Below are 56,327 nucleotides of genomic sequence, written 5' to 3'. Positions count from 1 at the left end.
AGTGATAGAGGCCCTTCAGAATCGACAGCAGCGCCATCACGCGCAGGAACAGCACGAGCCGGCGCGTCCAGACATTGTCGTCGGACTCGGGGCGCTCCGACGAGATCGCCGCCACCGACATCGCGTTGTCTCTGGCGTTGTCTCTGGCGGCGTCCCTGGCACTGGCGCCGTCGCGGGCCGCATCGCGGGTGGAGATTTCGGACATGGTCCCCTTCTGGCTGCTTCGCCCCGCAAAATCAATCGGCTGCCCGAGTGACCTCAATTTTGCCTTGCGGCAGGTCAAGCCGCGGTGGCGGGAACCATGCGAGCTGGTATAAGAATAATTCCAGCCGGAGGAAGAATGATGGCGATCAAATACGGACGTCCGATCGAATTGCGCGAGGTTTCGCGCCGGGATGGCGCCAGTGCCTCCCCTGCCCTCGATCTGGCCGTCCGCCCGCGCCGCAACCGCAAGGCCGAATGGGCCCGGCGCATGGTGCGCGAGAACGTGCTGACCACCGACGATCTGATCTGGCCGCTGTTCCTGATCGACGGCAACAACAAGCGCGAGCAGATCGCCTCGATGCCGGGCGTCGACCGCCTCAGCGTCGACCAGGCCGTGCGCGAGGCCGAGCGCGCCATGAAGCTCACCATCCCCTGCCTCGCGCTGTTTCCCTACACCGACCCGTCCCTGCGCGACGAGGAAGGCTCCGAGGCGACCAATCCGAACAACCTGGTCTGCCAGGCGGTGCGCGCGATCAAGAAGGAGTTTCCTGACATCGGCATCCTCTGCGACGTCGCGCTCGATCCCTTCACCAGCCACGGCCATGACGGCCTGATCTCCGACGGCAAGATTTTGAACGACGAGACGGTCGCCGTGCTGGTGCGTCAGGCGCTGGTCCAGGCCGAAGCCGGCTGCGACATCATCGCGCCCTCCGACATGATGGACGGCCGCGTCGCCGCGATCCGCGAGGGGCTGGACCGCTCTGGCCTGCTCGACGTGCAGATCATGGCCTATGCGGCAAAGTACGCCTCCGCCTTCTACGGCCCGTTCCGCGACGCCATCGGTTCGGCCAAGACGCTCACCGGCGACAAGCGCACCTACCAGATGGACAGCGCCAACACCGACGAGGCGCTGCGCGAGGTCGATCTCGACATCTCCGAGGGCGCCGACATGGTGATGGTGAAGCCCGGCATGCCCTATCTCGACGTGGTCCGGCGCGTGAAGGACACCTTTGCGATGCCGACCTTCGCCTACCAGGTCTCCGGCGAATACGCGATGATCGCAGCGGCCGCCAACAATGGCTGGCTCGACGGCGAGCGCGCGATGATGGAGAGCCTGTTGGCGTTCAAGCGCGCCGGCGCCGACGGCGTGCTCAGCTATTTTGCGCCGAAGGTGGCGGAGAAGCTGCGGAGCCAAACGTAAGGTATCGCGGGATGGGCCAAGCGGCTTGTCCGCCGTAGCTCGAAGAGCGAAGGCGGAAGCGTGCCCACCATGCCAGCTAGCGATCGCGGAACGATGGTGGGCACGGCGCTAACGCGCCTTTGCCCACCCTACGACGCCTTCCCTGAACGACAGCGGTAACAGCCCCGCCCCCGAATTGCCGGAATATTTCGGCTTGTTGACGCCCGCACGCCCTTGGCACGGGGATGACTTGCTCCCATGTCCTGCCACGGGAGTTTCCCTTGGGAGAACGGACTATGTCGTATTCGGACTCGGGCAATGCCTGGCGCAATGACGGCGCCATGCAACCGCACGCCTTCGATCCCTATCTGCACCCGGAATTGTTCCGTGGCGTGGCAACGCGGCGGGCGTTCGCGTTCCTGATCGACATGGTCGTGATCTCCGTTCCCGTGATCCTCGGCTACATCTTCATCGCGCTGTTTGGCATCGTCACGCTCGGCATCGGCTGGGCGCTGTTCTGGCTGGCCTGGCCGGCCTCCGTTGTTTGGGCGATCGTCTATTACGGTGCCTGCATCGGCGGTCCGTCGTCCGCGACGATCGGCATGCGCCTGATGGATCTGGAGTTGCGCACCTGGTACGGCGCGCCCGGCTATTTCGTGCTCGGCGCCACCCATGCCGTGCTGTTCTGGGTGACGGTCTCGTTCCTGACACCTTTCGTGGTGCTGGTTGGGCTGTTCAACGGCCGCCGGCGCCTGCTGCATGATGTCGTGCTGGGAACGGTCGTGATCAACAATTCTGTCCGCGCGCCCGTGCCGCAGGCCGCAAGGACCTACTGAGAGCCTGATGATCAAGAACCTATCAACCAGGACCGACTAAACTGAGTGATCTGACCTGCCGAGTAGACCGATTGACCGGGGGCCTTCGTAGCGCGATGTTAATGCCCACTTTGGAGGCCCACGACGTCCCTTGACCCAGCACTCGCGCGACACCCCCCAATTTTACCTCACGGCGCCCTCTCCCTGCCCGTATCTGCCGGGCCGGCATGAGCGCAAGGTGTTTACGCACCTCGTGGGGGAGCGCGCGGGCGACCTCAACGACCTCCTGACCCATGGCGGGTTCCGCCGCAGCCAGTCGATCGCCTACCGGCCGGCCTGTGACCAGTGCCGCGCCTGCGTCTCCGTCCGGGTGGTCGCCAACGAATTCCGCCCCTCCCGAAACTTCCGCAAGGTGATCGCGCGCAACGCCGACATCATCGGCGAGCAGCGCAGTGCGGTGCCGACCTCCGAGCAATATTCGGTGTTCCGCGCCTATCTCGACTCCCGCCACCGCCATGGCGGCATGGCCGACATGACCGTGCTCGACTACGCCATGATGGTCGAGGACAGCCATGTCGAGACCCGCATCATCGAGTACCGCAAGCGCGGCCCCGACAGCGGTATCACCGGCCGCGGCGAGGAGCTGATCGCGGTGGCGCTGACCGACGTGCTCAGCGACGGCCTGTCGATGGTCTATTCGTTCTTCGAGCCGAGCCAGGTCAGCCGGTCGATGGGCACCTTCATGATCCTCGACCACATCGCCCGCGCCCGCCGCCAGGGGCTGCCTTACGTCTATCTCGGCTACTGGATCGAGGGCTCGAAGAAGATGGACTACAAGGCCCGCTTCCTGCCGCAGCAGCGCCTTGCGCCGTCAGGCTGGCTGCGCATCGATGCGCAAGGTGACGCGACGTCAGAGCCGCAGGACTAGCTCGCTGTCATGCCCCGGCTTGACCGGGGCATCCAGTACGCCGCGGCTTCTCGGCTCAATCACAACCGTCTCTGGAATACTGGGTCGCCCGGTCAAGCCGGGCGACGACGGCGGTGTGTTGGGCGAACACTCACCCGAACAGCGTATCCACCAGCAACTTCACGTTCAAAATCACGATGATGCCCGCGACGATCCACGCGATCGCGGCGACGTATGGCGGTATCGCGAACTTCCCCATCTTGCGCCGATCCGAGACGAAGCGCACCAGCGGGATGACGGCGAAGGGCAGCTGCATCGATAGCACGACCTGGCTGAACACCAGCAGATCGGCCGTGCCGCGCTCGCCATAGATCGCGGTGACGACGATCACCGGCACGATGGCGATGCCGCGCGTCAGCAATCGGCGTGCCCAGCTCGGCAGGCGCAGGTCGAGAAACCCCTCCATCACGATCTGGCCGGCAAGCGTCGCCGTCACCGTCGAGTTCAGGCCCGAGGCGAGCAGCGCAATCGCAAACAGCGTCGAGGCGATACCGAGGCCGAGCAGCGGCGACAACAGCTCGAAGGCCTGCCCGATTTCGGCGACGTCGGAATGGCCGCTCTTGTGGAAGGTCGCGGCTGCCACGACAAGGATCGCGGCATTGATGAACAGTGCCAGCATCAGGGCGATGGTCGAGTCCGTCGTCGCCCATTTGATCGCTTCGCGCCGGCCGGTGTCGTTGCGCTCATAGGCACGCGTCTGCACGATCGAGGAGTGCAGATAGAGATTATGCGGCATCACGGTCGCGCCGATGATGCCGATCGCGATGTAGAGCATTTCCGGGTTGGTGAAGATCTCGGTCTTCGGCATAAAGCCGTGCAGGACTTCCGCCATCGGCGGCGCGGCGGCCACGATCTGGACCACGAAGCAGACCGCGATCACGACAAGCATCGCGATGACGAACGCTTCGAGGAAGCGAAAGCCGCGGTTCATCAGGAGCAGCAGCAGGAACGCATCGAGCGCGGCAAGCAGCGCGCCGCCGATCAGGGGAATGCCGAACAGCAGTTTGAGCGCAATCGCTGTGCCGATGACCTCGGCGAGATCGCAGGCGATGATCGCCGCCTCGCAGGCGAGCCAGAGCAGGAAGTTCACCGCCGGCGAATAGGTCGCGCGGCAGGCCTGCGCGAGGTCGCGGTCGGTGACGATGCCGAGCCGCGCCGCAAGCGACTGGAGCAGGATCGCCATCAAATTCGAGAGCAGGATGACCGAAAGCAGCGTGTAGCCGAACTTCGACCCTCCGGCGAGGTCGGTCGCCCAGTTGCCGGGGTCCATGTAGCCGACCGAGACCAGGTAGCCGGGGCCGACAAAGGCGAGGAATCGCCGCCACCACACCCCCGCCGTGGGGATGGCGATCGTGGCGTTCACCTCGGCGAGGCTCTTGGTAGCAGGCGCATCAGTGCGCCAGCCGGCGGCATCTTGGGTCAAATCGGGCGAGCGAGCATCCATAGGAGGAGAATACCGAAGTCGAATCTTATTGCAACTCATTTGCAACTGCATCTAGCCGCATGAGTTCCCGACGTGGCGGTTATCCGCCGCCCTGTCGGGAAGCGGGTGGGTTTGGCCGTCCTCGGGGGCGGATACTGGCGCCAACACGACTTTGCAGGAAATGCGCCATGTCAAACCCGCTTCGCCTCCCCGACACCTTCAACCGCCTCGCCTGGTCCAACTTGGCGGCGCAATCGGCCGAGCAGATCGCGCTGGCCGCGGCCCCGATCGTCGCCGTGCTCACGCTGGGTGTTGCGGAAGGCCAGACCGGCCTGCTCCAGACCGCCCTCACCCTGCCCTTCGTCCTGTTCGCCATTCCGGCCGGCCTGCTCGCCGACCGCATCTCCCGCCGCTCGCTGATGGCGGGTGCCGAAGCGCTGCGCGCGGTCGCGCTGGCGGCCATCGTGCTGCTGCTTACACTTGGCGCGCTCAATTTGCCGCTGCTGGCTCTGCTCGGCTTTGCCGCCGTATGCGGCACGGTCGTCTACAGCGTGGCGGCGCCGGCCCTGGTGCCCTCGCTGGTGAGCGCGGAGCTCTTGCCGTCGGCAAATGCCCGCATCGAGCTCGCCCGCACCATCGCCTTTGCAAGCGGGCCTGCGCTCGGCGGCGCACTGGTCGGCTGGTGGGGCGCGAGCCCGGCCTTCGGCTTCGCCGCGGCGCTTTCGGCCGTCGCGGTCGTGCTGCTCTCCGGCATCTACGAGCCCACCCGGACGCCCTCGCCGCGGCGCCATCCGTTCCAGGACATCCGCGAGGGCGCGGCCTTCGTGTTCCACCATCCGCTGCTGCGGCCGGTGTTCATCACCCAGTTCATCTTCAACACCGGCTGGTTCCTCCAGATCGCCGTGTTCGTGCCCTATGCGGTACGCCATCTCGGCCTGACCGCCGCAGGCGTCGGCACCGTGCTGACGATGTACGGCGTCGGCATGGTGATCGGCGCGCTGTTCGCCACGCGCGTGATGAAGCGCATCGCCTTCGGCACGGTGGTCGGCCTTGGCCCGGTCACGGGTTTCGTCGCTGCGGTGGTGATGGCGCTGACGGTGCTGGTCCCCTCGCCCTGGCTCGCGGCCTTGAGCTTCTTCCTGCTCGGCGTCGGGCCGATCCTGTGGGTGATTTCGACCACGACCCTGCGCCAATCCGTGACGCCGCCGCGCCTGCTCGGACGCGTCTCCGCCATCAACATTATGAGCTACGGCGCCCGCCCGCTCGGCTCGGCGCTTGGCGCGATCGTCGGCGGCCTCTGGAGCGCAGAGGCCTGCCTGTATCTCGCAGCCGCGGTGTTCGGCGTGCAGGCGCTGGTGATCTGGCTCTCTCCCGCCGTGGCGCTGGATCGGCAGCCGGCCATGGTGGGCGACGAAGTGCCGGCGCGGTGCTAGTCCGGTACGCAATCAGTGGCGATGGCCCGCGCCAGTCGGGCAACCGCCGGCGCAATGGTCTGCTGCGGGTAGCCGCTGAAGCCCAGCATCAGCGCCGACTGCGCCGGGGCCTCGATATAGTGGCGGCTCATCGCGCGAACGGTGACGCCGTGGTCGCGAGCGGCCCGTTCGATCTTCACGTCGGACAGTCCCCGTCGCGTGTAGGCAACCAGGTGCATGCCCTGGTCCGGCGGCTCGACCGACAAATGGTCGCCCAGGCGCCGCCTCAGTGCCGCAACCATTGTATCGCGCTGGCGGCGGTACACTTCCCGCATTCTGCGGATGTGGGCTGCGAAATGCCCCTCTTCCATGAAGGCCGCGGCAACGGATTGGCAGAGGCTCGACGGTTGACGGTCGATCAGATAGCGCGCGGCAACGAAATTCCGCACCAGCGGGTGTGGTAGCACGGCGTAGCCAAGCCGCAGTCCCGGGAAGAGCGCCTTGTTGAGAGTTCCGACGTAAATGACACGGCCGGCCTCATCCAGGCCCTGAAGCGAAGCGAGGGGACGGCCGCCGTAGCGGAATTCGCTGGCGTAATCGTCCTCGATGATCCAGGCGCCGGACTCGCGGGCCCAGGCGAGAAGTTCGAGGCGGCGCGCCATCGACAGGGGAACGCCTGTCGGAAACTGATGCGAGGCCGTTATGAAAACTGCGCGCGCCTTCGGGGCGCGGCGGATCCCTTCCGTGACGTTGACGCCGTGCTGGTCAACCGGGATGGCGCAAACCTTCGCGCCCGACGCAGCGAGCGTAAGACGGGTCAGGGTATAGCCGGGGTCTTCGATCCAGACCTCCTTGTCCGGCCCGGGCATGACACGTGCGACGATGTCCACGGCTTGCTGCGTGCCGGCGGTGATCACGATCTGGTCGACCTCGCAGCGCACGCCGCGTGCGGCCCGAAGATAGTCGCAAACCGACTTGCGCAGCTCCAGCAAACCACGCGGATCGCCATAGCCGAGATGATGTCGCTCAAACGATCGCAGCGTGCGCGCCGTCAGTTTGCGCCACAATTCGGCGCTACGTGCATCCAACAGCGTGCGACCCAGGTTGAAGGGACGCTCGTCATTCTGCGTCGTCACATCGACGAAATCGCCGAGGCCGTGAAAGGAGGCCACGCCTGCCGCGGCCGGTGCCGTCCGCGTCTTGCGGCCATGAGGCGCGGCAAACGGTTCAGGCAGATCGGACGCAACGTAAGTCCCCGCCCCCTTCCGGCCGAAGGCATAACCTTCGGCCAGCAGCTGCTCGAAAGCCGAAACAACCGCGGTACGCGAGACGCCGAGCTGCGCCGCAAGGTCGCGCGTCGAGGGCAACTTGGCCGCCGGACGAAGCGCTCCGGACAGAATTGCCGATCGTAGTTCGAGGTAGATCTGGCGGAATACCGGCGCCTCCGCAGTACGGTCGACGCTGAAGGAATAGAGTTCTGCCCAGCTCTGCCTGCTCTTCACGGGTCCTCGTCCGACAGGGTGAGCCGCACGTCGAGAAGTGGTATGCCGCATTAGGACCAAGTGGACCTTTGCTCAAGACCACTATTTTTCTATCCTGTTTCGGATAACAAGGAAACCTGAAATGTCCGCTCATTCGGATCGCGGCGCGGAGCGTCTTGCACCATGAGTTCACCGCAAATCCGTCGCGAGGACCGCGCCATGTCGCAGGAGCGGATCCTGGAGATGCTGGCACGCGGATATGCTGGCCATCTTGCGACAGTCAGCGAGGACGGCTTTCCCTACTGTATCCCGCTCCTCTATCTCTGGCTCGACGGTGAGGTGTATCTGCACACGACGGCCGCCCGGGGACATCTGCGCGCAAACATCGAGCGAGATCCCCGCGTCTGCATCGAGATCGATGAGCACGAAGGTGTCTTCGACTATGGCCGGTTCGAATGCGATTCCGGTCTCGCCTATCGAAGCATATGCCTGTTCGGCCGCATCAGGGTCGTGGGCGACACGGGCATCAAGCAGCGGTTCTGCGAAACGTTGATGGCCAAATACGGCAAGCCAGACACGACGCGACCGAAGGGGTTCTTCCCGCGGCTCGACATCATCACCGTCTACGCCGTCGCAATTGAGCGCATGACCGGCAAGGAGACTTCGATGCCGCCGCTTTCCGAACAATGGCCCGCCAAGGATCGAACGAAAACGCCCAATGTCTCGGCCCCTGCGATCCGCCGCTAATTCGCCAGATATCGCTCGTAGCTCCCGGTCACCGGCTCGCTCGTATCGACCTCAGGATCGAGCGTGTAGAGGTCCTGCGCGCGGCCGATGCCGCGCAGCGCGTAGCGTCCGGTGGAGACGAGGTAGCGACGGCCGGTGGCGTCCAGGCCCTTGTAGAACTCGGCCGAGGCCAGCAGCTCGCGGTCGACCGAGCGGCTCATCGAGGCGATGCGACTGACCTCGTTGACGGTGGGGCCGACGACGGTGAAGTCGAGCCGGTCCGCGCTGCCGATATTGCCGTAAAAGACCTCGCCGACATGCAGGCCGATATAGGCCGACGTCGTGGGACGGCCGTCGGCCTCCCGCCGCTTGTTCAGCGCAGCGACGTTCTTGCGGAACAGATGCTCAGCGCGCAGCGCAGCGCGCCGCGCGTCCGACATGTCCTCCCCCCAGAACATCGCGAGCACGCCATCGCCGATCAGCTTCAGGACGTCGCCGCCGGCATCGTGGATCGCGTCGATCACGGCCTGGGCATAGTCGTTGAGGAACGGGATGATCTCGTCGGGGCCGATGCTCTCGCTGATCCCGGTCGAGCCGCGCAAATCCGAATACCACAGCACGGCGTTGATGCGCTCGGTGACGCCGCGCGTGATGCGCCCGCCCAGCACCTGCGCGGAGGCATCGCGGCCGAGATAGACGCGGCCGAGGGTTCGCGCGATGTCGACCTGCTGCGCCGACTTGATCGCGAGCCCCAGCACCGGCACGAGATCGCGCAGAGCTTCGAGCTCGGGTTCGGAGAAGCCGCTGTCGCGGCGCGTGGTCCAGCAGGAATAGAGGCAATCCATCAGGCCGAGCGCGCCGTTCTCGCCGAAGCGATGCACGAAGGCGAGATAGTGCTTGTGGCCTTTTTCCGCGAGCTCGCCGATCTGCGAGAAATCCATCGAGGGCGCATCGGCGAGATCAATCACCATCTCGTCGTTGCCGTGCTCGAGCATGTGGAAGAACACCGAGCGGCGCCAGCTCCTGGCCGCGTCGCCCTCGGCAGTCGAGCCGTATTCGAACGCGTCGCTCTCGTTGCTGGGACGGTCGCTCCAGCGGAAGCCGCGGCCCTCATAGATCGGATGCAGCGTGTCGATCACGACGAGCCCGCGCGAGAGTTCCAGCCCTTCGGCGCGGCAGCGCTCGCAGAAGCCGCGGAGCAGCTCGTTTTCGGGCAGGCCCGTGAGCCCCTGGCCGGTCAGCCAGTTCATCAGCGCGAGGCGCGAGGTCAATTGCATGCGCCATTATGGCGTGCATTCGTGACGAGCGAAAGGCCACGCGCGAACCGTGCGCAACCAGGGCTCCCGTCCGCAGCAGATCGAATATGTCGCGGACGCTGTTGACGCACTCTCGCCACGGGCCGCAAATGCAACCGATGACACCGCCGCACACCGAGACCAGATTCGCACCAACATGAGCCAGCGCCAGCTTCCAATCATCCTGGCGCTCGGCACCACGCAGACCCTGGCCTGGGCTTCCAGCTACTACCTGCCGGCGCTGCTCGCCGATCCCATGGCGCGCGACCTCGGCGTCTCCTCCAACTGGATCTTTGGCGCGTTCTCGGCCTCACTCGTGATCTCGGCGATGCTCGGCCCGCGCATCGGGCGGCAGATCGATCTGTTCGGGGGCCGGCAGGTGCTGTCGGTCTCGAACCTGACGATGGCCGCGGGTCTCGTCCTGCTCGGCCTCTCGCACTCATTGGCGGTGATGGCGTTCGCCTGGCTCGTGCTCGGCATCGGCATGGCGATGGGGCTCTATGACGCCGCCTTCGCCGCGCTGAGCCGCATCTACGGCACCGAGGCGCGCAGGCCAATCACCGGCATCACGCTGATGGCAGGCTTCGCCTCCACCGTCGGCTGGCCCCTCACCGCCTGGGGCCTGTCCCATATCGGCTGGCGCGAGACCTGTTTTGCCTGGGCGGCCGCCAATCTCCTGATCGGCCTGCCCCTGAACTTCTTCGTGCTGCCGGCGATCAAGGGCGCCAGGCAGGCCGCGGCGACGGCCGAGAAGCCGCATTTGCCGCTCGACCGCACCATGGTGCTGCTCGCCTTCGTGTTCGCGGCGGTCTGGACCGTCACCGGCGCAATGGCCGTCCATTTCCCGCGCCTGCTGGAGGCCACGGGCGCGACGCATGTCGAGGCCATCGCCGCCGGCGCGCTGATCGGCCCGGCACAGGTGGCCGCGCGCATTCTCGAAGCGGGCTTTCTGAGCCGCTTCCATCCGCTGTGGTCGACGCGCCTTGCCTGCGTCACCCACCCGCTCGGCGCCGCAATCCTCGCCATCTTCGGCGCCCCCGCCGCAAGCGCGTTTGCGCTGCTCCACGGCTCGGGCAACGGCATTCTCACGATCGCGCGCGGCACGCTGCCGCTGTCGATCTTCGGCCCGAAGGATTTCGGCTACCGCCTCGGCATCATCGGCGCGCCGGCACGGATGGCGCAGGCGGTGGCGCCGCTGGCCTTCGGCCTGCTCATCGACGTCATGGGCGCCAAGGTGCTGATGGTCTCCTCCGCACTCAGCCTCTCGGCGCTGGCGGCGCTGTTCCTGATCCGCACCGAGCGGCGGCCGGATTGACCGCGCAGCCGCTTTCGCGCACAAGCGGGCCATGAGCGAAGACAACAGCCCGCCCCACACCTTCAAAGGCCTGCTGCGCTGGGCAACCACGCCGCCGCAGGCCTGGGGCGTCTATCTCCTCGCCATCATCCTGGTCTGGCTGCTCTCGTTCTACGCCGGCACGCTCAAGCCGAAGAAGATACCGGACGCCAGCCCGCCCCCGGTCACGGCACCGCGCAGCTAGGCCGGCTTCGCCTGGCTGGTCGCGATAAAGATGCCGGCGAACACAGCAACCAGCCCGATCAGAAGGTTTGCCGTGATCGGCTCGCCGATGAGCAGCGCCGCCAGCAAGGTCGCGGCAATCGGATTGACCGTCATGGTATTGGCAACGCGGGTCGGCGTCGCCCGCGCCAGCGCCATCACCCAGAGGATGAAGGCGAGCGCGCCGCCGCCGATGCCGAGATAGATGCCGGCAATCCACTGCGCTGTCGTGAAGTGATCGAGCGCCGCAAAGCTACCCTTCACGAGCCCCGCCAGCACCAGCACGGCGGCGCCCGCGCCCATGCCGACGGTGAGAAAACCCAATGCGCTGGAGCGCTGCATCAGCGGGCGCGACAGCACGTTGTAGAACGCCATGCAGAACACGGCACCGGTCATGATCAACTCGCCGCGCCAGGCGCCGGGCGGGCTCTGGGCGAGCCCCGCTGCCAACGCGGCTGTCACACCGAGCACGGCGATGCCAACACCAATGATCTTGCGCGCCGTCAGCCGCTCGACGCCGAGGATCGCACCGACGACCATGGTGTGGAGCGGCAGCGTCGCCAGCGCGAGACTGGCGCGCGCGGCGGTCGTGTAGGACACCGCGATATTGTAGAGGATGAAGAACAGGCCGAAGAAGCAGATGCCGAGCAGCGCCACGGCCGGCCAGTCGGGTCGCTGCGGCCAGCGCACGCCGAGCAGGAGCGCACACGGCAACAGGCAGAGAAAGCCGATCCCCCAGCGCAGGATCGCCAGCAGAACCGGATCGGCGCCGCCGACGAGATAGCGGGTGATCGCCGCGGCGGTGCCGCCGAGGCTGCTCGACGCCAGCGCGATCGCAACCCCGGCCCACTCTCCCACGATCATCTCCTGTCGCGGAGCTTTCCCGGGCCGTAGCACGCTGCTGCTGCCAGCGTCATGGCAGCAGCCTCGGCGCAAACGCTAGTCGTAAAACTCAGGCGCCATCTTCTGACTGTCGCGCTGGGCCTTGTCGTGGTTGATCCAGAGCTGTGCCTTCTCCTTGGTCAGCGTGTCGGCGATCTTCTGCATCGACGCCGCGCTCTGGTCCTTGTTGGCGTTCATGCTGGGGACGCGGCGGTTGTCCCAATTGTCCTTGAAGTGGACGGCATCGCCCGACAGCACCAAAGCACCGGTTTTCGGCAGTTTCACCAGCAGCGACTGGTGTCCCGGCGTGTGGCCGGGCGTCGACAGGATGGTCACGCTGCCGTCGCCGAACACGTCCTTGTCACCCGCGAGCAACTCGACCGGGTGCGAGGGCTTGAAGCGCGGTTCGTTGTTGGCGCCGGGCCAGTCATATTCGGCCTTCTGCACGTAGAGCATGGCCTGCGGGAACAGCTCGACATTGCCGGTGTGATCAGGATGCGTGTGCGACACCGCCATCGCCTTGACGTCATCCGGCTTGAGGCCGAGCTGTTCGAGCTGGGCGGCCAACGTCTTCGGCCGGCGCCAGGTGACGGCCTTGGGATCGGCGGGGACAAGGCCATTCGGCATGGCGGCGACGGCATCGGCGATGCCGGTGTCCCACAGAAACCAGCCCTTGCTGCTGTGCTTGATGAGATAGCAGCTGTCGACGAAATCCATCGCCTTGCCCTCGTTCAGGCCGGGCGTCCAGCGCGAGATATCGCCGGCGGTGCCCTCCCCGCAATTGAGGACGTAGAGCTTTTCGACGCCCGATTTCTCGGACTGCGCAACGGCCGCGTGGCCGGACAGAGCCAGCGCGGCGACGGCGAGAGCAAACTTGATCCTGGGCATCATCCTTGGTCCCTCTTGCAGAGCCGTGTATGGCTGCGACCGAGGATCAACCCCGGCCGCGCCGCCGAATTCCGTTTCGGCAGATCACATCAATGCGGGCAGGTCTCGACCTCGACCGTGACGTGGCTCAGGCCCTTCAGCCCGGCGAGCCGCTTCTTATAGACGGCCGGCTGCTTCGGCTTGTCCGACACCACCGAGACCAGCACGGCGCAATGGCCGGGGCCGACCTGCCAGAGATGCAGGTCGGTGACGCGGTCCTCGCCGACTTCCATCCGCGCGCGGATGGTGCGTTCGAGCTTCTCGTCGGCGCGCACGTCGAGCAGCACCGCGCCTGATGACTTGACCAGGCCGAACGCCCAGCTCGCGATCACGGCGCTGCCGATCAGGCCGACGGCCGGATCGGCCCAGACCCATCCCGAATACATCGCGACCACCAGCGCTGCGATCGCCAGCACCGAGGTCGCCGCATCGGCCATGACGTGGACATAGGCCGCACGAAGATTGTTGTCGTGATGATGGTGGTGATGACCGTGATCGTCGTGATCATCATGCGCATGCCCAAGGCCGTAGTCATGGCCGTAGTCATGGCCGTGGTCATGTCCGTGATGATGGTGATCATGGCTGTCGCGCAGCAACCACGCGCTGGCGAGGTTGACGCAGAGGCCGAGGGCGGCGACCGCGATGGCCTCGCCATAGACGATCGGCACCGGCGTGAACAGACGCAGCACGCTCTCATAGGCGATCTCGACCGCGATCAGACCCAGGATGATCGCGCTGGAGAAGGCGGCGAGATCGCCGAACTTGCCCGTGCCGAAGGTGAAATGCGCATTCCCCAGATGCCGGCGCGCGAAGCGGTAGGCAAAGGCGGCAATGCCAAGCGCGGCCGCATGCGTGCCCATGTGCCAGCCGTCGGCCAAAAGCGCCATCGAGCCGAACAGCGAGCCGGCAACGATCTCGCCGACCATCATCACCAGCGTCAGGACGACCACGAGCCAGGTGCGCCGCTCGTTCTCATCGTGCTTCTCGCCCAGAAAGACGTGGTCATGGGTCCATTGCTCGGTCGAATGGGAATGCATCGAAAAGTCTCCGAAAGGTCCGGTCCGTTGACCCGCAATATAGACCTGCGGAATGTCCGGGCAAAATCAAGTCAACGAGCCGATTGACAGCCCGGGGCGGTTTCGTTGTAATGACGCTCATGGGGATTGAGCGATCTCCCCACGAGGCGACAAGCCCAAGTATCGCGTCCCGTTTGTTCTTACGAGGGCGCATCATGTCTTCCTACACAACGATATCATCTGACAAATTGGCACGGCTGATCGGCACGGCGAACGCCCCTGTCCTGATCGACGTGCGCACGGACGAGGATTTTGCCGCCGACCGGCGACTGATTCCCGGCTCGATCAAGCTCAGCCACGACAACGTTCCGGATTGGGGCGGCGAATTCTCCGGCCGTTCCGCCATCGTCGCCTGCCTGCGCGGCGAAAAGCTCGCACAGGGCACGGCCGCCTGGCTGCGCCAGCTCGGCGTGCAGGCCGAGACGCTGGAAGGCGGTTTCGAGGGCTGGAAGAACGCAAAGCTGCCGCTGGTCGATGCTGCAAAACTGCCGCCGCGCGACGCCAAGGGCCGCACCGTCTGGGTGACGCGGGCCCGGCCGAAGGTCGACCGCATCGCCTGCCCCTGGTTGATCCGCCGCTTCGTCGATCCCAACGCGGTGTTCCTGTTCGTCGCGCCCTCTGAAGTGGTCGCCGTGGGCGAGCGTTTCAACGCGGCGCCGTTCGACATCGAGAACGTGTTCTGGAGTCACCGCGGCGAGCTCTGCACCTTCGACGTGATGATCGAGGAGTTCGGGATCGCAACACCGCCCCTGCTGCGGCTCGCCACGCTGGTCCGCGGCGCCGACACCGCGCGGCCCGACCTCGCGCCGGAAGCGCCCGGCCTGCTCGCGGCCTCGCTCGGGCTGTCGCGGATGTACGACGACGATCTTGAACAGCTCGAAGCCGGCATGACGCTCTACGACGCCTTCTACCGCTGGTGCCGCGACGCTACGGCCGAGACCCACAATTGGCCGACCAACAAGGTGAAGGCGTGATGGACACCCGCGCCAATCAAACGGGAGCTGATGCCGGTCACGGCATCAACTTCGGCGAAGCCTTCCGTGTCTGGCTCCGCGTCGCCTGCCTGAGCTTTGGCGGCCCCGCGGGCCAGATCGCGGTGATGCATCGCATCCTGGTCGAGGAGAAGAACTGGATCTCCGAAGGCCGATTCCTGCATGCGCTGAACTACTGCATGCTCTTGCCCGGACCGGAGGCGCAGCAGCTGGCCACCTATGTCGGCTGGCTGATGCATCGCACCGCCGGCGGGCTGATGGCGGGCGGGCTCTTCATCCTGCCCGGCATCATCGCGATCATGGGCCTCAGCTACATCTACGCGGCTTTCGGCAATGTCAGCTTCGTCGAGGCGCTGTTCTTCGGGCTGAAGGCGGCCGTGCTGACCATCGTCCTCGAAGCCGTGGTGCGCGTCGGCAAGCGCGCGCTTAAGAACCGCATCATGATTGGGCTCGCCGCAATCGCCTTCGTCGCGATCTTCTTCTTCGCGGTCCCCTTCCCGATCATCATCATCGCCGCCGGCGTGATCGGGTATGTCGGCGCGCGGGCCGGCCGCCCGGAGTTTGCCCCGGCGGCTCACGGTCCCGGCGGCAGCACCGCCGTGATCGACAGCATGCTCGGCGAAGCCGTTCCCGAGCATGTGCGCCCCAACACCGCGCGCGCGATCCGCGTCGGTGCGCTATGGCTCGCGCTCTGGCTGGTGCCGGTGATCGCGCTGCTTTTGATTCTCGGGCAGGCCAGCGTGTTCAGCCAGATCGCGCTGTTCTTCTCCAAGATGGCGCTGGTCACTTTCGGCGGTGCTTATGCGGTGCTGGCCTATGTGGCGCAGCAGGCGGTCGAGCATTATCACTGGCTGAAGCCGCACGAGATGCTCGACGGTCTCGGCATGGCCGAGACCACCCCAGGGCCGTTGATCATGGTGCTTCAGTTCGTTGGCTTCATGGCCGCCTATCGCGATCCAAGCGGCCTGTCGCCGATGCTTGCAGCGACGCTCGGCGGATTGCTTGCGACCTGGGTCACGTTCACCCCCTGCTTCCTCTGGATCTTCGTCGGCGCCCCCTACATCGAGCGCCTGCGCGGCAACACGGGCCTCGCCGGCGCACTCAGCGCGATCACCGCCGCCGTCGTCGGTGTGATCCTCAACCTCTCGATCTGGTTCGCGCTGCACACGCTGTTCCGCGAGACCGTACCGGTGCACGCTTTCCCGTTCGCCTTCGACAGGCCGGTGCTGACGAGCGTTGACGTCCCGGCGCTGCTGCTGTCGATCGCGGCCGCGACCGCGATCTTCCGCTTCAAGCTCGGCATGCTCACCGTGCTCGCCGGCAGCTGCGCCGCGGGCGTGGTGCTAAGGCTGGTGGGCCTGATCTAGGCCGCGGCAGCCGCACGACCGGGGTCGAACTCTCCGTCGCGCGGCTCGAGCAGGCGCGACGGTTGCTCCGCGCCCGGCTGCGCCGAGGGACGCTGCGCGGCATCGCAGGTGCCGCGCCACTGCTCGATCAGATCGAGATTCGAATTGGTGCGGAGCGAGTCCTCCAGCGCCGGCATCGCGCTGGCGCCATCGGCCCCCTGCAGAATCCGATCGAACTCCTCGGACCTTCCCTGGAGTCGCGCCTGCCACGAAGCCCACAGCAGCGAGCTCGCCGTGCGGATACCGTGCGTGCGTAGCTTTTCGCGTGCGCTGCCTCCTTCCTTCGGCTTGGGCTGCGGCCCGAGCTGCGTGTAGAGGATGGCCTGGTCGGTCCAGTCGATGATCCGCTCCGGCGGAAGGCGCGTGTTGAGCAGGAGCTCGACGATGTCGGCAGTCGCCATATTCGGGACGTTCTCGATGTCCTCCTCCTCGAGCCTGACCTCGTGCCAGACGGTGAGACCATCGAGATCGCTGATCGGCAATTCTGAGACCATGCTCGGCAAGATGAGGCCCGCCGCCTTCTTGAACATCTGCTCCACGACCTGCCAGAGCACGCGCGGGAATACGCCGAAGACGAAGCCGGCGAGCAGAAGCAGACGGTCGTTCGCGCTAGACACAGCCGTGAAGGTCCAGATCCCGATGACGGCCAGAATGATGCGCAGCGACACCGCGACATAGGCGCTGCCACCGAGATCCTCCAGGACGTAGCGGCGAAACAGCATCTGGAGCGAGAAGAAATAGGCGCCGAGGAACGCGAGCTGGACCGGCGTGCCCGACGGCGTCAGCGCCTGCACGCCCGGACTCACGGTGAAGACAACGTCGGCCTGATACGGCGGCAGCGTGACAAACCAGCCGAGCGAAATCAGCACCGTGGCGAGCAAGACCGGGACCGTCGCAGTCGAGAGTGTCGTCACGCCGCCGGTATCCGCCCTTGAATATTTGCCGAGACGGCCGCTCAGCACATCCGCATAGACGTTCGGCGCAAGCTCGCCATAGATGGCTTCGAACTTCTGAAGATACCCCTGAACGCGACGTCCCCGGATCGCCGCATCCTCGTTCCGCACCTGGCGCAACAGCCCCAGACGATCGAGATTGACCAGGTATTCGTTCAGCAGGCTCGCCTTGCGCGTTCCGACGAAGAGATACCACATTGCGCCGGGCAGCAGGCACACCACGGCCAGGAACACGCCGCGCAGCACCGTGTACTGGTAGAATTTGCCGAGCGAGGCAACAATGGCCACGATCGACACCAGCACCAGCATGAAGAATATGAAGAGCCCCGCACGTGTGGACGCCTTGCTCTCTCTCAGCCATCGCTGCCCGATCGGCATCAGCAAGATCGTCGGGATGACGACAGCGGCGAACAACACGATCGGGATGATCACCTGGCGTGAGTCCCAGATGAAATTGCGGAGCGGCTCCACGCTGAGGACCACGATGAAAACGCCGCCAAGAAATGGAATCACCTCGAAGAACGATTCCAGCCGTTTGGCGAATCCGGATGCGGGCGCCGGAGCTTCAGAATCTGCAAGGTCCGCCTGAGCCGACTCGTCGGCGGGCACGGGTTTTGGAGTGTCGCTCATTGCCAGACCTCCCTTCATTGCGGGAACAGCGTCTGAAAATGCGAACCGCCAGCGCTTATCGGGCATGGCGTAATTTGAGCCGAACTCCGGCCATGGTGCTGGGTCAGCCAGCACTGTCGAATGCTAGCACGACCCCGCTGTGACCGCTGTGAAGTGGTTCACCTTCGATGGCACCAGGCAAAATCAGCATCGACGTCAACGAGCCGTCATGCTCGCCGCGTGCATCGGATCCGAGCGTGACATTTGCGCCACGGCTCTACCCCAAATTGTGCACATCATGCGAATTGCACTTTCCCGAGCAGCGGCATTTCTGGCAGACATGTGCCAAGTTGTCGCAGGCGGGAATGGGGACTGACATGGGGCGTTTCGCGGTCGCTTGGGTGGGCGGGCTTTTGGCATTGGGATTTTCCAGCGCGGCCTTGGCGGCTGATCTGGCGGTGAAGGCACCTCCCCTCGCGCCCACCCCCTTCACCTGGACCGGTTGCTACGTCGGCGCACACGTCGGCGGTGTCGTCAGTGACGACCGGACCACCAACTCGCTTGGAAACTCTGTCTCCTTCAGTTCAACAGGCTTCGTTGGGGGCGGACAGGTCGGCTGCGACTATCAATTCGCGACCAGATGGGTCGTGGGTGCCGAAGGCCGTGCTGCCTGGAGCAGCCTCCGCAACTCGCGCGCCGGCACCGTCAGAAACCTCGTGACCGGCGTCGTCGTCCCCAGCCAGTTCACGATGAGCAACGACTTCCTGGCCTCGGCCACCGCGCGGCTCGGCTACGCGTTCGCTGATCGCTGGCTGGTGTTCGTTCGGGGCGGCGGCGCCTGGACGCGTGAAAAGCTGGACGAGGCCTTCACGCCCGCTGGCGGCGTCCCCGTCAATCCCAGCGGAGCCAGCACCCGAACCGGCTGGACCGCCGGCACCGGCGTCGACTGGGCGTTCGCACCGCATTGGTCCGCGGTTTTCGAATACGACTATTACGACTTCGGCGACCACAGCGCGTTCCTGAGCAATGGGGCCGGCACGACCGTCAACATCTTCAGCCTGAAGGATCGCATTCACGCAGTGACGGCAGGCGTGAACTATCACTTCTAGCGCTAACGCATCATCATCCGCGCAATCGCCTCGCCGATCACCACCGTCGTGAAGTGGGTGTTGGCGCGGCAATCGGACGGCATGATCGATGCGTCGGCGACGCGTAGGCCCGAGATACCCTTCACGGTGCCATCAGGGTTGACCACGCCGTCAGCGTCGTTAACGCCGCTCATGCGGCAACTGCCGGCGGCATGCTGGATGTCTCCGGTCTCGCGGCGCAGCAGCGCATCGAGCTCGTGATCCGGCAAGGCCGCAGCTTGCGGCAGCGTCAGATCGGTGTCGGTCAGCCTGATCCAATCGGCAATGCCTGAAAGCGCCGGCTGCGAGGTGATCACGGCCAGCCGTTTCACCGCGTCCATCATGCGCAGCATGTCGCGGGGATCGGCGAGCATGTTCTCCTCGACGATGGGATCGATCGCCGGATCGGTCGAAGCCAGCTTGAGCGTGCCGCGCGAATAGGCGTTGAACAGGCCGGCGCCGATCGCTCCGGGCACGCCGATGCCGCGGTGGTTGAACGCGATCAGGATCATGTCGCGCTTGCCGCCATCGGCGAGGCCGGAGGAATAGGTCACGCAGCAATTGGTGTGGCGGGTGTCCGGATCGGTCGGCCGCAGGTTTTCGTGGAGCTGGATCGTGGCGCGAAACAGCGGGTGGTCGAAGAAGTGGCGGCCGACCGGCAGATCGCGCTCGACCGCGATCCCCATCGCCTTCAGCTCATCCGCCGGTCCGATGCCTGAACGCAGCAGGATCGCCGGACTGTGGATGGCGCCGGCGCACAGCACGATCTGGCGCGCGCTGATCTCGTGGGTGCCCTGCCCTTCGATGTGAACACGAAGGCCGGTCGCCCGGCCGTCGCTGATCAGCACGCGATCGACCAGCGCATGCCCGCGAATCTCGAGATTGGCACGGCCGCGCGCCGGCTCGAGGTAGCCCTCGTTGGTCGTGATGCGGCGGCTGTCGCGGCTGTTGATGGGATAGCAGGCGACGCCCTCGCCATCAGGACCGTTGAGGTCGGCGCACCAGGGATAGCCGCTCGCCAGCGCCGCATCGCGCAGGCCGCGATCGATCGGGCCCCACTTCTCGGGCGGAGCGCGATAGACCGGCAGCGGTCCGCCGCGTCCATGGCCGGGGGCGTCACCAAATTCCAAATCATCCTCGATCACCGAGAACAGCGGCATCACGTCCTTGGCCGACCAGCCGGTGCAGCCACCGGCGGCCCATTCGTCGAACGCGTCGGCGACGCCGCGGATGGCGATCTGGCCGTTCATCATCGATGAGCCGCCAAGCCCCTTGCCGCGCCAGTAGAAGCGCGCCTCCTGCCCGGCCACCCGGCGCGTCAGAAGATCGGGCCATTGCCATTTCTCCTGGTACTCGCGCTTGTGGATGATCGGGATCGGATTTGGCGTCATCACCTCCCAGGGCGCCTCGTCGGCGCGCCAGTCCAGCCCCGCCTCGAGCAGCAGAACACGCCGTGCGGGATCCTCGGAAAGCCGTGCCGCAACAGCGGCGCCGGCAGAGCCGCCGCCGACAACAATGACATCGTACATCGCGTTACTTCTCAACGTTCCAGAACACCGGGATGGCGGACGGTATCAGACCACGCAGGGTGGCGCGATAGGCCGCCGGCTGCGCAAACTGGCCCCACGGGATCGCGGGCGCCTGATCGTACATGACGCTCTGAATCTCGCCGGCGATCTTCTTGCGATCCTCCTCGGCAGGCGCCTTGGCGAAGGCCTCCATCAAGGGTGTGATGCGCGCATCGCATTGCCAGCCGGTGAAGTCGGCGCAGTTGAAGGCGACCATGACGTTGGTCAGCGGCGAGCCCAGATCAAAACCGCCGGCGTGGACGCCATAGACGCTCCAGCCCTCCTTCTTGGCGCGGCGCGCCAGCACGCTCGCCCAGTCCATCACCTGGAGATCGACGTTGAACCCGGCCTGCTTCAGCCGCTCAGCCAGCACCTGCGCCGAGACGCGCGGGGCTTCGAGGTCGTTGGCTTCCATGACGACCACGGGCTCGCCGGCATATTTGGTCGCCTTCAGCGCGGCTTTCGCCGCTTCAATCGACGTCTTCACGGCCGCTTCCGTGCCCGCCTTGCTCTCATAGGTGGTGCCGCAGGTGAAGAACGTCGCGCAGGGAGCGGCGTATTTGGCATCGAGCCCGAGCGCATCCAGCACCTCGCGCTGGTCGACCAGCTTCCACAGCACGCGGCGAATTTCCGGATCATCAAACGGCTTCGATGCGGCGTTGAGACGATAGGCGCCGGCGAACATGTTGCCGCCGGTGAAATTGACCAGCTTGACGCGGGAATTCTTTTCCAGCTGCAGCAACAGATCGAACGGCGCATATTGCATGAAGTCGACCTCCCCGGCCTGCAGCGCGGACGCGGCGGTCGCACCATCAGGGATGACGCGGATCTCGAGCGTGTCGATGCCGACGCGCTTGCCGCCGGCGAGGAAATCGGCGGGCTCGGGGCGCGGCACATAGTCGGCGAATTTCTTCAGGATCATGCGATCGCCGGTGCGGTGATAGGCCTTGCTGTAGACGAACGGGCCGGAACCGATGATCTCCGTGATGCGCTGGTCGCCGGGTGTTTTCGCGATGCGCTCGGGCATCATGAAAGCGACCGGGCTGACGGGATTGCCGAGCGCATCGATCACGAGGCCGGACGGCTCCTTCAGCGTCAGCACGAAGGTTTTCGCATCCGTTGGCTCGAGCGAGGCCGTGATCGCGAAGATGCGACGGCCGAGCGCGCTGCGGGTGCCCCAGCGGCGCAGCGACGCCACGCAATCGGCCGCCGTGACCGGCTGGCCGTCATGCCATTTCAGGCCGTCGCGCAGCGTGAACGTATAGGTCAATCCGTCGGATGAGACTTTCCAGTCCTGCACCATCTGCGGCTTGATGTCGCCCTTGGAGTCTTTCGCAAAGAGCGTGTCGAACACCATGTAGCCAAACGTGCGCGAAATGTAGGCCGTGGAAAAATGCGGATCGAGCGTGACGATCTCCGCCTCGAGCACTGCGACAAGATTGCCCGCCGCATGCGCGGGCGCCGCGACCAGCGCGAGGCCGAACAGCGCCGGAATAAAAGCCTTCAGTTTGAACATTGGTGTGTTTTTGCCTTTTGACTGAAACGTTCGCAGTCACCAGGAAAAAGCAATGTTCGTGCCCGATCGGCAGAGGCACTTATGCGCTCACGGCTATCTGCCACGCGTTTGCGCGCCACACTCTCGCTGTCATCGCCCGGCCTTGACCGGGCGATCCAGTATTCCAGAGACGGGCGTGATCGAACCGAGAGGCTGCGGCGTACTAGATGCCCCGGTCAAGCCGGGGCATGACACCGGTGTTGTGGCGTGAGCCGCCCTACTCGATCCCCCGGCCGAACTTGTTCGACTTCGGGAAACCCTTCGGCGGCAGGCGGCCGGCATCCGCGCGGGTGCCTTGCCACTCCGCGAGCTCCTTCATGGTCGCGGAGAATTCGCGGCCAGCGGAGTCCTTCCAGGTCAGGCCCGCCTTGGCCTCGAACACGGCGATGTCCGAGAGGCCAGCGTCCTTGTACTTCTGCAGGCGCACGCCGCGACCGCGGGCCATCTCCGGCACCTGGTCGAGCGGGAAGATCAGCATCTTGCGGTTCTCGCCGATGACCGCGACGGTGTCGCCGATCACCTCGGTGACCGTGCGCGCCTCGTTCGGCATGTCGACGTTGAGGACCTGCTTGCCTTTCTTGGTGGTGCCGACGCAATCGTCCTCGTTGACGACGAAGCCCTGGCCCTCGTGGCTCGCGACCAGGAATTTGCGCCCGCCCTTGTTGACGAACAGCGCAACGGGGGCGGCCTCCTGCTCGAGGTCGATGAACAGACGGATCGGCTCGCCATGGCCGCGACCGCCCGGAAGCTTTGCGACATCGAGCGAGTAGAATTTGCCGTTGGTGGCGAACAGCAGCAGCTTCGAGGTCGTCTCCGCGAAGAAGGCAAAGCCGAGCTTGTCGTCCTGCTTGAAGGCCAGCCCCGAGAGATCCTCGACATGGCCCTTCATGGTACGGATCCAGCCCTTGTCGGAGACCACGACCGTCACCGGCTCGCGCTCGACGAGGGCTTCTTCCATTGCGGCGAGGTCGTGCTCGGGCGCATCCGCAAAGGTGGTGCGGCGCTTGCCGAGCGGCGTCTTCGGTCCGAACATGTCGCGGACCTTGCCGACCTGCTCGCCGACCTTCTTCCACTGCTCCGGCTCCGAGGCGAGCACCGCGTTGATGCCCTTGAGCTCGGCGCGGAGGTTCTTGTCCTCGGTGCGGATCTCCATTTCCTCGAGCTTGCGCAAGGAGCGCAGGCGCATGTTCAGGATGGCTTCGGCCTGCACCTCGGTAAGCTTGAACGCCTTGATCAGCGCCGGCTTCGGCTCGTCCACGGTGCGGATGATCCTGATCACCTCGTCGAGGTTCAAGTACGCGATCAACAAACCGCCCAGAACTTCGAGCCGGTGCTCGATCTGCGTCTTGCGGAAGTTGGTCCGGCGGATCAGGACGTCGCGCAGATGGTCGAGCCATTCGCGCAGGCACTCCGCGAGCCCCACCACCTTGGGGATGCGGCCCTTGATCAGCACGTTGAGGTTCAGCGGAATCTTGTTTTCGAGCTCGGTCAGCCGGAACAACGATTCCATCATCAGGGCGGGATCGACGTTCTTCGACTTCGGCTCGATCACGATGCGGACGTCTTCGGCCGACTCGTCCCTGATGTCGCCGACCAGCGGCAGCTTCTTCTGGTCCAGCAGCTCGGCGACCTTCTCGATCAGGCGCGACTTCTGCACCAGGAAGGGAATCTCGGTGACGACGACGACCCAGGTGCCGCGCGTACCCTCTTCCTGCTCCCATCGAGCGCGAACACGGAACGAGCCGCGACCGGTCGCATAGGCTTCAGCGATCGCCTGCTTGGAATCGACGCAGATGCCGCCGGTCGGGAAATCCGGGCCCTTCACCCACTTCAGCAACGCCTTGGATTTCGCGTCGGGCTTCTCGATCAGGTGCAGCGCGGCGTCGCAGAGCTCGGCCGCGTTGTGCGGCGGGATCGAGGTCGCCATGCCGACCGCGATGCCTTGCGCGCCGTTGGCAAGCAGGTTCGGAAAGCCGCCGGGCAGCACGACCGGCTCTTTCGACTGGCCGTCGTAGTTGGGCCGGAACTCGACGCCGTCCTCGTCGATGCCCTCGAGCAGAAGCCGCGCCACGTCGGTCATGCGCGCTTCAGTGTAGCGGTAGGCAGCCGGGTTATCGCCGTCGATATTGCCAAAATTGCCTTGGCCGTCGACCAGCGGGTAGCGCGAGGAGAAATCCTGCGCGAGGCGTACCATGGCGTCGTAGATCGCCTGGTCGCCATGCGGATGGAACGAGCCCATCACGTCGCCGACGATCTTGGCGGATTTCTTGAACGCCGTGCCGGGGTCGAGCCTGAGCAGGCGCATGCCGTAGAGGATGCGCCGGTGCACCGGCTTCAGGCCGTCGCGCGCATCCGGCAGCGCGCGGTGCATGATGGTGGAGAGCGCATAGGCGAGATAGCGCTCTTCCAGCGCCTCACGCAGCGGCACCTCGTGAATTTCGGCCGGTTCCTCCGGCGGAATCAATCGTTTTCCCATGCCGCCCGGTTAAACCGTGGAAGCGAATCGGGCAAGGATCGATTGGTTCCCTGTGGGCGGCTATTGCCCTGCCCAGCCGGCGGTCACTGGATGCTGGGTCTTGGCTTGCGCGGTGACCGGCGCATTCGTCAGGCAACGCCGGGCGACCTCGATTTCGGCCTCCGTTGCCCCCTTGGACCGCGCCCAACTCTCTGCGGCCGCAGCGGAATATTTCGCCACGTAATACCGGATCACGGTGCAGGATGCCCGGCGAAAGACACCCGGTTGCGGCTCGCCAGCCACGGCGTCAGGCGCGAACGCAAGCAACGCCGCCGACACGGCGAATCCCTTGATCAACATTTTTTGGCTGTCCCCGTTGTGGAACCCTGCGAGGGCCAATTCAGCCAGGGGGATTTCGTTCCCGGGAAATATCATGCCCGCGGGCAAGGCAGAGGCGCCCTCAGGTCATGGCGCCGGAATAGCCGCCTTCGCCTGCTGCCGCGTCAGCGCATTGATGAAGCCGGCGCGCGCGTCAGAATGGCCCTGGCCGCGGGGCTCCAGCACATGGCGCAGCAGGAACAGGCCGGTGAGCCGGAAGCCGTCCTGGAGATCCTGGTCGGTGAGGTCGCTCGCGGCCTCGCCACGACGCAGGAACGGCGGCAGGCGCAACAGCCGGTCGCGCCACGGTTCGCCGGCCCCGCGCGACACCGCGCCGCCGGATTTCGGCGAAACATAGATCAGGTCCGTGGTCTCGCCGGTCACCGCGCAGTTTTCCAGCGCGAGCCCGAATCCGAGCTCGGCGAGCATCGCCAGCTCGAAATGGATGAGGTGCACAGCGGCACTGCCGATATCGTCGAAATCATCGAGCGAGTGTTCGAGCATCGCAAAGATGTCTTCGTGCGGATCGCGCTCCGGCAGCAGCCGCGCAATCGAGGCGAGATGGGTGACGCCATAGACGCCGTGGGAGGATCCCAGCAGCGTCGCCGCGCGCAGCTTGAGGCCCTCAATCGCATAGGTGCCGAGATGCTCGTCGAGCCGCGCCCGCCACACCACACCGACGCTGTTGCCGGGCTGCAAGAGCGGCCGCATCCGCGAACCGGCGCCACCGCGCACGAGGCCGAGATGCCGGCCGTGCGCACGCGTCAGCAGCTCGACGATGGCGCTGCTCTCGCCATGCCGCCGCACGCCCAGCACGATGCCTTCGTCGGTCCATTCCATGGAAGGAAGTGTAGCGCATTTCAGGTGATCGTTGGACGGGCAAAGCGAAGCGTGCCCACCAATTTGATCCATCGCACGATCATGGCGGGCACGGCGCGCAAGGGCGCGCCTTTGCCCACCCTACAGCATCGCGCAAGACGTTAGGCGTTGAACCAGCCCTGCGCGTCGCCGCTGAAGGAGAAATACAGCCCCATCGCCGTCAACACGCAGGAGACGATCTCGATGACGCTGTCGAGCTCCAGGCCCTTCTCGCCGATGATCTGGCCGAGCGAGATCACGGACAGCACGAGGGCCGCCGCCAGCACCCAGCGCGGCCAGTTCTTGCGCCAACGCGCAGCCAACCAGACGAAATAGACCAGCAGCAGGATCATGCCGCCGGCGAGCATGGTCGCCATCATGATCATCTGCTCGGTCATCTCGGCATTGGGCGTGCGGTCCTGCACCGCGACCGACAGGGCATCCAGCATCAATGACGCATAGAGCAGCGCTTCGAAGCGCCGGACGTTGCTGGGTACGCTCATCGGTGACCGATCTTTTCTTGGTTATTCTTTGGGAAATTCCAGGCCCATCTCGCGATAGCGATCGGGATCGTCGCCCCAGTTTTCGCGCACCTTGACGAACAGGAACAGGTGCACCGGCACGCCCAGGATCTCGCCGATCTCCTTGCGCGAGTCCGCGCCGATCGACTTGATGGTGGCGCCGCCTGCGCCCAGCACGATCTTGCGCTGGCTCTCGCGCTCGACGAAGATCGTCTGCTCGATGCGCACCGACTTGTCCTTGCGCTCCTCCCACTTGTCGGTCTCGACCGTGGATTGGTAGGGCAATTCCTGGTGCAGCTTGCGATAGATCTTCTCGCGCGTGATCTCGGCCGCAAGCTGCCGCATCGGCGCGTCCGACATCTGGTCTTCGGGGTAGAGGAACGGGCCCGGCGGCACGATTTCGGCCAGCGTATGCCTGAGGTCGTCGACGCCGTCGCCCGAGATCGCCGCGATCATGAAGGTCTTTGCAAAGGCCATGCGCTCGTTGGCGGCCTGCGCCAGCGCCAGCAGCTTCTCGCGCTGGACCAGATCGACCTTGTTGATGACCAGGATCTTCTCGTGCTTGACGCTGGCGACCTTGGTGAGGATCGCCTCGGCCTCTTCATCAATCCCGGCCTTGGCGTCGAGCAGCACGCAGACGAGGTCGGCGTCGTGCGCCCCGCTCCAGGCCGTCGAGACCATGGCGCGGTCGAGCCGGCGCTTGGGCAGGAAGATGCCGGGCGTGTCGACCAGGATGATCTGCGCGTTGTTCTCGATGACGATGCCGCGGATCAGCGCGCGCGTGGTCTGCACCTTGCGCGAGACGATCGTGACCTTGGCCCCGACCAGCGCATTGACCAGCGTGGATTTTCCGACATTCGGCGCGCCGATCAGCGCAACGAAGCCGCAGCGCGTTGTGGAGGGCGCCTCGCCGCTTGCTTCAGCCGTCATTGCCGCCGCCAACACCTTCACGTTCGATCATCACTGAGGCCGCCACCTTCTCCGCTGCACGCTTGCTGCCACCGATGCCTTCGGCCGACGCCAATCCCGGCAGATCCACCGCGACGCGGAACTGCGGATCGTGATGCGGGCCGGTGCGCTCGACCTCGCGGTAGACAGGCGTCGGCAGCCCCTTCCCCTGCGCCCATTCCTGCAGCACGGTCTTGGGATCGCGCAAGGGACGCCGCGGCTTGTGCATGCGTTCGGTCCAGTTGCGCCTGACGAATTCCGCCGCCGCCGCGTAGCCACCGTCGAGGAAGACGGCGCCGATCACGGCCTCGCAGATGTCGCCGAGCACGCTCTTGCGCAGGCGGGCATCGGCGCTCGGCCCGACCGAACCGAGCTTGACGTCGTCGAGCAGACCGAGCGACTTGGCAACGTCGGCGCAGCTCTCCTTGCGCACCAGTTCGGCAAGTCGCTTGGACAGCTCGCCCTCATCAGCATTCGGGAAGGCGTGATAGAGCATGTCGGAGACGACGAGCCCCAGCACATGGTCACCCAGGAATTCCAGCCGCTGATAGCTGTCGCCGCGCTTGCGCCCCGACTTCAGCGCCGAGACATGCGTGATCGCCTGCATCAGCAGATTCGGATCGGCAAAGCTGTGGCCGATGCGCGCCTCGAGCGCCGCGTTCGCATCCGAGGCCTTGGCCTTGCTGCTCCGCACCCGCTTCTTCTTTGCAGGCGTCTTGGTTTCAGGCGTCTTGGTTTCAGGTGTCTTGGTTTCAGGCGTCTTGGTCGCAAGCGTCTTGGTCGCCGCTTCGCCGTCGGCGCCCGCCGCGGGCTCGGTCGATTGGATCGGGATGTCCTTGGCTTCGTCTTTCATCGGACGATTTTGAAGAAACGGTTCCAGCGCACCGCCCAAGGCCAGCGCCAGAACATCCAGGCATGCTCGCCTTCGGCGATGGAGAAGAAGATCATCTGGGCGCGGCCGATCAAATTCTCCTGCGGCACGTAGCCGACCTGGCCGAGGAAACGGCTGTCGGTAGAGTTGTCACGGTTGTCGCCCATCATGAAGAAATGGCCCGGCGGCACGTTGTAGACGTTGGTGTTGTCCATGTAGCCGTTGTCGGCGCAGTCCAGCGTCTCATAGGACACGCCGTTCGGCAGCGTTTCCTTCCAGCGCTTCACTCGCGAGATGCCCCCGCCTTCGGAGCCGCAGGGATCCTCGCCGACAAATTCGCTCATGCGCTGCCGCTCGACCGGAGTGTCGTTGATGTAGAGCAGCCCATCCTTCATCTGGATGCGGTCGCCGGGAAGGCCGATGACGCGCTTGATGTAGTCGGTGGAGTCGTCCTTCGGCAGGCGGAACACGACGATGTCGCCGCGGTTCGGGTCCGAGCCCCAGATCCGCCCCGAGAACAGCGGCGGCGAGAACGGGATCGAGTAGTGGCTATAACCGTAGGAATATTTCGAGACGAACAGATAGTCGCCGACCAGCAGCGTCGCCTTCATCGAACCGGACGGAATGTTGAACGGCTGGAACAGGAACGTGCGGATCACGAGCGCGATCAGGAGAGCGTGGATCACGACGCGGATCGTTTCGCCGACGCCGCTTTCAGTTTTCGTTCCCGAAGTCACGCTCATTGCTCTCTCAATTCCGGCCGGCGGTCACAGAGCGCCCTCCTTCCGCGAACAGCCCATCGCTTCGCGGCCCAAGGAGATTGTCCTGATTCTGATAATGAGGGCCAATTCCGGCGTAAAGCCGAATTCGCCCAGGCTGATTTGCGTCCGCGGACTTTTAGACGGTTGTCAGGGGCCACGCAATCAAGGATCGCATCAAAACTGAATAAGACATTGATTCTTAATGAGAATTATAAAAACAGCCCGCTGCCGGTCAGGGCTTGGCCAGCGGCACGGCGGAAATGATGACGAAGGCCTGCGCCAGCGGCCAGTCGTCGGTGATCGACAGGTCGATTTTCGCCTCGAACCCCTCGGGCGTCAGGGCCTGGAGCCGGGCCAGCGCCCCGCCCGTCAACTGCATGGTCGGCCGCCCTCCCGGCAGGTTGACCACCCCCATGTCGCGCCACCAGACACCGTTCCGGATGCCGGTACCTAGCGCCTTCGAGCAGGCCTCCTTGGCCGCGAAGCGCTTGGCGTAGGTTGCAACCACCATCTTCTCGCTCTTGGCGCGCCGCTCCGCCTTGGCCCGCTCGGCCGCGGTGAAGATGCGGTCGAGGAAACGCTCGCCATGGCGCTCGATCACCTTGCCGACGCGGGTGATGTCGATCAGGTCGGAGCCGATGCCGATGATCATGCCCGGCTCCGGCCGCGATCCATCGCCGCGCGCATGGTCCGCACCGTCTCGGCGAGCCCGACGAACAGCGCCTCGCCGATCATGTAGTAGCCGATGTTGAGCTCCATGATCTCCGGCAGGGCCGCGATCGTCTCCGCCGTCGCATAGTCGAGCCCGTGGCCCGCATGAACCTCGAGCCCCGCTTCCTTGGCCAGCTTCACCCCTGCCACGATCCGCTGCCATTCCGCCTCGGCCTTCCCGGTGTGGCCGTCGACGACGGCGTCGCACCAGGCCCCCGTGTGGATCTCGATCACGGGCGCACGCAGCCGCGCCGCCATCTCGATCTGCGCGGGATCGGCGGCGATGAACAGCGAGACCCGGATGCCCGCATCGTTCAGGCGCGCGATATAGGGCGCGAGCGCGTTGTGCTGGCCGACCACGTCGAGGCCGCCTTCGGTCGTCACCTCCTGGCGGCGCTCCGGCACGAGGCACACCGCGTGCGGCTTGGTCGCAAGCGAGATCCGCATCATGTCGTCGGTCGCCGCCATCTCGAAATTGAGCGGCCTGGAGATCTCGGCCTTCAGCCGCGCCATGTCCTCGTCGCGGATGTGGCGGCGATCCTCGCGCAGATGCGCGGTGATGCCGTCGGCGCCGGCCTCGATCGCCAGCAGCGCGGCGCGCACCGGATCGGGATGGCGGCCGCCGCGCGCGTTACGCACGGTTGCGACGTGGTCGATATTGACGCCGAGGCGGAGCGGAGAAGCGGACATTTCAGGACTCACGAAATCAGGGAGATGGACGCATGCGAGAGGCGTCTATCCATTAACACGTTCGACACGGGCCACGACCGCCTTGGCGCGCAACTGGGCGAGGATCGCGCTCAGATGCTTGAGATCGTAGACCTCGAGGTCGATCGTCGTCTCCGTGAAATCGGGCGAGCGGCGCTGCATGCTGATGTTGTCGATGTTACCGTCGTGCTCGGCGATCACGGTCGCGATCTGCGCCAGCGCGCCGGGCTCGTTGACGTTCTCGACCTTGATGCGGGCCGGGAAGCGCTGCGGGGCGGAATCCTCGATGTCCCAGCGCACGTCGAGCCAGCGCTCCGGCTCCTCCTCGAAATCCTTCAGGGCCGGCGCCTGGATCGGGTAGATCGTGATCCCCTCGCCCGGCGTGACGATGCCGACGATGCGGTCCCCGGGCACGGCGCCGCCGTTCGGCGCGAACTTCACCGGCAGGTCGGAATTGATGCCGCGGATCGGGATCGCGACCGGGCTGCGCGGCGGCTCCGACGACTTCTCCCTGAGCTTGGCGGCGAGCCCCTTCTTGACGCCGTAGCGCGCGATGCGCTCCTCCTTGTAGTCGGGATACATCGCACGCGCGACGTGGGAGGCCTTGATCTCGCCGCGGCCGACCGCCGCCATGACGTCCTCGATCGAGGTGCGCGCCAGCCGCGGCAGCGCGCCCTTGAGCTTGTCATCGGCGTATTCGATCTTGGCGCGCTCGAACAGGCGTTCGACGATGCGCCGGCCGAGACCGACATATTGGTCGCGCACCGCCGTCCTGGTGGCGCGGCGGATCGCGGCGCGCGCCTTGCCGGTGACCGCGAGCGTTTCCCAGGCCGAGGGCGGCGCCGCCTGCGCCTCCGAGGTCAGCACCTCGACCTCGTCGCCGTTCTGGAGCTCCGAGGACAGCGGCGCGAACTGGCCGTTGATCTTGCAGCCGACGGCGCTGTTGCCGACGTCGGTATGCACGGCATAGGCGAAGTCGATCACATTGGCATGGCGCGGCAGCGCGATCAGCTTGCCCTTCGGGGTGAAGCAGAACACCTGGTCGTGGAACAGCTCGAGCTTGGTGTGCTCGAGGAATTCCTCGGGGTTGGCGCTCTCCGAGAGGATGCCGATGGTGTGGCGCAACCAGGCGAACGCATTGGACTCGCGCTTGAGAAACTCGGTCGGCGAGCCCACGTCTTCCTTGTAGAACACGTGTGCGGCGATGCCGCGCTCGGCGATCTGGTCCATCGCCTCGGTACGGATCTGCAGCTCGACGCGCTGGTTGCCGGGGCCGATCACCGTGGTGTGGATCGAGCGGTAGTCGTTCTGCTTCGGCGTCGAGATGTAGTCCTTGAAACGCCCGGGCACGACCGGCCAGTTGGTGTGGACGATGCCGAGCGCGCGATAGCAGGCCTCGATGTCGTTGACGACGAGGCGGAAGCCGAAGATGTCGGACAATTGCTCGAAGCCGACCGACTTGCGTTCCATCTTGGTCCAGATCGAGAACGGCTTCTTGCGGCGGCCATAGACCCGCGCGCCGAGCCCCCGGTGGCGCAGATTGTTGGAGAGCTGGTCCTCGATCTCGCCGATCAGGTTGCGGTTGCGCTCGGCGAGCGCGTCGAGCCGCTGCATCACCACCGAATAGGCTTCGGGATCGAGGGTGCGGAAGGACAAATCCTCCAGCTCCTCGCGCATTTCCTGCATGCCCATGCGCCCGGCCAGCGGCGCATAGATGTCGAGCGTCTCCTCGGCAATGCGCCGTCGCGACTCCGGCGGCACGAAGTCCAGCGTACGCATGTTGTGCAGGCGGTCGGCGAGCTTGACCAGCAGAACGCGGACATCGTCGGCAATGGCCAGCAACAATTTGCGCAGGTTCTCGGCCTGCTTGGCCTCGCGCGACACCAGCTCCAGCCGCTTCAGCTTGGTCAGGCCCTCGACCAGCGCGCCGATCTCGGGCCCGAAGATCTGGTCGATCTCGGCACGCGTCGCCTCGGTGTCCTCGATCGTGTCGTGCAGCAGGGCAGCCACGATGGTGGCGTCGTCGAGCTTCAGATCGGTGAGAATCGCCGCCACTTCGAGCGGGTGCGAGAAATACGGATCGCCCGAGGCACGTGTCTGCGAGCCGTGCGCCTTCATGGCGTAGACATAGGCGCGGTTCAGCAGGTCTTCGTTGGTATTGGGATTGTAGGACCTGACGCGCTCGACGAGGTCATATTGACGCATCATGCGCGCGCGAGGCTTGGCCGGGCGCCCCACCGGCGCAGTCGGGGCCACGGCAACCGATTCGGTTGCGGCCAGCATCTGCGTTTGTCTCCGGCGCCGATACACCATGCCATCCTGCCTTCAAACGGACCATGAGCTGCCCGTTGCATACATCTTAGCCCCGATCGCGCGTGCGTCCGATCAATTCGGTGACAGGCGCGCAACGCGATGCGGCAACGCTATGGTAACCACGAAAACGCCAACAAAAGCAAAGGCCCGAACACGGGTTCGGGCCTTTGATAAGATCACAAGAAATCGACGACTGCGACGGGACGATTACTCGTCCTCCTCGGGCTGTTCTTCCGGCGGCGCGAGGCCCTCGAGGCCCTTCAGGAGCTCCTCTTCGGTCATGCGCTCAACGGCAACTTCGGTATCGTCGGCATCGACGCTGGCACCGGCGGAACCGATCAGCGGGACCGTATCGGGCTCGGGCTCGTCGACCTCGACGAATTTCTGGAGCGAGTGGACCAGCTCCTCGCGGAGGTCCTCCGGCGAGATGGTTTCGTCCGCAATTTCGCGTAAAGACACAACGGGGTTCTTGTCGTTATCGCGGTCAACCGTTAGTTGTGAACCGGACGAAATCATGCGGGCCCGGTGGGCGGCCAGCAGGACCAGGTCAAACCGGTTGTCGACCTTGTCGATACAATCTTCTACGGTGACGCGAGCCATGGACTGTCGCTCCGTTGTGGGTGGGACGAAATATGTGGATGATTGGGGCTAGTTATAGGGGACAGGGCGATTTCGCAAGGCCAATTTGTGATTTGGCCTCGCCAAACGGCTCTGCTACCCCCACATTGGGGCTGGGATGGGTGGTTTGCCGGGCTGCTGTTGAGGGTGGCACCGGGCGTATGCAGGTCCGCCATAACTATACCTTGATTGCCACGACTTCTCCGGATTTGCGGTTTCGACGGGCTTCGGCGGCACCATAGACCTGCGCGGCTTGCTGTCGCCGCGCCAACAATAAACGATCAATCACGAACGCTACGCGAGCAAACTGAATGTCACCTTCTGCCACTAACAAGATCGCGCTCTTCATCGACGGGGCCAATCTCTACGCGACGGCGAAAACTCTCGGCTTCGACATCGACTACAAGCGCCTGCTGAAGGAGTTTCAGAGCCGCGGGACGCTGTTGCGGGCGTTCTACTACACCGCGATCATCGAGGATCAGGAGTACTCCTCGATCCGCCCGCTGATCGACTGGCTCGACTACAACGGCTACACGGTCGTCACCAAGGCGACCAAGGAGTTCATCGACGCCTCCGGCCGCCGCAAGGTCAAAGGCAACATGGACATCGAGCTCGCCGTGGACGCCATGGAGCTCGCCGAGCACATCGACCAGATGGTGCTGTTCTCGGGTGACGGCGACTTCCGCTCCCTGGTCGAAGCCGTCCAGCGCCGCGGTGTCCGGGTCACCGTGATCTCCACCATCGCGAGCCAGCCGCCGATGATCGCCGACGAGCTGCGCCGCCAGGCCGACGTCTTCACCGACCTCGTCGAGCTGCAATCCAAGCTCGGCCGCGACCCGTCCGAACGACCCGCCCCGCGTGACCGCGGCGAGCGTGGCGAGGGACGCCATCACGCCCCGCAGTTCCTCCAGCGCGCGACCACGATGGCGCCGAGGGGCGATGACGACTTCGAGGAGTGAGGCGGCCCGGTCAAGCCGCCAGCCTCTCACCCTCGTTCCCGACCGTGACTGTCCGCTTTGTCCGCGCCTGGTCGCCTTTCGCGAGGCGAACCGCGCGCGCGAGCCGTTGTGGCACAACGCGCCGGTCCCCCCCTTCGGCGACATCAAGGCGCGCCTGCTGATCGTCGGCCTTGCACCAGGCATGCAGGGCGCCAACCGCACCGGCCGCCCCTTCACCGGCGACTATGCCGGCGACCTGCTCTACGCCACGCTGCTCGAATACGGCTTCGCCAAGGGCACCTATCAGGCGCGGCCCGACGACGGCCTGAAGCTGGTCGACTGCCGGATCGCCAATGCCGTGCATTGCGTTCCGCCGCAGAACAAGCCGCTGCCGGTCGAGATCAACACCTGCCGCCAGTTCCTCGGGGCTACCCTGGCGTCGATGCCGAAGCTGCGCGCGATCGTCGCGCTCGGACGGATTGCGCACGACACGGTGCTCAAGCCGCTGAACCTGAAGGCCTCGCAAGCTCCCTTCGGCCACGGCGCCGTGCATCAGGCCGGCGCATTCAGGCTCTACGACAGCTATCATTGCTCGCGCTACAACACGAACACCGGCGTGCTGACGACGGACATGTTCCGCAGCGTGTTCGCGAAGGTGAAGGCCGACCTGGACTAGGGTTCGGCTGGATTGGCCTTCAGCCAGTCCAGGACATCGCCGGCGTTCCGGTCCGGCGGAAACACCGGATAGAACACATGCGTGACTTTGGCGTCGTCGATGATCAGCGCAAGCCGCTTGATCAAGGTCAGGCCAGCGACCTCCATGGTCGGCAGATTGAGGGCGCGCGTCAGCGCCAGCTTCTCGTCCGACAGCACGGGGAACGGCAGGTGCAGCCGCGATGCCATCTCGGTCTGGTACGCGTTGCTCTGGGTCGAGAGGCCGTACACCTGGGCGGCGCCGGCAGCTTTCAGCTCGGCAAACAGATCACGAAACGCGCAAGTCTGCGGCGTGCAACCGCGCGCGCCCGGGATCATGTCCCAATCGTCGACCAGTCCGATCTTGCCGGGCTCGCCGGTGCGCGGATAGGCGAACACCACGGTCCGGCCGGAGAGTGCTGACAGATTCACCGACGTATCGTCGGTCGCGAGCAGGCTGACCGGAGGCAAGGTCATGCCCTTGAGATGCGCGGCGCCGCCGTCGTCGGCGGGTGCGGGAATCTGGCTCCAATCGACCTCGAGCAGGTTCTTCTGAGTCATCCGCCAACCTCTTGCCGCTATCCCCTCGCCCGCAACAGCCGGCCCTTCTCCCGGCTCCAATCGCGCTTCTTCTCGGACTCGCGCTTGTCGTGCAGCTTCTTGCCCTTTGCAACCGCCAGCTGCAGCTTGGCCCGTCCGCGCTCGTTGAAATAGAGCTTGAGCGGGATCAGCGTCATGCCTTCGCGGTCGACCGCGCCCATCAGCTTGTTGATCTGCTTGCGATGCAGAAGCAGCTTTCGCGGCCGCTTGGGTTCGTGATTGAAGCGGTTGCCCTGGAGATATTCGGGAATGGTGGCGTTGATCAGCCAGATCTCGCCGTCCTTGGAATCGGCGTAGGACTCCGCGATCGTGCTCTTGCCGTTGCGGATCGATTTGACCTCGGTGCCGGTGAGCGCAATGCCCGCCTCGATCGTGTCTTCGATCGCATAGTTGAAGCGGGCCTTGCGATTTTCCGCCATGACCTTGATAGGACGTTCGTTCTTATCGGCCATAACAGACAAATCCGGTCGAGATGCGCGCGTAAGCTAACAGTTTGGATGAAGCGCGCGCGTCACTTCTTGAGGAGATCGCGGATCTCGGTCAGCAGTTCGACCTCGGCCGACGGCTTCGCTGGAGCAGCGGGCGCAGCCTCTTCCTTGCGCTTCAGCGTGTTCATGGCGCGGATTACCAGGAACAACACGAAGGCAACGATGATGAAGTTGATCGTCAGCGTCAGGAAGCTGCCGTAAGCAAGTACTGCACCTTGCTTTTTCGCATCCGCTAAGTTGGTGGCGGTCACCGCCTTCGACAAGGGGGCGAAGTAGTTCGAGAAGTCGAGGCCGCCGGTCGCGGCGCCGATGATCGGCATGATGACGTCACCGACCAGCGACGTGACGATGGCGCCGAAGGCCGCACCGATGATGACGCCGACGGCGAGGTCGACGACGTTGCCTTTCATGGCGAACTCGCGGAACTCCGTGAGCATCTTCCTGCCCTTCTCGTCGACGCTCATGAACGGCTCCCCGGTTGGCTAAATCAGTTGATCAGCCCAGCATGAACCATCGCGCTGCGCACGGCAACGCGCGTCGGCTCGGTGACCGGAACCATCGGCAGGCGCAGCGTCTCGTCCAGCTTGCCGAGCAGCGACATCGCGTACTTGATCGGCGCCGGATTGCTCTCGATGAAGAGGTTGTTGTGCAGCGGCATCAGCTTGTCGTGGATTGCGAGCGCCGCCTTGGTGTCGCCCTTCGCCCAGGCGGCCTGGAATTCCGAGCACAGGCGCGGCGCGACGTTCGAGGTCACCGAGATGCAGCCATGGCCGCCATGCGCCATATAGCCGAGGATGGTCGCGTCCTCGCCGGAGAGCTGGTTGAAATCCTCGCCCATCGCCGCGCGCTGCTGCGAGACGCGGACCATGCTGGCGGTGGCGTCCTTGACGCCGGCGATGTTCTTCAGCTCCCACAGCCGCTTCATGGTGTCGACCGACATGTCGATCACCGAGCGCGGCGGAATGTTGTAGATGATGATCGGGATGCCGATCGCATCGTTGATCGCCTTGAAGTGCTGGTACATCCCTTCCTGGGTCGGCTTGTTGTAATAGGGCGTCACGACCAGCACGGCATCCGCGCCAGCCTTCTCGGCGTGCTGCGCGAGCTCGATCGCCTCTTTCGTCGAATTGGAGCCGGCACCCGCGACCACGGGTACGCGCCCCTTGGCTTCAGCGATGCACCATTCGACGACCTTCTTGTGCTCGTCATGGCTGAGCGTCGGGCTCTCGCCGGTGGTGCCGACCGGGACCAGGCCGTTGGTGCCTTCCGAGATCTGCCAGTTGACCAGCGAGCGGAACGCCGCCTCATCCAGCGAGCCGTTCTTGAACGGCGTGACCAAGGCGGTGAACGATCCCCGGAATTTCGTCTTGGCTGCCATGGACTTCCTCCGTACGCGGCTATCTCTTGAGCAAGCTGCATTCATATCGGGTCTATCCCGCCGGTAAAAGACCCGCTTCCGTGTGACGCACCGTTTAGGCCGCGATTTTGCCGCGGTGGTGGTGCAAACCGGGCAAAGGTAAGCAGCTGTTGGTATTTTGTCCGCATATTCAAGCGAATACAGCTAGGTCTTGAGCCAACTGACTGATTCGGGGCGACCAAACGCCGTGACCTCCTTTCCTCGTTCCGCATGGCGATCCACCGGTCTGGCCGTGTGCCTCATGGCCGGGCTGTCGGTCGGCTGCGCCGCCCTGGCCAAGTCCAATGAGACGACCGCGGACGGGGCCAAGGACACCGCGAAGGGATCCGCCAAGGAAACACCGAAGCAAACAACGAAGGGAACCGGCAAGGAAGCACCGAAGGGCGCGAGCAAGGGAGCAGCTGCCGCCCCGGCCAAGGATGCCGCGAAGAAACCCGGCAAGGATGCTGGCAAGGACGCCGCCAAGGATGCAGGCAAGAGCGCCGGCAAGGAACCCGCCAAGGACAAGCCCAAGCCCGCAGCCGCCGCGCCAAAATCACAGCCGGCCGCCAATGGCTCGTCCCCCAAGACCGCACCCGCGCCGGCCGTGACGGCCACCTTCAGGCCTGCCGCCCCGGCGCCCGTCGCCAAACCCGTCGCAGCTCCTCTGCTTGCGCCGGCGACCCGCCAGCACGCCACGCCGCGCAAGCCGGTCACGCCGGCCGCGGTCGCTGCGACCTCCTCGACGTCGCAGGCCGACAAGGACACGCTTGAGAACGTCATCGAGCTCGTGCGCAAGCGCAAGGCGGCCGACGCCACCAATTACGCTGCCTCGATCTCGGATCCCGTCGCGCGAAAGCTCGCCGAATGGATCATCCTGCGCAGCGAGGACAATGGCGCGACCGTGGAACGCTATCGCGCCTTCCTCTCCGCCAATCCGAGCTGGCCGTCGCAGACCTTCCTGCGCCGGCGCCTCGAGGCCGCGATGTGGGACGACAGGCGCGACGATTCGGTCGCGTGGTCGTGGTTCGAGAATGAATCGCCTGTGTCCGCCAAGGGCCGCTTCACGCTCGCCAAGGCGATGCTGGCGCGCGGCGACCGCGCCAACGCCGAGCGGCTGGTGCGCGAGGCTTGGCGTAGCGATCCGATGTCGGAGGAGACCGAGAACAACGCGCTCGACCAGTTCGGCGCCCTGCTGACGCCGGGCGACCAGAAGGCGCGGATGGACACCTTGCTCTACGGCAGCGAGAACGAAGCCGCGCTCCGCGCCGCAAAGCGCCTCGGCGCCGGCTATCTCGCGCTCGCCAAGGCCCGCATCGCCTCCGTCAAGAAGGCGCCGAACGCGCGCGCGCTGCTCGACGCCGTGCCGCGCGAGCTGCACAACGATCCCGGCTTCATCTTCAGCAAGATCCAGCTCCTGCGCCGCGAGGAGAAGTTCGCCGAAGCCGCCCAGCTGATGCTGTCGGCGCCGAAGGATCCGAACCGTCTCTACAATCTCGACGAATGGTGGATCGAGCGGCGCCTGCTGGCGCGCAAGATGATCGACACCGAGGAATTCCGCAGCGCCTATCTGATCGCGCGCGACGCGGCCCTGCCCTCGCGCGACATCTACAAGACCGAGCAGGAGTTCACCGCCGGCTGGATCGCGCTGCGCTTCCTCAACGACCCCGCCGCCGCCACCCAGCATTTCGCCCGCATCGGCGTCGGCAGCGTCAATCCGACCACGCTGGCGCGCGCCGGCTATTGGCAGGGCCGCGCGGCGGAAGCGGCGGGCCGCCAGCAGGAGGCGCGCAATGCCTACGCCCGGGCGGCCGAGCAATCCACCAGCTATTACGGCCAGCTCGCGCGCGCAAAACTCGGCCTGCCGCAGATCGAGCTCAACAGCCAGCCGCGCGGCCGCAGCGCCGAACGGCTGGAGATCGTGCGCGCCGCGCACCTGCTCTACGAGCTCGACGAACGCGAGATGGCGATACCTGTTCTCGCCGACATGGGCGAGAACGGCGATCCCGAGGCGCTTGCCGGCCTTGGCGAGCTCACCCAGCGCTACAGCGACGCGCGCGGCATGCTGCTGCTCGGCAAGGCTGCGCTCAACCGCGGCCTCCCCTTCGACTTCTACGCCTATCCCGTCAACGGCATTCCGCAGTTCACGCCGATCGGCCCCGAGGTCGAGCGCAGTATCGTCTATGCGATCGCGCGGCAGGAAAGCGCGTTCAACCCCTCCGTGGTCTCGCCGGCGCAGGCTTACGGCCTAATGCAAGTGACGCCGGACGCCGCGCGTTACGTCTGCAAGCGGCACGGCGCGACCTACGATCTGGGGCGGCTGAAGAACGATTCGGTCTACAACGCCACGCTCGGCTCGGCCGAGCTCGGCGGACTGCTCGAGGACTACCGCGGCTCCTACATCATGACCTTTGCCGCCTACAATGCCGGCCGCGGCAGCGTGAAGAAATGGGTCGACCGCTACGGCGACCCGCGCGATCCCAAGGTCGACGCGGTCGACTGGGTCGAGCTGATTCCGTTCTCCGAGACGCGCAACTACGTGCAGCGGATCATGGAGAATCTTCAGGTCTACCGCGCCCGCTTCGGCGGCGGCACACGGTTGCAGATCGAAGCTGACCTGCGCCGCGGCACCGGCAGCGTGGAATAGAGTCATCCTCCTGTGCGCTCCCGATTGACCGCCGAGAGCGTCGGCGGCGAGTGCCGCAGCGCGTCCGGACGTGAGCTGCTGAAGAAGAGCTGAAGCTCGCGCGTGATCTTCAGGCAAGCCTTGCTCGACACTGAGCCCCGAGCGCTCCCTGGTCGCAGTCCGATCGGCAAGCTCGCCGTTCCACCTCCTCGAGGATGAAGGCGTCGATTGCCGCCTGCTGCAGCGTCAGGACGATGGGGCGCTTGCAAGGCCATGCCGTCAACGGCAGTCGGCCCGTTGCATACATTGCGCGGAGATGCCCGCAGCGCAGGGGCCCCTCCTCCGTAACAGCCTCGTCCAGATCGTCACGGACGATGGAGCACGAGAGCAACGCCAGCCCTCCGCCAGCATTCCGCGGCGTTAGAACAGCCATGCCGCCAAAAGAAAAGCCCCGGCGGTTTCCCGCCGGGGCTCTCTGTCAGGTCGTTAGACCAAACTTACCAGTTGCGCTGAGCGCGGAGGAGCAAGCTGACCGTGCTCTGATCCTTCAGCTCGTACACAGCACCCGGCTTGGCCACAGCAAACGCAGGGCCAGCAGCGAGCGTGCTGATCGTGCCCGCGAACTTCTGGTCGAGCATGGTGTAAGCCACGTCCGCCGAGAAGGTCAGGTTCTTCACCGGCGTCCAGCGGGTGATCACACCAATCGTGCCGATGTTGAAGTTCGGGTTGCAAGAGGTGATACCCGCAGTGGCGGCACCCAACGTAGCGAGTTGGCCGCAAATGGCAGCCGCACCAGCGGCGCCGTACGTCAGCTGAGCGTACGAACCGTAGATTGCGGTGTTCCAGTACGGATCCCAGTTGTGGGTGTAGGCGCCGCGCATACCCCAGCTCGTAACCGTGTTGATGCCGGTTCCGTTGGCGAACACACCGTCAGCCGCACCGGCAAGGCCAATGCTCTGATAGGCACCAGCCAGGTTGGTACCGCCGAACATTGCATAGTTCTGCGAAGCCAAGCTCTGGAAGTTGTAGCGGGTCGCACCATCGGTGTAGACCGCCTGGACGTTGATCACGTCGCCCGCACCAGTCGGAATGTTCTTGATGGACAACGCCGCCTGGACAGCCCAGCCCCACTTGTCGCCCGGATGACCGGCCGCTTCGGTTCCGACAAGTCCCGGAGTCGCGTAGTACGCTACGTGGTTGTTGTGCGCCGCGGCGGACAACTGGAACAGACCCCAAGCCTGGTCAATACGGACCATACCCTGGATGTCAGGAGCCCGCGTGCCGCCGAAGGCATTGATGCCGTAGCCGCCGGTACCAAAATTCGCGATCGAAATGCCGGCGCTGGTGTTGTACAGGTTGCTCTGATAGTAGGCCGTCGGATCCACCGCCGAAATCGCGGCAGTGATGCCCTGACCGAAGTCGGCAGTATAGGTGAACTGGTTCACACCAGTGACCGTGCCGCCGCCGCCAGTCAGACCGTCGAAGTTGTTACCCGGATAGTTGGTCCAGGGAGCGTCGAACTGGGCAACAGCTTTACCCATCGTGAAGCCCGCGAACTGGATGAAGGCGTAGTACACACCGAGCGTACCGCCAGCGATGGCGCCCGCGTTGGCATTGTTCGGAGCGCTAACGCCCGTTGCGCCGAGCTGCGAGTAAACGGTGGAGCCGTTGCCGGTGCCGTTGCCCGAGTAGGTATCCGTCGTCCACGAGAACACCACGTCGGCGAAGGTACGAACCACGCCGTATTCGGTCGCGGTGCGCGTGTCGACGTTGAAGTCTTCACGGGCGCGAGTGACGTAGTAGTTCGTCAGACGGTTCGCAGAACCGTTAACACTGCTGAAGTTACCGTTGAAATCGGTCGCGTTGACCGCGACTTCAGCACGCAGATAACCACCCAGCTTGATGCAGGTGTCAGTGCCCGGGATGTAGTAGAAACCCGCACCGTAGAGCGAGCAGATCCTCACGTATTCGACCGCCTTGGCCTTTACGGGAAGATCAGCCGCTTGTGCTCCGCCGACGGCAAGCAGTGCTGCCGCAGAACCGAGCAAAAGGCCCTTGAATTTCATGTTAAACCTCCAAGTTGAAGCCCCGTACAATTCCTCGTACAAAGCCGTTTGAACCACCCGCGAAAAAACGTTGGAAATCAACGCATCCTCGTAGCGAAGGTGGACTTAAGCGAACCACCTAAAACGGGACGACCTCGGGATGCCCCCCTCCGTCGCTCAGTCACAATTACCGAACGTCTTTGCACACACAACAAGAGAACGCTCCGTAGCGAGCCCATGACGTTTGTTTTCCGAAGGGTGTTGCACAAATAACACGCAAATGTGATCGAAGCGCTCTCGCAACATATTGTTTTTGCTTATTTTTCTAGGACGGTTCCGTTTGCCGTCAAAATTCCCCACCTGAGGCGTTGTGGACGGAACTCCGGCCTGAACAGGCTTTGACGCGCACGAATCGTGGAATCAGAAGGAGACTCAAGGAGAAGGCACACAGGTCTTCCCGCGACTCTCCACCAGGCGCAGACATGGTCGCGGCAACGCTCAAGGCGCGCTGCGAAGGCTCCTTATCGATGGTGGGGATGATTGAGACCGGAGCGGACAGCTCGGCTGGCGGAGACGGAGGGATTCGAACCCTCGATAGGCCTTTACAAGCCTATAACGGTTTAGCAAACCGCCGCCTTCAGCCACTCGGCCACGTCTCCAATATGCCGGGTATGCCCGACACGGCGGCGAGCCGCAAGCGGCAGAATCAAGGTCTGTGCGTTCTTTCACCTGAAAGCGACCGCCGGACGACCGCGAAAGCCTGGCGCATGGATCAGCGCGGCACGCGCAGCCGATTCGCGCTCTCTATATATGTGTGCATCCATCCACGGGATTGCCGGATCCGCCGCTGCCAGGGCGCATTCAGCACCACCTCGCCGGCTCAGATATTGAACCAGACGCCGGAGCTGCGCCGGGACGGAAGGCCCAAGACCTCTATATCCCCGGCAAGAGGCCCGTCTTGTGCGGCCGTCCGGGTTCCAGAGCGGAATCGTCGGGCGGCGGCTCGGTCATGCCGCGCGGGTCCGGGTGGCGACACGACGAAGGAACTTGATTGAGCGCAATCCGGCGCACCCGTGAAGACAAGGGTGCGGATGCGATTCTCGGCTCAGTGAGCCGAGACCCACGCCCTCGCCTCGCGCTGCGCGGCCGAGATCTCGGCGTCCGACATCTGCCCGGCGACTTCCTGGCGCAGCGCCACGGCGTCCCTGCGGCCCTTCAGCGCGGCGAGGTTGAACCATTTATGCGCCGCGACGAGGTCAACGAGGCCGGAGCGGCCGCTCGCCCAATAGATCCCGCGCTCGAACAACACGTCCGACAGCGCGCTCGCGTCGATCGGCGTCGCCGTCTCCAGATCGAAAGTACCCTGAAACATAACGCATCCCCTTTTTTTCTGCCGCCTCGTTCCCCCCGAGCGCGGCTCCCGTCCAAAGACCTGTTCAACTCATCCCCATGCCGTTTGCCGGCTTGTTGAAGGCGATGATGGCGGGCAAATTTGAATGGCAGTTTAAGTATCGCGATGAAGCAGACGTAAACGCACCCGCACGGTGCGCGCGCGACGAATGCAAGAAGTCCCCGCTTTGCAGGCACTTCTGCGATTCGTCAGATTCGGTTTACCCTGGGATTTTGGGAGAACGATAACCATCGCGCGCGGTGACGCGTGTCCTGCGGTTACAATTCGTGGGAGGGGCGCGTTGTGGGAGGGGCGCGCCGGCAAGGCCACACGGGCGCCTCGCGTGGCGGCGCCACCCCGTGGCCGGCAGGCCGCGCAGCGCGAAGCGCGCGACTTTAGCAATCGGAACGACGGCTTCGCATTGCGCCTGCGCGGCGAACGTCGCGGCAAACGACAGTCGCCGCAGCCCTCGCCTGCCCCACGGCAGCGCGGCCACGTCACGGTCAGATCAGCAATGTGGGAAAAGGGAATGCCGGCAATACCCCGGCCTCAAGAGAACGAGGGCGTCGGCGAACACGTCAGGACCAGATTCCACGTTGGCCCGAAGGCCGCTTGTGAAATTGCGGAGCCCTTGAGAAGGAGAACCGCACCGAACGAAGAAAACTTGTTTCTTCTGCCGGACCGTACTTTGGCGAGCGAACCCGCGAAAGAGAACGATCCGACCGTTGGCCTGATGTCTCGCCGACACCCTCTATCGCCGACCAGAACCTGTTAGAAGGCGCTGATGACGTGCCGGCTCTCTAGGAGCCGGCAACTTCAGAAGCGAAGTTACTTCTTCTTCGCGACCTTGCGGGTCTTCTTCGCAGTCTTCTTCACTGCGCTCTTCGCCTTCTTCGCCTTCTTCGCCTTCTTCGCTTTCTTGGCCATGTTGCCCTCCGATGTGTGAGATGGCTGTAATCGCTGCATGCAGTCGGGGATCGAATGCACACTCATCCCGAATACACCAACACGACGAAAAAAACAGCTTCTCGCTTAAAGAAGTGTTGACGGCACAACGCGCCTGCGCTTGGCGAGCGCGATGCGGGCGCACTGCATGACGCGTGCTTGCGATCGCGGGGAGTGCCCGCATCGTCGATGTTTGCGCGAGATGCGATTGCAGAAAAACACTACACGGCAAGTATTTTTCTGCACGCGCGCATTGCGCATGCGCGATGCGATGATGTGCATCGTCGATCCCGCGATCGCCGCGCAAGGGCGCTTCGCGGACTCTGAGTCGCGAGTTTTGGCAACGAAAATATTTTCATGCTTAACGGCGCAAGCGCTCGTCAGCGCGTGTGGAAGCCGCCGTTTTGCGCGAATCGCGTGGCGGCGATTCGGCCGCCGCATCGCCGTCGGTCGGGATGGAGTTTGCCGCCGAGGGTGCGCGCGAGCGTCGCAGCGCGAACCGGAAACGAGGTGACGAAGCGTATCCGTCACCTCGTTCGAATGTGTGACGTCAGATGCCGAGCTTCGACTTCAAGAGGTCGTTGACGCTCTGCGGGTTGGCCTTGCCGCCGGACGCCTTCATCACCTGGCCGACGAACCAGCCGAGCGACTGCGGCTTGTCCTTGACCTGCGCGGCCTTGTCGGGATTGGCCGCGATGATGTCGTCGACCACCTTCTCGATCGCCGAGAGGTCGGTGACCTGCTTCATGCCGCGGCTTTCGACCAGCGCGCGCGGATCGCCGCCCTCCTGCCAGACGATCTCGAACAGATCCTTGGCGATCTTGCCGGAGATCGTGCCCTCGCCGATCAGGTCGATGATCGCAGCCAACTGCTCGGCGTTGACGGGAGAGGCCGTAATATCCCGGCCTTCCTTGTTGAGACGGCCGAACAGCTCGTTGATCACCCAGTTCGCCGCCATCTTGCCGTCGCGGGCACGGTTGCCGAGCGTGTCCAGCACCGTCTCGTAGAACACCGCGCTCTCGCGCTCGGCGACCAGCACGCTCGCATCGTAAGCCGACAGGCCGAAGTCGGCGACGAAGCGCGCCTTCTTCTGGTCCGGCAGCTCCGGCAGCTCTGTCTTCAGCTCGTCGACGAAGCTTTGCGAGAATTCGAGCGGCAGCAGGTCGGGATCGGGGAAGTAGCGGTAGTCATGCGCCTCTTCCTTGGACCGCATCGATCGCGTCTCGCCCTTGTTGGGGTCGTAGAGCCGCGTTTCCTGGTCGATCTCCCCGCCGTCCTCGAGGATCTCGATCTGGCGCCGCGCCTCGTACTCGATCGCCTGGCCGATGAAGGTGATCGAGTTCATGTTCTTGATCTCGCAGCGGGTGCCGAGCGGTGCACCCGGCTTGCGCACGGAGACGTTGACGTCGGCGCGCAAAGATCCCTTCTCCATGTCGCCGTCGCAGGTGCCGAGATAGCGCAGGATCGAGCGCAGCTTGGTCACATAGGCCTTGGCCTGCTCGGCGTCGCGGATGTCGGGCTTAGAGACGATCTCCATCAGCGCCACGCCGCAACGGTTGAGATCGACATGGGACATGGCCGGCGACTGATCGTGCAGCAACTTGCCGGCGTCCTGCTCAAGATGAAGGCGCTCGATGCCGATGGTCGCGGTCTTGCCGCCATCCAGTTCGACCACGACCTCACCTTCGCCGACGATCGGCGACTTGTACTGGCTGATCTGGTAGCCCTGCGGCGAGTCCGGATAGAAATAGTTCTTACGGTCGAACACCGAACGCAGATTGATCTGCGCGTTCAGCCCGAGCCCGGTCCGGACAGCCTGTCTGACGCATTCCTCGTTGATGACGGGCAGCATGCCCGGCATCGCGGCATCGACCAGCGACACGTGGCTGTTCGGCTCGCCGCCGAACGTGGTGGACGCGCCCGAGAACAGTTTTGAATTCGAGGTCACCTGGGCATGGATCTCCATGCCGATGACCATCTCCCAGTCACCGGTGGCGCCCTTGAGAAGCTTGTGCGTGGCCGTGCTCATGTCCTGCTCCCGAGCAGCGTGGCAGCGATCCGCTCCCACTCCGCCTCCAATGAATCCTTTGCCGCGGGTTGGCCGGCCTGGCGATACCAGTAGCCGGCATTGCCGAGATCGCCTTCGACCCGATGCAGATAGGCGTGCACCCAGGCGGCGTCGCGGCTGTTCTCGTCCTGAACGATCTTGTGCGCCTGATCCCAGTCGCCCTTCGCGGCCCACCAGAGGCCGGCGAGCGGCGCGTTCAGATCCGGCGCGGGCGCCGCGCCGTCGAGGCTCGCGATGAACGCGGCGACATTCACCACCACCTCGCGGGCGTGAAGCGGCCGGCGGCCTGCTCGATCACCTCGCCGAGCGAGAACAGCGTCTCCTCATCGAACGGACGGCCGATCAGCTGCAGGCCGAGCGGCAGGCCTTGCGCGTCCTTGCCCGCAGGCACGGCGATGCCCGGCAGGCCCGCCATGTTCACGGTCACCGTGAAGATGTCGTTGAGATACATCTCGACGGGATCCGCCCCGCCCTTCTCGCCGATGCCGAAGGCTGCCGACGGCGTCGCCGGCGTCAGGATCGCGTCGACGCCCTTGGCGAAGCAGTCCTCAAAATCCTTCTTGATCAGCGTCCGCACCTTCTGCGCGCGCAGATAATAGGCGTCGTAATAGCCGGCCGAGAGCACATAGGTGCCGATCATGACGCGGCGCTTCACCTCCGCGCCAAAACCCTCGGCGCGGCTGTTCTCGTAGAGTTCGATGATGTTCTTGCCCTGCTCGCGCAGTCCGTAGCGCACGCCGTCATAGCGCGCGAGGTTGGAGGACGCCTCCGCCGGCGCCACGATGTAATAGGCCGGCAGCGCGTATTTGGTGTGCGGCAGCGACACTTCGACGAGCTCGGCACCGGCCGCCTTCAGCCAGGCCGCGCCCTCGCTCCAGAGCTTCTCGATCTCGGCCGGCATGCCGTCGAGGCGATACTCCTTGGGGATGCCGATCCTGATGCCCTTCACGGACTTGCCGATCGCGGCCTCATAATCCGGCACGGCAATGTCGACCGACGTCGTGTCCTTCGGATCGTGCCCGGCCATCGAGCGCAGCAGCATCGCGCTATCGCGCACGCTGCGCGCGATCGGACCGGCCTGGTCGAGCGAGGAGGCGAAGGCGACGATGCCCCAGCGCGAGCAGCGGCCGTAGGTCGGCTTGATCCCGACGGTCGCGGTGAACGCCGCCGGCTGGCGGATCGAGCCGCCGGTATCGGTCGCGGTCGCGCCCATGCACAGCAACGCCGCAACGGCCGAGGCCGAGCCGCCGGACGAGCCGCCCGGCACCAGCGTCGTGTTGCTTCCCTCGCGCCGCCAGGGATTGCCGACGGGGCCGAAGCACGAGGTCTCGTTGGCCGAGCCCATCGCGAACTCGTCATTGTTGAGCTTGCCGAGCATCACGGCGCCGTCGCGCCACAGCTGCGAGGTCACGGTGGACTCATAGGTCGGCACGAAATTGCCGAGGATCTTCGAGCACGCCGTCGTGCGCACACCCTTGGTCGCGAACAGGTCCTTGATGCCGAGCGGAATGCCGGCGAGCGGGCCGCCCTCACCCTTGGCGATCTTCTCGTCCACGGCCTTCGCCATGTCGCGCGCGCGATCGGGCGTCTCCATCACGAAGGCATTGAGCACGCGTGCGGCTTCGATCGCGTTCAGATGCGCGTCGGTCAGCTCGAGGGACGTGAAAGTCTTGGCCGCGAGGCCCTTGCGGGCCTCGGCGAGCGTCAGCGATGTCAAATCGGTCATTTATTGATCGGGCTGCAGAAGAACGGAGACAGGGTTTTGTCGTTGGCCGGGTCGTCTTTTTTCTTGGCAGCGACGTTCGCGGCGGCCTCGATCTCGTCGAGCACGGCATTGACGGCGACGTTGGGATCGGCAGCCTTGCCCTGCCGCTCCATCTTGTCGAGATAGTTCATGTAGGCCTGATAGGCCTTCTCATCGTCGCAAAGCATGCACATCGGACTTGGTCCTAAGGCTCTTTAGTTTGACGCGTTTTCTTTACGCGAACCGGCTTCCACTTCGCTCAAAAACGCTACGTCACTCGACCACCTTGGGCACAAGAAAGAAGTGACCTTCGGTCGCGGGCGCGTTGGCAACGATATCGTCGGCGATCTCGCCGTCATTGACCACGTCCTGCCGCTTCTTCATCTGCATCGGGGTGACCGAGGTCATCGGCTCCACGCCCTCGACGTTGACCTCCGAGAGCTGCTCGACAAAGGCGAGCATGGCGTTGAGCTCGCCCTGCAGATGCGGAACCTCGCCCTCGGAAACCGCAATGCGCGCCAGATGCGCGATGCGGCGGACGGTAGCGTCGTCGACGGACATTATATAAGGCCTCTCACGGCAAAATCTAACTGCCGTATAGCAGAGGCCGGTTTTGCGCCGCAACCGGCGGCGCGACCTTAGCCAGCCAGTCCCTTCATGCGGGCCAGGGCCGATTTGGCGAAATCCCGGGTCAATTCGGCCGCGGGGACCTCACGGCCCAGGGCCACGGCCTGGCCGGCCCAGAGATTGGTGAAATCCACCCTGCCCTGCTTTTCGGCAGCTGCCTTGAGCGGCCCCAGCGCGGTCGCGGCATGGGGAAACGGCGGCGCCTCGGGCGAGATCGGGCCGGCTTCGCGCATCAGGCGGTTCTGGACGCCGCGCGCCGGACGCCCGGTCATGACATTGGTGATGACGGTGGAATCGTCCCGCGCTTCAGCGAGCGCCTTGCGCCCGCCCGCGCTGACCTTGGATTCCGGGCAGCGCAGATAGGCGCTGCCGATCTGCACGCCGGAGGCGCCGAGCGCGAAGGCTGCAGCGATGCCGCGCCCGTCGGCGATACCACCGGCCGCGATGACAGGCACCTTCACGGCGTCGGCGACCTGCGGCACCAGCGCAAAAGTGCCGGGTTGCTCGGAGATCTTGTCGGTCAGGAACATGCCGCGATGGCCGCCGGCCTCGGCGCCCTGCGCAATGACGGCATCGACGCCGCGCTCTTCCAGCCAGACTGCTTCCTTCACCGTCGTAGCGGACGAGATGACGAGGCAGCCGGCCGCCTTGACGCGCTTGAGCAGCGCCTGCTCCGGCAGGCCGAAATGAAAGCTGACGATCTCCGGCCTCAGCTCCTCGACGACCTCGCAGAAGGCGGCGTCGAACGGCGTACGGTTCGCGGCGTTGATGGGCGCGGCGGGATCGAGGCCGTGCTCGGTGTAATAGCCCGTGAGCCGCTGCTTCCAGCGCGCTTCGGCTTCGGCCGTGAGGTCAACCGGCGTGTGGCAGAAGAAGTTCATGTTCACCGGCGCCTTCACGCGCTGGCGAATGATGTTGACCTGCTCGCGCGCCTTCTCCGGCGACAGCATCGCGCTCGGCAACGAGCCGAGCCCGCCGCCCTCTGCCACGGCGATCACCAGTTCGGCATCCATCACACCGGCCATCGGCGCCAGCACGATCGGGAATTCGGTCTTGAAGAGATCGATCAGTCGACGGTCAGGCCACATAATTTTTGCCTCATGTTCGCTCTTCCCTCTCCCCTTGCGCGAGAGGGTGGATCGCCGCGCAGCGGCGAGACGGGTGAGGGGTTTGCATCCGCGGAGACAACCCCCTCATCCGGCGCGGATTGCATCCGCGCCACCTTCTCCCACAAGGGGAGAAGGAAAAGAAGAAACCGAGTTGCGCCGGCCGGCGAGCAATTGCTCCGCTTCAATCGCAATCCGCTCCACGATCTCGGCCGCCGGTGCAGTATCATGAATCAATCCGACCGCCTCGCCCGCGATCACGGCCGCGACATCGAAATTGCCGGCTGCTTTCGCGGCCGCATAGTCCGCCGCGACTGCGGCAACATTCTGCATCAGCTCGACCTCGCGGCCGATCCAGCGCCTGGCGTGGTCGTTGATGAGGCACCTTCCCGTGAACGGCGCCGGCCAGACATTGTTGCGCGAGAGATCGAAGATGATGCCGCGCACGGTCGTGCCGCTGTTCGCTGCGCAGATACGCCGCTTGGCCTCCTCCGCGCCATCAGCCTCCTGGCTCGCATAGAAGCGCGTGCCGAGCAGCACGCCGCTCGCGCCCAGCATCATCATGGCGGCGAGACCGCGCCCGTCGGCGATGCCGCCGGCCGCGACGACAGGCACGTGGCCCGCGGCAAGATCGACGATTGCAGGCACGAGATCGACGGTGGTGCGGGAGGCGCCGTGACCGCCCGCCTCCGTGCCCTGCGCGATCAGGATGTCGGCGCCGGCATCGAGCGCCTGCCGCGCCATGGCTTCATCCTGCACCTGGCAGATCAGGCGTGCACCTGCGGACTTGATCTTCGGCGCGAACGGCGCGGGATCACCGAACGACAACATGATCGCAGACGGTTTTGCGGCAAGAGCGACATCGAGAAGCTCGGGCCGCTTGGCGAGGCTCCAGGTGATGAAGCCGATCCCGAATGGCGCCGACAACCCCGCGAGCTTCGCAGTCTCCTGCTCCAGCCACACCTTCTCGCCATAGCCGCCGCCCAGAATGCCGAAACCGCCGGCACGGCTCACGGCCGTCACAAGCCGGCTGCCGGCGACGATGTCCATCGGCGCCAGCAGGATGGGATGCTCAATCTCCAGCAGCCTGGTCAGCGACGTCTCAATGGGCATAGCCCCTCCCTGATCTGGACAGGGAGACTAGGCGCGACTAGCATTCTCGAAAAATGAATTGTTGCGAACGCTGCCATCACAAAAGTGAAACGACGCCATGGAACTCAGCGATATCCAGACCTTTGCCGCCGTCGCCCGCACCGGCGGCATCACCCGCGCCGCCGAAGAGCTGAACACGGTGCAATCCAACGTCACCCAGCGCGTGAAGGCGCTGGAAGCGGAGATCGGCACACCGCTGTTCGAACGCCACAGCCGTGGCATGACGCTGACCGGCGCCGGCAAACGCCTCCTCCCCTACGCACAGCGGATGGCCGCGCTATCGCGGGAGGCCGTGCTCGCCGCGCGTGACGACGGCGAGCCGAAGGGACCGCTCGCGATCGGCTCGATGGAGACCACGGCAGCCGTGCGCTTGCCGTCCCTTCTCGCCGATTTCCACCGCAACTTCCCAGCCGTGCGGCTGAGCCTGCGCACCGCGACCACCGCCGACCTCGTCGCGGGCGTGCTCGAAGGCACGCTCGACGGCGCCTTCGTCGCGGGTCCCATCGCACATGCCGACCTCACTGCGACGAGTGCGTTTCGCGAAGAGCTGGTGCTGGTCAGCGCGCGGCGCTGGGCCTCGCTTGCCGAGCTGCGCGCCGGCACGCCGGAGTCTGGTCCGACCGCGCTGGTGTTCCGCACCGGCTGCACCTACCGCCAGCGTCTCGAACAGATCTTTGTTGAGTTCGGCTGGCCGTCGGCCGCACGCTTCGAGCTCGGCACGCTCGACGGCATGATCGGTTGTGTCGCTGCCGGCATGGGCGTGACGCTGCTGCCGCGCGCCGTGGTCGAACGCAGCGCGATGGCCGGCAGCGTGTCGATCCACGCGCTGGGCCCGTCGCATGCGCGCGTCGAGACGCTCTTCATCCAGCGCAGCGGCGGACATCAGTACAGCGCGCTCGGCGGTTTCATGTCCTGCCTGAAGAAAGACAACGACGTCATCGCGGCCTGACACCGGCGCAGCGTTCCACGTGGCGAAATTCGTCACAAATCCATCGCGCTTGAATTAGTCTGCGCTGCGTTCAGCCGCCGCAGCGCGGCACCGCGAAATGCTTTGAAGCACGCATCCGTTCTACGTTAGGATGCGTCACTGGCCAGCGCAAAAACACAACGAAGCCAAAACATCGGGAGGACTATCGATGCGCAATACGCTCGTGTTGTGCTGTGTCGCCGCGTTGTCGGCGATATCAGGAACTGCAAGCGCACAGGACTGGACCAAATCGAAATGGGGACCGAACGACGAGATCGGTGCCGCCAACTACATGACGCCCGAGCTCGTGGTCAAAGCGGCATCGCTGGTGAGGACCGGCAAGACCTACGCCCTCGGCATTCCCGTCACGCCACAGACACCCGCCTATCCGCCACGCACATTCAAGCTCACCATCGTTCAGCCCGGACAGGCCGGCAGCCCGGGTCTCGGTCCGAACAAGGCGACCTATAACGACGACATCCTTGATACGTGGGTCGGCATCGGCAGCCAGCTCGACGGTCTCGGCCATCTCGGCGTCGAGCACGTCTATTACAACGGCAACAAGCTCGCCGATTTCGCCGATCCGAATGGCTTGAAGAAGCTCGGCATCGAGAAGGTGCCGCCGATGGTCACCCGCGGCGTGCTGCTCGACATGGCCGCCTATTTCAAAACCGACATCGTGAAGGAAGGTACCGCTTTCAACGTCAAGGAGATCGAGGAAGCCGCCAAGCAGCAGAACGTCGAGATCCGCCAGGGTGACGTCGTCATCTTCCACACTGGCTGGCTCAGCCTGATCGGCAAGGACGACAAGCGCTACTCGGCCGGCGAGCCCGGTCTCGGCGTCGAGGGCGCGAAGTACCTGACCGGCAAGGGCGTGGTCGCCATCGGCGCCGACACCTGGGCGCTCGAGGTGCTGCCGTTCGAGTCCAAGAACGTGTTCGAGGTACACCAGATCCTGCTCGCGATGAACGGGACCTACATTCTCGAGAACATGGACACCGCCGCGCTCGCTCGCGACAAGGGCTATGAATTCCTGTTCGTGCTCGGCCAGCCGCGCTGGACCGGCGGCGTGCAGGCGATGATCAACCCGATCGCGATCCGCTGATCGATACGTCGACCCGGGCGGGGATCCGCCTGCCACCCGGCAGGCCCCTCGCCCGGCCTCTCCGTCACCGCGGCCTGAGATGCCAGCGCCGCAATGCAACGAAGGCCCAGATAGCTTCGACGAGGCCAAACGGCCAGGCGCCCTGCAGGAAGCCGTAAGCCGAGCCGAGCGCGCAGGACACAGCGAACAGCAGCACGAACCAATGGCTGCGATCCTCCAGGGCATAGCAGACCAGCATCGTCGTCACGGCAAACAGGCCGAATAGTGTCAGTGCATCCATGTTCCGGGTTCACTCCGCGGCGCGACGCGTGATATGCGCTAACACCATGCCGGCTCTTATCCTGCCTCTCGTCGATGCTGCAACCCACTGGCCCGAACGCGGCGGGTTGGTCGGCCTTGACCTCGGCACCAAGACCATTGGTGTTGCCGTGTCCAATCCGGACCGGCGGTTGGCGACCGGCGTCGAGACCATCCAGCGCAAGGCGTTCAAGCAGGACGCGGCGCGGTTGCTCGCGATCGCGGCCGAGCGCAAGGCGGTCGGCTTCGTGCTCGGCCTGCCCATCAACATGGACGGCAGCGAGGGCCCGCGCGCGCAATCGACCCGCGCCTTCGCCCGCAACCTTGCCGGGCTGACCACACTCACCATCGGCCTCTGGGACGAGCGTCTGTCGACCGCAGCGGTCGAGCGCGAGCTGATCGGCATGGATGTCAGCCGCGCCAAGCGCGCCGAGGTGATCGACGAGCACGCCGCGATCTTCATCCTGCAAGGCGCGCTCGACCGCCTCGCCAATTTACGACAAGCCTAATTCCCGGAAGCGACAACATGGCATTGCCGACGAGCGCAAAAATTTCGATCGGCGCCGTCCTCCTGGTTCTCCTCGCTGTGCAGGGTTGCTCTGCCGCGGAGGATCATGCGGTGTCGGAGCTCAAAGGCACGTGGTCCGGGACGTTCAACCAGTATTCGCACAACATCAACGGCAGTTTTCCAGTCAAGCTCACCATCGACGCGATCTCTGGGGCTGAATTCACGGGCACCATGGAGTGGCCAAGCTTTGACGGCACCCGGACAAAAGTGAAGGGAATGGTCGACGGCCCGCTGATCAAGTGGACCGAGACCGAATATCTCAAGGGCGACGATGCCGTCCTCGGCGGACTGTACGTCACGCGCTTCAGCGCGGACAACGAGATCGCCGGCGACTGGATGGACCCCAAACACACCATCACGCCGAAGGGCCCCCGCTACGGGACACGCGGGGCCGACTTCGTTCTGAAAAAGGAATAGGCGCCTGCCATGGCCGTCGTGATCGCGGCGCTGCTGCCGGTCTTCATTCTCATCGTGCTCGGCGTGGTGCTCAGGCGCACCCTGATGCGGCTCGACACGCAATGGCACGGGCTGGAGCGGCTGACCTATTTCGTGCTGTTCCCGATGCTCCTGATCCAGACGCTGGTGAAGGCCGACCTCTCCAGGGTGCCGGTCGCCGGCGTCGGCGGTGCGCTGCTGCTGTCGGTGCTGGCGATGTCGCTGCTCTGCCTCGCGCTCCGCCCAGCGCTCGCGCGGTTCGACATCGACGGTCCCGCCTTCACCTCGATCTTCCAGGGCGCGACGCGGTGGCAGACCTATGTGGCGCTCTCGGTGTCCGCCAACATGTTCGGCGATGTCGGACTCGCGCTGGCGTCGGTGGCGATGGTCGCGATCATTCCGCTGGTCAACGTGTTCAGCGTCGCCGTGCTCGCGCACTATGCATCGCCCGAGAAGCAGTCCGCGCGCGCCATCGTCATGACGGTGATCCGCAATCCCCTGATCTGGGCTTGCGTGATCGGCCTCGTCATCAATGTCATCCATCTGCCGCTGCCAAAGATCTGGCACGAGGTTGCGGACGCGCTCGGCCGGTCCTCGCTCGCCATCGGCCTGCTCGTTACCGGCGCCGGCCTGCAGCTCAACGGTCTGCTCCGCCCGAGCGTGAGCGCAACCATCGGCGTGGCGTTCAAGCTGGCGCTGATGCCCGTGCTGGCGCTGGCGCTCGCCGCCTGGTTCGGTCTCTCGGGCGACAGCCTGGCGATCGTCGCAATCTGCGCGGCGGTGCCGACCTCGCCCAGCGCCTATGTGCTGGCCCGCCAGATGGGCGGCGATGCGCCGCTGCTGGCGCAGATCATCACGCTGCAGACGATCTTGGCGGCGGTCACGATGCCGATCGCGATCGCGCTGGTGGCTTAGGCCTCGTGCGAGGCCTCAGCTCCCCAGCCACATCGTCAGCACCACCGCAGTCAGATTGTTCAGCGCATGCAGCACGACGGTGAGCCAGAGCGAGTTGGCGCGATAACGCATGTAGCCGAACCACAGGCCGATGGAGAAGACCTCGGCGAGGAAGTACATGTCGTACTGCAGGTGCACGACCGTCCACACCAGTGACGACAGGATGATCGCGCCGGGCACGCGCAGGAAGCTCGCCGACCAGCCGCGAAACAGGAAGCCGCGCGCCAAAACCTCTTCCGACATCGGCGCAGCGACACTGAACGCGAACAGCAGCATCACAGCCGCGCCCTTGTCGCGGCCCGATTTCAACAGATCGGTCATGAAGCCCGGCGTCGCCTCGCGGCCAAGGCTCCGCGACATCGTCTCCCAGGCGACCACGATCAGGACAAGCCCGATGGCGCCGAACAGCATTTGCTTCCAGGACGGCCAATGCAGCGCGAGATAGTCGACGAACGAGGCCTTCTTGATGCGGATGGCGAGCCACACCGCGGCCAGCGTCGCCGGCAGGCCCATGGTCACCGACAGCGCGAGCGCCGCGGGCTCGCGACCGACACGCTGGATCGACATCAGGTCGAGGGGGTCGCCACGGTCCCAGACCAGATAGAGGATGGCACCGACCTGGCCGAGGAACATCGCGACGAAGATGAGCAGGCCCCACACCGCCGTGCCCCAGAATTTCCAGACGCGCGGCGCAGCTGGCGTCACGGTCATCGGCGGGAGATCGGGATTGAGGGAGTCCATTCAAGCGCTTTCGTTGGGACGGCACCATCATTCCGGGGCCGTTCGCACGACGATCTACTTCGTTCGCGGCGGAATCGGGAAATCATAGGCCGCCGCGCCCGCCCCCGGCAGGGAAAAATGCCACCACTCCTTCGCATAGTTCACAAA

General features: G+C 64.9%; 55 protein-coding genes and 1 tRNA gene (2 of these 56 running past the window's edge). 18 read left to right on the top strand and 38 right to left on the bottom strand.

The window, feature by feature from the left end:
• Positions 1-205 carry the start of a DUF6163 family protein gene (locus tag AB7531_RS19280; RefSeq protein ID WP_028155097.1) on the bottom strand. 299 nt of this gene lie to the left of the window's left edge, so 205 of the gene's 504 nt are visible here — the first part of the coding sequence; the start codon lies at positions 203-205; the stop codon falls past the left edge of the window.
• 138 nt (positions 206-343) lie between these two features.
• Here AB7531_RS19280 and hemB point away from each other — a divergent pair, with 138 nt between their 5' ends.
• The 3 genes from hemB to AB7531_RS19265 all read left to right on the top strand — a co-directional run bounded on the left by hemB (position 344) and on the right by AB7531_RS19265 (position 3,127).
• The gene (gene hemB, locus AB7531_RS19275; protein WP_063986325.1) at positions 344-1,405 is read left to right on the top strand and encodes a porphobilinogen synthase; all 1,062 of its coding nucleotides are present in this window, start codon (positions 344-346) and stop codon (positions 1,403-1,405) included.
• Positions 1,406-1,680: 275 nt separating this feature from the next.
• Positions 1,681-2,220 carry an RDD family protein gene (locus tag AB7531_RS19270; protein WP_063982851.1) on the top strand — a complete coding sequence of 180 codons (540 nt, stop codon included), beginning with the start codon at positions 1,681-1,683 and terminating at the stop codon, positions 2,218-2,220.
• A gap of 130 nt (positions 2,221-2,350) precedes the next feature.
• Positions 2,351-3,127 carry an arginyltransferase gene (locus AB7531_RS19265; RefSeq protein WP_014494765.1) on the top strand — a complete coding sequence of 259 codons (777 nt, stop codon included), beginning with the start codon at positions 2,351-2,353 and terminating at the stop codon, positions 3,125-3,127.
• A gap of 130 nt (positions 3,128-3,257) precedes the next feature.
• On the opposite strand, the gene AB7531_RS19260 is transcribed toward AB7531_RS19265, so the two are convergent.
• Entirely contained in the window at positions 3,258-4,610 is a 1,353-nt protein-coding gene (locus tag AB7531_RS19260; protein ID WP_063982850.1) for an Nramp family divalent metal transporter, read from the bottom strand.
• A 167-nt stretch (positions 4,611-4,777) separates the two neighbouring features.
• Here AB7531_RS19260 and AB7531_RS19255 point away from each other — a divergent pair, with 167 nt between their 5' ends.
• Complete coding sequence (locus tag AB7531_RS19255) at positions 4,778-6,022, top strand: MFS transporter (protein ID WP_063982849.1); 1,245 nt, start codon at positions 4,778-4,780, stop codon at positions 6,020-6,022.
• Here the strand turns inward: AB7531_RS19255 and pdxR are convergent.
• A complete protein-coding gene (gene pdxR, locus AB7531_RS19250) occupies positions 6,019-7,503 on the bottom strand; it encodes a MocR-like pyridoxine biosynthesis transcription factor PdxR (RefSeq protein WP_063982848.1) in 1,485 nt (494 codons plus the stop codon). The two genes, AB7531_RS19255 and pdxR, sit on opposite strands and share 4 nt — an antisense overlap.
• A 162-nt stretch (positions 7,504-7,665) precedes the next feature.
• On the opposite strand from pdxR, the gene AB7531_RS19245 reads away from it, so the two are divergent.
• On the top strand, positions 7,666-8,229 hold the full coding sequence (locus AB7531_RS19245; RefSeq protein ID WP_063982847.1) for a pyridoxamine 5'-phosphate oxidase family protein: 564 nt from the start codon (positions 7,666-7,668) through the stop codon (positions 8,227-8,229).
• On the opposite strand, the gene AB7531_RS19240 is transcribed toward AB7531_RS19245, so the two are convergent.
• Entirely contained in the window at positions 8,226-9,485 is a 1,260-nt protein-coding gene (locus tag AB7531_RS19240; protein WP_063982846.1) for an adenylate/guanylate cyclase domain-containing protein, read from the bottom strand. The two genes, AB7531_RS19245 and AB7531_RS19240, sit on opposite strands and share 4 nt — an antisense overlap.
• Positions 9,486-9,660: 175 nt before the next feature.
• Here AB7531_RS19240 and AB7531_RS19235 point away from each other — a divergent pair, with 175 nt between their 5' ends.
• Positions 9,661-10,818, top strand: coding sequence for an MFS transporter (locus tag AB7531_RS19235; protein WP_063986324.1), 1,158 nt, complete (start codon positions 9,661-9,663; stop codon positions 10,816-10,818).
• 31 nt (positions 10,819-10,849) lie between these two features.
• Positions 10,850-11,041 carry a hypothetical protein gene (locus AB7531_RS19230; RefSeq protein WP_063982845.1) on the top strand — a complete coding sequence of 64 codons (192 nt, stop codon included), beginning with the start codon at positions 10,850-10,852 and terminating at the stop codon, positions 11,039-11,041.
• Here the strand turns inward: AB7531_RS19230 and AB7531_RS19225 are convergent.
• The 3 genes from AB7531_RS19225 to dmeF all read right to left on the bottom strand — a co-directional run bounded on the left by AB7531_RS19225 (position 11,038) and on the right by dmeF (position 13,904).
• Positions 11,038-11,916 (bottom strand): DMT family transporter, encoded by an 879-nt coding sequence (locus AB7531_RS19225; protein WP_063986323.1) that lies wholly within the window; start codon positions 11,914-11,916, stop codon positions 11,038-11,040. The genes AB7531_RS19230 and AB7531_RS19225 overlap by 4 nt on opposite strands.
• Positions 11,917-11,997: 81 nt before the next feature.
• Positions 11,998-12,831, bottom strand: a complete 834-nt coding sequence (locus tag AB7531_RS19220; RefSeq protein ID WP_063982844.1) for an N-acyl homoserine lactonase family protein — start codon at positions 12,829-12,831, stop codon at positions 11,998-12,000.
• Between the two features lie 86 nt (positions 12,832-12,917).
• On the bottom strand, positions 12,918-13,904 hold the full coding sequence (gene dmeF / locus AB7531_RS19215; protein ID WP_063982843.1) for a CDF family Co(II)/Ni(II) efflux transporter DmeF: 987 nt from the start codon (positions 13,902-13,904) through the stop codon (positions 12,918-12,920).
• Between the two features lie 194 nt (positions 13,905-14,098).
• Between dmeF and AB7531_RS19210 the strand changes: the two genes are divergently transcribed.
• Entirely contained in the window at positions 14,099-14,917 is an 819-nt protein-coding gene (locus AB7531_RS19210; protein WP_063982842.1) for a chromate resistance protein ChrB domain-containing protein, read from the top strand.
• Positions 14,917-16,302 (top strand): chromate efflux transporter, encoded by a 1,386-nt coding sequence (gene chrA, locus AB7531_RS19205; protein ID WP_063982841.1) that lies wholly within the window; start codon positions 14,917-14,919, stop codon positions 16,300-16,302. The genes AB7531_RS19210 and chrA overlap by 1 nt, the downstream gene beginning before the upstream one ends.
• Here the strand turns inward: chrA and AB7531_RS19200 are convergent.
• Positions 16,299-17,924: a hypothetical protein gene (locus AB7531_RS19200; RefSeq protein ID WP_063982840.1), complete on the bottom strand. Its 1,626-nt coding sequence runs from the start codon at positions 17,922-17,924 to the stop codon at positions 16,299-16,301. The genes chrA and AB7531_RS19200 overlap by 4 nt on opposite strands.
• A gap of 356 nt (positions 17,925-18,280) precedes the next feature.
• Between AB7531_RS19200 and AB7531_RS19195 the strand changes: the two genes are divergently transcribed.
• Positions 18,281-19,012, top strand: a complete 732-nt coding sequence (locus tag AB7531_RS19195) for an outer membrane protein (RefSeq protein WP_231142121.1) — start codon at positions 18,281-18,283, stop codon at positions 19,010-19,012.
• Positions 19,013-19,014: 2 nt separating this feature from the next.
• Here AB7531_RS19195 and AB7531_RS19190 read toward each other — a convergent pair whose 3' ends face one another.
• The 13 genes from AB7531_RS19190 to rpoZ all read right to left on the bottom strand — a co-directional run bounded on the left by AB7531_RS19190 (position 19,015) and on the right by rpoZ (position 33,277).
• Positions 19,015-20,559, bottom strand: a complete 1,545-nt coding sequence (locus AB7531_RS19190; RefSeq protein ID WP_063982839.1) for a GMC family oxidoreductase — start codon at positions 20,557-20,559, stop codon at positions 19,015-19,017.
• Positions 20,560-20,563: 4 nt separating this feature from the next.
• Positions 20,564-22,114, bottom strand: coding sequence for an ABC transporter substrate-binding protein (locus AB7531_RS19185; protein WP_441280034.1), 1,551 nt, complete (start codon positions 22,112-22,114; stop codon positions 20,564-20,566).
• Between the two features lie 256 nt (positions 22,115-22,370).
• On the bottom strand, positions 22,371-24,629 hold the full coding sequence (parC, locus tag AB7531_RS19180; RefSeq protein ID WP_063982837.1) for a DNA topoisomerase IV subunit A: 2,259 nt from the start codon (positions 24,627-24,629) through the stop codon (positions 22,371-22,373).
• A 60-nt stretch (positions 24,630-24,689) separates the two neighbouring features.
• Entirely contained in the window at positions 24,690-24,968 is a 279-nt protein-coding gene (locus AB7531_RS19175; RefSeq protein ID WP_063986321.1) for a hypothetical protein, read from the bottom strand.
• A gap of 105 nt (positions 24,969-25,073) precedes the next feature.
• Complete coding sequence (gene recO, locus AB7531_RS19170; protein ID WP_063982836.1) at positions 25,074-25,826, bottom strand: DNA repair protein RecO; 753 nt, start codon at positions 25,824-25,826, stop codon at positions 25,074-25,076.
• A gap of 140 nt (positions 25,827-25,966) precedes the next feature.
• Positions 25,967-26,347 (bottom strand): hypothetical protein, encoded by a 381-nt coding sequence (locus AB7531_RS19165; RefSeq protein ID WP_028150631.1) that lies wholly within the window; start codon positions 26,345-26,347, stop codon positions 25,967-25,969.
• Between the two features lie 21 nt (positions 26,348-26,368).
• Positions 26,369-27,295 carry a GTPase Era gene (gene era / locus AB7531_RS19160; RefSeq protein WP_063982835.1) on the bottom strand — a complete coding sequence of 309 codons (927 nt, stop codon included), beginning with the start codon at positions 27,293-27,295 and terminating at the stop codon, positions 26,369-26,371.
• On the bottom strand, positions 27,285-28,166 hold the full coding sequence (gene rnc / locus AB7531_RS19155) for a ribonuclease III (protein WP_063982834.1): 882 nt from the start codon (positions 28,164-28,166) through the stop codon (positions 27,285-27,287). Before rnc ends, era begins: the two co-directional genes overlap by 11 nt.
• A complete protein-coding gene (gene lepB, locus AB7531_RS19150) occupies positions 28,163-28,927 on the bottom strand; it encodes a signal peptidase I (RefSeq protein WP_014494746.1) in 765 nt (254 codons plus the stop codon). The genes rnc and lepB overlap by 4 nt, the downstream gene beginning before the upstream one ends.
• Positions 28,928-29,177: 250 nt before the next feature.
• A complete protein-coding gene (acpS, locus tag AB7531_RS19145) occupies positions 29,178-29,597 on the bottom strand; it encodes a holo-ACP synthase (protein WP_014494745.1) in 420 nt (139 codons plus the stop codon).
• Positions 29,594-30,346, bottom strand: a complete 753-nt coding sequence (locus AB7531_RS19140; RefSeq protein WP_063982833.1) for a pyridoxine 5'-phosphate synthase — start codon at positions 30,344-30,346, stop codon at positions 29,594-29,596. The genes acpS and AB7531_RS19140 overlap by 4 nt, the downstream gene beginning before the upstream one ends.
• A gap of 45 nt (positions 30,347-30,391) precedes the next feature.
• A complete protein-coding gene (locus AB7531_RS19135; RefSeq protein ID WP_071913178.1) occupies positions 30,392-32,677 on the bottom strand; it encodes a RelA/SpoT family protein in 2,286 nt (761 codons plus the stop codon).
• Between the two features lie 207 nt (positions 32,678-32,884).
• Positions 32,885-33,277, bottom strand: a complete 393-nt coding sequence (gene rpoZ, locus AB7531_RS19130; protein WP_014494742.1) for a DNA-directed RNA polymerase subunit omega — start codon at positions 33,275-33,277, stop codon at positions 32,885-32,887.
• Between the two features lie 329 nt (positions 33,278-33,606).
• On the opposite strand from rpoZ, the gene AB7531_RS19125 reads away from it, so the two are divergent.
• On the top strand, positions 33,607-34,254 hold the full coding sequence (locus AB7531_RS19125) for a LabA-like NYN domain-containing protein (RefSeq protein ID WP_014494741.1): 648 nt from the start codon (positions 33,607-33,609) through the stop codon (positions 34,252-34,254).
• On the top strand, positions 34,235-34,909 hold the full coding sequence (locus tag AB7531_RS19120) for a uracil-DNA glycosylase (RefSeq protein ID WP_063982832.1): 675 nt from the start codon (positions 34,235-34,237) through the stop codon (positions 34,907-34,909). Before AB7531_RS19125 ends, AB7531_RS19120 begins: the two co-directional genes overlap by 20 nt.
• Here AB7531_RS19120 and AB7531_RS19115 read toward each other — a convergent pair.
• From AB7531_RS19115 to dapA, 4 genes are read right to left on the bottom strand one after another with little or no spacing between them, the layout of a single operon-like run.
• Positions 34,906-35,487: a peroxiredoxin gene (locus AB7531_RS19115; RefSeq protein ID WP_063982831.1), complete on the bottom strand. Its 582-nt coding sequence runs from the start codon at positions 35,485-35,487 to the stop codon at positions 34,906-34,908. The two genes, AB7531_RS19120 and AB7531_RS19115, sit on opposite strands and share 4 nt — an antisense overlap.
• Positions 35,488-35,504: 17 nt before the next feature.
• Entirely contained in the window at positions 35,505-35,978 is a 474-nt protein-coding gene (gene smpB, locus AB7531_RS19110) for an SsrA-binding protein SmpB (protein WP_008133025.1), read from the bottom strand.
• 59 nt (positions 35,979-36,037) lie between these two features.
• The gene (gene mscL / locus AB7531_RS19105) at positions 36,038-36,451 is read right to left on the bottom strand and encodes a large conductance mechanosensitive channel protein MscL (protein ID WP_063986320.1); all 414 of its coding nucleotides are present in this window, start codon (positions 36,449-36,451) and stop codon (positions 36,038-36,040) included.
• A gap of 50 nt (positions 36,452-36,501) precedes the next feature.
• The gene (gene dapA, locus AB7531_RS19100) at positions 36,502-37,392 is read right to left on the bottom strand and encodes a 4-hydroxy-tetrahydrodipicolinate synthase (protein WP_038975901.1); all 891 of its coding nucleotides are present in this window, start codon (positions 37,390-37,392) and stop codon (positions 36,502-36,504) included.
• Between the two features lie 280 nt (positions 37,393-37,672).
• Here dapA and AB7531_RS19095 point away from each other — a divergent pair, with 280 nt between their 5' ends.
• Positions 37,673-40,057: a lytic transglycosylase domain-containing protein gene (locus tag AB7531_RS19095; RefSeq protein WP_063982830.1), complete on the top strand. Its 2,385-nt coding sequence runs from the start codon at positions 37,673-37,675 to the stop codon at positions 40,055-40,057.
• 476 nt (positions 40,058-40,533) lie between these two features.
• Here AB7531_RS19095 and AB7531_RS19090 read toward each other — a convergent pair whose 3' ends face one another.
• The 10 genes from AB7531_RS19090 to AB7531_RS19045 form a co-directional block, all read right to left on the bottom strand.
• Positions 40,534-42,102 carry a porin gene (locus AB7531_RS19090; protein WP_063982828.1) on the bottom strand — a complete coding sequence of 523 codons (1,569 nt, stop codon included), beginning with the start codon at positions 42,100-42,102 and terminating at the stop codon, positions 40,534-40,536.
• A gap of 544 nt (positions 42,103-42,646) precedes the next feature.
• Positions 42,647-42,740, bottom strand: a tRNA-Ser gene (locus AB7531_RS19085).
• A 446-nt stretch (positions 42,741-43,186) separates the two neighbouring features.
• Positions 43,187-43,453: a hypothetical protein gene (locus tag AB7531_RS19080; RefSeq protein WP_063982827.1), complete on the bottom strand. Its 267-nt coding sequence runs from the start codon at positions 43,451-43,453 to the stop codon at positions 43,187-43,189.
• A 1,513-nt stretch (positions 43,454-44,966) separates the two neighbouring features.
• A complete protein-coding gene (gatB, locus tag AB7531_RS19075) occupies positions 44,967-46,445 on the bottom strand; it encodes an Asp-tRNA(Asn)/Glu-tRNA(Gln) amidotransferase subunit GatB (RefSeq protein ID WP_063982826.1) in 1,479 nt (492 codons plus the stop codon).
• Positions 46,442-46,744, bottom strand: coding sequence for a hypothetical protein (locus tag AB7531_RS19070; RefSeq protein WP_094183808.1), 303 nt, complete (start codon positions 46,742-46,744; stop codon positions 46,442-46,444). Before AB7531_RS19070 ends, gatB begins: the two co-directional genes overlap by 4 nt.
• A complete protein-coding gene (gatA, locus tag AB7531_RS19065) occupies positions 46,735-48,210 on the bottom strand; it encodes an Asp-tRNA(Asn)/Glu-tRNA(Gln) amidotransferase subunit GatA (RefSeq protein ID WP_063982825.1) in 1,476 nt (491 codons plus the stop codon). Before gatA ends, AB7531_RS19070 begins: the two co-directional genes overlap by 10 nt.
• On the bottom strand, positions 48,207-48,422 hold the full coding sequence (locus AB7531_RS19060) for a hypothetical protein (RefSeq protein ID WP_441280033.1): 216 nt from the start codon (positions 48,420-48,422) through the stop codon (positions 48,207-48,209). The genes gatA and AB7531_RS19060 overlap by 4 nt, the downstream gene beginning before the upstream one ends.
• A gap of 79 nt (positions 48,423-48,501) precedes the next feature.
• Complete coding sequence (gene gatC, locus AB7531_RS19055) at positions 48,502-48,789, bottom strand: Asp-tRNA(Asn)/Glu-tRNA(Gln) amidotransferase subunit GatC (protein ID WP_063982824.1); 288 nt, start codon at positions 48,787-48,789, stop codon at positions 48,502-48,504.
• 77 nt (positions 48,790-48,866) lie between these two features.
• Positions 48,867-49,943, bottom strand: a complete 1,077-nt coding sequence (locus AB7531_RS19050; protein WP_063982823.1) for an NAD(P)H-dependent flavin oxidoreductase — start codon at positions 49,941-49,943, stop codon at positions 48,867-48,869.
• Positions 49,944-50,048: 105 nt separating this feature from the next.
• The gene (locus tag AB7531_RS19045) at positions 50,049-51,074 is read right to left on the bottom strand and encodes an NAD(P)H-dependent flavin oxidoreductase (RefSeq protein ID WP_063982822.1); all 1,026 of its coding nucleotides are present in this window, start codon (positions 51,072-51,074) and stop codon (positions 50,049-50,051) included.
• A 97-nt stretch (positions 51,075-51,171) separates the two neighbouring features.
• Between AB7531_RS19045 and AB7531_RS19040 the strand changes: the two genes are divergently transcribed.
• Complete coding sequence (locus AB7531_RS19040) at positions 51,172-52,062, top strand: LysR family transcriptional regulator (RefSeq protein WP_063982821.1); 891 nt, start codon at positions 51,172-51,174, stop codon at positions 52,060-52,062.
• 187 nt (positions 52,063-52,249) lie between these two features.
• On the top strand, positions 52,250-53,185 hold the full coding sequence (locus AB7531_RS19035) for a cyclase family protein (protein ID WP_063982820.1): 936 nt from the start codon (positions 52,250-52,252) through the stop codon (positions 53,183-53,185).
• Positions 53,186-53,249: 64 nt separating this feature from the next.
• On the opposite strand, the gene AB7531_RS19030 is transcribed toward AB7531_RS19035, so the two are convergent.
• Complete coding sequence (locus AB7531_RS19030) at positions 53,250-53,465, bottom strand: hypothetical protein (protein ID WP_063982819.1); 216 nt, start codon at positions 53,463-53,465, stop codon at positions 53,250-53,252.
• A 46-nt stretch (positions 53,466-53,511) separates the two neighbouring features.
• Between AB7531_RS19030 and ruvX the strand changes: the two genes are divergently transcribed.
• The 3 genes from ruvX to AB7531_RS19015 all read left to right on the top strand — a co-directional run bounded on the left by ruvX (position 53,512) and on the right by AB7531_RS19015 (position 55,400).
• Complete coding sequence (gene ruvX / locus AB7531_RS19025) at positions 53,512-53,991, top strand: Holliday junction resolvase RuvX (RefSeq protein WP_063982818.1); 480 nt, start codon at positions 53,512-53,514, stop codon at positions 53,989-53,991.
• A gap of 110 nt (positions 53,992-54,101) precedes the next feature.
• On the top strand, positions 54,102-54,467 hold the full coding sequence (locus tag AB7531_RS19020) for a hypothetical protein (protein WP_187388032.1): 366 nt from the start codon (positions 54,102-54,104) through the stop codon (positions 54,465-54,467).
• Positions 54,468-54,476: 9 nt separating this feature from the next.
• Positions 54,477-55,400 carry an AEC family transporter gene (locus AB7531_RS19015; protein ID WP_063982816.1) on the top strand — a complete coding sequence of 308 codons (924 nt, stop codon included), beginning with the start codon at positions 54,477-54,479 and terminating at the stop codon, positions 55,398-55,400.
• A 15-nt stretch (positions 55,401-55,415) separates the two neighbouring features.
• Here AB7531_RS19015 and AB7531_RS19010 read toward each other — a convergent pair whose 3' ends face one another.
• Positions 55,416-56,180 (bottom strand): CPBP family intramembrane glutamic endopeptidase, encoded by a 765-nt coding sequence (locus AB7531_RS19010; RefSeq protein WP_063982815.1) that lies wholly within the window; start codon positions 56,178-56,180, stop codon positions 55,416-55,418.
• A 54-nt stretch (positions 56,181-56,234) separates the two neighbouring features.
• On the bottom strand, positions 56,235-56,327 hold the final stretch of the coding sequence (locus tag AB7531_RS19005) for a M15 family metallopeptidase (protein ID WP_063982814.1). The gene runs 657 nt beyond the window's last position; the window shows 93 of its 750 coding nt (coding positions 658-750); its start codon lies off the right edge, out of view; the stop codon is at positions 56,235-56,237.

The sequence above is a fragment of the Bradyrhizobium sp. 63_E2_N1_3 genome (assembly GCF_052076005.1).
Taxonomy (GTDB): domain Bacteria; phylum Pseudomonadota; class Alphaproteobacteria; order Rhizobiales; family Xanthobacteraceae; genus Bradyrhizobium; species Bradyrhizobium barranii.
Note: the sequence above shows the minus strand (reverse complement) of the source record. Positions and strands in the feature narration are given on the sequence as shown.

Coding starts and splice junctions, on each gene's coding strand:
- hemB (WP_063986325.1), top strand. CDS start 344: ATGGCGATCAAATACGGACGTCCGATCGAATTGCGCGAGGTTTCGCGC.
- AB7531_RS19270 (WP_063982851.1), top strand. CDS start 1,681: ATGTCGTATTCGGACTCGGGCAATGCCTGGCGCAATGACGGCGCCATG.
- AB7531_RS19260 (WP_063982850.1), bottom strand. CDS start 4,610: ATGGATGCTCGCTCGCCCGATTTGACCCAAGATGCCGCCGGCTGGCGC.
- AB7531_RS19255 (WP_063982849.1), top strand. CDS start 4,778: ATGTCAAACCCGCTTCGCCTCCCCGACACCTTCAACCGCCTCGCCTGG.
- AB7531_RS19245 (WP_063982847.1), top strand. CDS start 7,666: ATGAGTTCACCGCAAATCCGTCGCGAGGACCGCGCCATGTCGCAGGAG.
- AB7531_RS19240 (WP_063982846.1), bottom strand. CDS start 9,485: ATGCAATTGACCTCGCGCCTCGCGCTGATGAACTGGCTGACCGGCCAG.
- AB7531_RS19235 (WP_063986324.1), top strand. CDS start 9,661: ATGAGCCAGCGCCAGCTTCCAATCATCCTGGCGCTCGGCACCACGCAG.
- AB7531_RS19230 (WP_063982845.1), top strand. CDS start 10,850: ATGAGCGAAGACAACAGCCCGCCCCACACCTTCAAAGGCCTGCTGCGC.
- AB7531_RS19220 (WP_063982844.1), bottom strand. CDS start 12,831: ATGATGCCCAGGATCAAGTTTGCTCTCGCCGTCGCCGCGCTGGCTCTG.
- dmeF (WP_063982843.1), bottom strand. CDS start 13,904: ATGCATTCCCATTCGACCGAGCAATGGACCCATGACCACGTCTTTCTG.
- AB7531_RS19210 (WP_063982842.1), top strand. CDS start 14,099: ATGTCTTCCTACACAACGATATCATCTGACAAATTGGCACGGCTGATC.
- chrA (WP_063982841.1), top strand. CDS start 14,917: ATGGACACCCGCGCCAATCAAACGGGAGCTGATGCCGGTCACGGCATC.
- AB7531_RS19200 (WP_063982840.1), bottom strand. CDS start 17,924: ATGAGCGACACTCCAAAACCCGTGCCCGCCGACGAGTCGGCTCAGGCG.
- AB7531_RS19195 (WP_231142121.1), top strand. CDS start 18,281: ATGGGGCGTTTCGCGGTCGCTTGGGTGGGCGGGCTTTTGGCATTGGGA.
- AB7531_RS19190 (WP_063982839.1), bottom strand. CDS start 20,559: ATGTACGATGTCATTGTTGTCGGCGGCGGCTCTGCCGGCGCCGCTGTT.
- AB7531_RS19185 (WP_441280034.1), bottom strand. CDS start 22,114: ATGTTCAAACTGAAGGCTTTTATTCCGGCGCTGTTCGGCCTCGCGCTG.
- parC (WP_063982837.1), bottom strand. CDS start 24,629: ATGGGAAAACGATTGATTCCGCCGGAGGAACCGGCCGAAATTCACGAG.
- AB7531_RS19175 (WP_063986321.1), bottom strand. CDS start 24,968: ATGTTGATCAAGGGATTCGCCGTGTCGGCGGCGTTGCTTGCGTTCGCG.
- recO (WP_063982836.1), bottom strand. CDS start 25,826: ATGGAATGGACCGACGAAGGCATCGTGCTGGGCGTGCGGCGGCATGGC.
- AB7531_RS19165 (WP_028150631.1), bottom strand. CDS start 26,347: ATGAGCGTACCCAGCAACGTCCGGCGCTTCGAAGCGCTGCTCTATGCG.
- era (WP_063982835.1), bottom strand. CDS start 27,295: ATGACGGCTGAAGCAAGCGGCGAGGCGCCCTCCACAACGCGCTGCGGC.
- rnc (WP_063982834.1), bottom strand. CDS start 28,166: ATGAAAGACGAAGCCAAGGACATCCCGATCCAATCGACCGAGCCCGCG.
- lepB (WP_014494746.1), bottom strand. CDS start 28,927: ATGAGCGTGACTTCGGGAACGAAAACTGAAAGCGGCGTCGGCGAAACG.
- acpS (WP_014494745.1), bottom strand. CDS start 29,597: ATGATCATCGGCATCGGCTCCGACCTGATCGACATCACCCGCGTCGGC.
- AB7531_RS19140 (WP_063982833.1), bottom strand. CDS start 30,346: ATGTCCGCTTCTCCGCTCCGCCTCGGCGTCAATATCGACCACGTCGCA.
- AB7531_RS19135 (WP_071913178.1), bottom strand. CDS start 32,677: ATGGTGTATCGGCGCCGGAGACAAACGCAGATGCTGGCCGCAACCGAA.
- rpoZ (WP_014494742.1), bottom strand. CDS start 33,277: ATGGCTCGCGTCACCGTAGAAGATTGTATCGACAAGGTCGACAACCGG.
- AB7531_RS19125 (WP_014494741.1), top strand. CDS start 33,607: ATGTCACCTTCTGCCACTAACAAGATCGCGCTCTTCATCGACGGGGCC.
- AB7531_RS19120 (WP_063982832.1), top strand. CDS start 34,235: ATGACGACTTCGAGGAGTGAGGCGGCCCGGTCAAGCCGCCAGCCTCTC.
- AB7531_RS19115 (WP_063982831.1), bottom strand. CDS start 35,487: ATGACTCAGAAGAACCTGCTCGAGGTCGATTGGAGCCAGATTCCCGCA.
- smpB (WP_008133025.1), bottom strand. CDS start 35,978: ATGGCCGATAAGAACGAACGTCCTATCAAGGTCATGGCGGAAAATCGC.
- mscL (WP_063986320.1), bottom strand. CDS start 36,451: ATGCTCACGGAGTTCCGCGAGTTCGCCATGAAAGGCAACGTCGTCGAC.
- dapA (WP_038975901.1), bottom strand. CDS start 37,392: ATGGCAGCCAAGACGAAATTCCGGGGATCGTTCACCGCCTTGGTCACG.
- AB7531_RS19095 (WP_063982830.1), top strand. CDS start 37,673: ATGGCCGGGCTGTCGGTCGGCTGCGCCGCCCTGGCCAAGTCCAATGAG.
- AB7531_RS19090 (WP_063982828.1), bottom strand. CDS start 42,102: ATGAAATTCAAGGGCCTTTTGCTCGGTTCTGCGGCAGCACTGCTTGCC.
- AB7531_RS19080 (WP_063982827.1), bottom strand. CDS start 43,453: ATGTTTCAGGGTACTTTCGATCTGGAGACGGCGACGCCGATCGACGCG.
- gatB (WP_063982826.1), bottom strand. CDS start 46,445: ATGAGCACGGCCACGCACAAGCTTCTCAAGGGCGCCACCGGTGACTGG.
- gatA (WP_063982825.1), bottom strand. CDS start 48,210: ATGACCGATTTGACATCGCTGACGCTCGCCGAGGCCCGCAAGGGCCTC.
- AB7531_RS19060 (WP_441280033.1), bottom strand. CDS start 48,422: ATGTGCATGCTTTGCGACGATGAGAAGGCCTATCAGGCCTACATGAAC.
- gatC (WP_063982824.1), bottom strand. CDS start 48,789: ATGTCCGTCGACGACGCTACCGTCCGCCGCATCGCGCATCTGGCGCGC.
- AB7531_RS19050 (WP_063982823.1), bottom strand. CDS start 49,943: ATGTGGCCTGACCGTCGACTGATCGATCTCTTCAAGACCGAATTCCCG.
- AB7531_RS19045 (WP_063982822.1), bottom strand. CDS start 51,074: ATGCCCATTGAGACGTCGCTGACCAGGCTGCTGGAGATTGAGCATCCC.
- AB7531_RS19040 (WP_063982821.1), top strand. CDS start 51,172: ATGGAACTCAGCGATATCCAGACCTTTGCCGCCGTCGCCCGCACCGGC.
- AB7531_RS19035 (WP_063982820.1), top strand. CDS start 52,250: ATGCGCAATACGCTCGTGTTGTGCTGTGTCGCCGCGTTGTCGGCGATA.
- AB7531_RS19030 (WP_063982819.1), bottom strand. CDS start 53,465: ATGGATGCACTGACACTATTCGGCCTGTTTGCCGTGACGACGATGCTG.
- ruvX (WP_063982818.1), top strand. CDS start 53,512: ATGCCGGCTCTTATCCTGCCTCTCGTCGATGCTGCAACCCACTGGCCC.
- AB7531_RS19015 (WP_063982816.1), top strand. CDS start 54,477: ATGGCCGTCGTGATCGCGGCGCTGCTGCCGGTCTTCATTCTCATCGTG.
- AB7531_RS19010 (WP_063982815.1), bottom strand. CDS start 56,180: ATGGACTCCCTCAATCCCGATCTCCCGCCGATGACCGTGACGCCAGCT.